The organism is Ligilactobacillus ceti DSM 22408 (assembly GCF_000423245.1).
In the GTDB taxonomy this organism is placed as follows: Bacteria; Bacillota; Bacilli; order Lactobacillales; family Lactobacillaceae; genus Ligilactobacillus; species Ligilactobacillus ceti.
On sequence record NZ_KE383993.1, the window covers coordinates 684,845 to 742,515 of the forward strand.

The following is a 57,671-nucleotide window of genomic DNA, read 5'->3' on the forward strand; positions in this document are numbered from 1 at the left end:
CCACTTTTTAAGGTTAAATTGACACCTTTTAAAATTTTCTTACCTTCAATTTCCACATGTAAATCTTTAATTTCTAAACGTGACATTTTGTTCTCCTTTTTAAAGCAGTTCACTTTGATAAATGTTTTCTTTAAAACCACAAATCACTTCATTGTCATCTATTAATAAAGGTCTTTTTAATAACATGCCATCTTGTGATAATAATTGACTAATTTCGTCAATGTCCATTTCAGCCAATCGTTCTTTTAAATTTTGTTCACGATAATGTTGACCACTTGTATTGAAATAATATTTCAATGGATGTGTGCCTTTTGTTAAGATTGCTTTTATTTCGTTAGCACTCGGTGTCTGCGTCACAATATCATAATATGTATACGCAACTTCGTGTTCTTCCAACCATTTTTGTGCTTTTTTACAAGTGCTACATTTGGGATAACAATAAAATTTAAGCATTATTTCTAACTCCCTTTTTACTTACTTATATATAGTATCTCTGATTTTAACTAAATTTGCAAAAAATATATTTCACTCTCTACACGAAAGGAGCCTGGTAATTATTTTACCAAACTCCTTTCTTGTTAATGAAACTGTTCATTACTACTAAACATATAACTTTGATTATGATAACGCATCGACATTACTAACCCAATTCCGATCATATTACCAATCAACGCTGAACCACCTTGACTAATAAATGGTAACGGAATACCTGTTAATGGTAATAATCCTATACTCATCCCGATATTTTCAAAAACGTGGAATAAAATCATCATAATAACCCCAGTAGAAATATATGCATAAAACTCATTTTTTGTATCGAAAGTAACTTGAATCATTTGGAAAATCAATAATAAATAAATAAAGATCAAAATACAACCACCAATAAATCCAAAATTTTCTCCAATAACAGAAAAAATCATATCAGATTCACGAACAGGAACATAAACATTCGATACATTAAAACCTTTACCAAATAATTGTCCTGACCCAATTGCTTTCATACTTTGCCAAAGTTGATATGCACTACCAGAAGTACTTGCAGATGGATTCAACCATGATTCAACCCGTTTAAATTGATACATTTTAAAACCAATTTTTTCTAAAATCGATTGATTATACACTACTAAAATAATAGCTGTTGAGCCTAAAAAACCTACACCAGCTACAACAGGTGCGATAATCTTCCAAGTAATCCCAGAAACTAAGATTAATCCACCTAAAATAGCAAAGAACACTAACATGGTCCCAAAGTCATTTTGTAATTTTAATAACACAGCAATAGGTAAAGTCCATAAAAATAGTTTTCCTAATAACTTCCAATCAGAACGCATTGTATGTTCGTAATGTTCATTGTTATGTTCTGTAATAACACGACTCATCATTAAAATATAAGCCGGCTTCATAACCTCAGACGGTTGAAACGTCAAAGGTCCAATTGCAAACCAACTTTTTGCACCAGTTAAAGCTGCATAACTTCGACTATAAAATATCAAAACTAAAACTAATAAAGTTACACCTAAACCGTAAGCTAGTGGTGCTATTTTCCAGAGCTGTTCCGCATCAAACTGCATAATGAAGGCTACAACACCCATGCCAATCATGTACCACAAAGCTTGTACAATCATTGTACGCCCCACTCCAATTGTTTTACCATCATGCATAATCGCAACATAAATTGAAGCCATTCCAATTACTGCTAAAACCAAGACACAAAATATTATCCCGTAATCGATTCGCGAATCAGCATCCCGATTGGAGCGTCTAAATTTTTTATTATCCAAAAGTCAGCTTCTCCTTTTTCATTAGCTTTTTTTGCTTATTATAAACAATTTGCCGACTAAAGATAACTTTTAGTCGACAAATTTAGATATTTTTTAATTACTACTATGTAAATGGAATTCACGAATTAAAATTCCCATAGCTTCATTTTTAGAATTCACACGAAATTCTTCTTCACTAGGTAATTGTGCAATAAACTTACCATTTTCTTGCGCAATTGTTCCTAATACTTTGTTTTTTAAAGTTAATTCAATAACTTCTTTACCTTGAACCTTTTTAAGGTTTTCACTAATTTCAATATTTTTTTCTTTCTTTGACACTAAGTAATCCTCCTCATATTGCGACACTTACGTTTAATCTTCTTTTTTTGGATTTTTATTCCTGAAAATACTAAAATGATCAGGTACAGGATCATGTCCTCCTCTAAGGAAAGGATTACATCGGAAAATCCGGGCTATCCCCATCACCAAACCTGCTATGGGACCATGTTTTTCAATGGCTTGAATCATATAACTAGAACAAGTTGGATAATATCGACAACTTGGTGGTAATAATGGTGAAATCCCTTTTTGATAAAATTTCACTGGGTAAATCAATAATTTCTTGAAAAAATTATTAATCATTATTTCTTACCACTATTGATAATATGTTCAAGTAACATACCAGTTCCATTGGCAACATCATTTAATGGTGTTGTTGAAATAACAACAGGTACTTTCAAGTGATTTGAGAATAATTCATCAATCCCATCTAAAAGCGCCCCACCACCAGTTAAAACAATTCCGCGATCAATAATATCCGCTGCAATTTCTGGTGGAATAATTCCTAATACTTCTTTGGTAGCGACAATAATCGCTAACATTGTATCATGAACAGCTTCTTCAACTTCATCTGATGTTAAAATAATTGTTTTTGGTAAACCATCCATAATGCCACGTCCACGAACATTCATTTCTTTTTGACGATGACCTTTCAAAACAGTTCCGATTTCAATTTTAATTCTTTCAGCCGTATGTTCCCCAATGTGTAAATTATAATTTTGACGTACATAATTAATGATATCACTATTTAATTTATCACCAGCTACTTTGACAGAACTACTTGCGACGATATCGCCTAAAGACAAAATTGCAATATCACTTGTCCCACCACCAATATCAATTACCATATTGCCATGTGGTTGAAAAATATCTAAGCCTGCACCTACTGCAGCTACTTTAGGTTCTTCTTCTAAATAAACTTTACCGCCACCTGATTTTTCTGCAGCTTGACGAATTGCTTTTTGTTCAATATCTGTTGTATTTGTTGGACAACAAATTAAAATATTAGGTTTTGACATGAAACCCTTCACGTTTAATTTTTTAATAAAGTATGACAACATTTGTTCTGTCATATCAAAATCAGCAATCACACCATCTTTTAACGGACGAATTGCTCTAATATTATTGGGAGTCCGACCAACCATTTTGTACGCTTCTGAACCAACAGCTAAAACACGTTCGCTTTTTGTATCAATAGCAACGACGGATGGTTCGTTTAAAACAATGCCCTTACCTTGGACATTGATCAAAACATTCGCTGTACCTAAGTCAATCCCGATATCTTTGGCCATAATTAAGCTCCTTTTTAAATATTGTTTTTATTATCTTTTTTACTATTAAATTGAATTTTTCAATATATCCAATTTATTATAATACTTCAAGCTCTAAACTGCAAGATATCAATGTTATAAGGCTACTATTTATAATAAAAAAATTATATATTGTCACATGATTTTCAAATAATTAAAAAAATTAAATAAAAAAAATAATTTGTATCCGTTTTTATGCATTTCCTATCTTGTCGCTCTGGAAACAGAGTGATATTATTAATTCGTTATGCTTTTAAGGAAATAAAGCAATTTATAAATAAAATTCATAATAAGGAGAAAATGATTCATGAATAAATTAATACCAGAATTAGTCCTCTCGATGAAGCACTATTCTAAAGAAGCACTCGCTAAAGATGTCGTTTCTGGGATTATCGTTGCAATTATTGCACTTCCGCTCTCTATTGCCTTAGCTTTAGCCTCAGGCGTCTCCCCTGAACAAGGGTTATACACAGCTATTATTGGTGGTTTTGTAATTGCTGCAACTGGTGGTAGTAAATTCCAAATTGCAGGTCCAACTGCAGCATTTGCAACTATTGTAGCCGGCATAGTTGCTCGTAATGGGATGCAAGGTTTAGCAGTTGCTACTGTTCTAGCTGGGCTAATCCTCATTGTTATGGGGCTTTTACGTATGGGTAGTATGATTAAATATATCCCAACGACCATCACAGCTGGTTTCACCGCAGGGATTGCTGTTACCATTTTAATCGGTCAATTAAAAGACTTTTTAGGTTTAACATTTGCACATTCACCAATTGAAACAATTGATAAAATCAAAGAAGTTTGGTTTAGTTTACCGACCTGGAATCCTTTAGCTTTCTTCATTGGAATTATTGCTTTAATAATTTTAATTTTCTGGCCACGTATTAATAAAAAAATTCCAGCATCTTTAATCGCCGTGATTGTTACAGCTTCACTTGTGCATTTATTTAAATTACCAGTTAATACTATTGGCAATTTATATACTATTTCTAGTGCTCCACCCACATTCCATTTACCACATTTTTCATTTAATATTGTTTATGAAGTGTTACCAGATGCTTTTACCATTGCAATTTTAGCAGCAATTGAATCTTTATTATCTGCTGTTGTAGCTGATGAAATGACTGGTCAAGTTCATAATTCAAATATGGAATTAGTCGGTCAAGGTTTAGGTAATACTGCTTCTGCTTTATTCGGTGGTATTCCAGCAACTGGTGCTATCGCTAGAACTGCAGCTAATATTAAAAACGGTGGCCGTACTCCTGTAGCCGGCATGGTTCAATCCATTATTTTATTACTTGTTTTAGTTTTACTAATGCCTTATGCTGCTTTAATTCCAATGCCTTGTATTGCAGCAATCTTATTCCAAGTAGCTTATAATATGAGTGGTTGGAAAGCCGTTGTTAAAACTATTAAAACATCACCAAAAAGTGATATCGCCGTTTTAATCACAACCTTTTTATTAACTGTTATTTTCGATTTAGTAGTGGCAATTTTAGTCGGAATGACGCTTGCTTGTCTATTATTTATGAAACGAATGGCCGAAGTTTCGAACTTTAAAGAATGGGATTATTATATTGAAGATTCCGAAGATGAAAACGGTCGTTATATGATTGTTCCAGATCGTGTACGTGTCTATGAATTTATCGGACCTTTATTCTTTGGTGCTGCTGATAAAATTCCACATATTGATCAACAAACAAACACATCTGTAATTATCATTCGTATGAAAGGTGTTCCTGCACTGGATAGTACAGCTTTAAATGGCCTTTCTTTATTCATTCAAGAATGTCATCATCTTGGAATTTCAGTTATTTTCTCTCATGTTAATGAACAACCATTCTCTGTCTTTAAAAAAGCGGGTATGTTAGATTTAATCGGTGAAGACTCTTTCCAACCAAATATTGAAGCTGCATTACAATACGCTAATCAAATCAAAAACAAATAAAAAAAAGCTATTAACTAACAAAAATTTGTTAGTTAATAGCTTTTTTATTTAATCATTCTTATTAAACAACTGGTGTTTTAATTTGATATTCAGTATCAACCACATCATTAATTCGTTTAATATCTGCACCTAATTTAGCTAATTTTTCATGGAATTTATAATATCCACGATCTAAATAATCTAAATGTGTAACTTGCGTAATATTTTCAGCAACTAAACCTGATAAGACTAAGGCAGCTGCTGCACGTAAATCTGTAGCTGCTACTTCAGCACCATTTAGTTTAGCAGGTCCCACCATCACAACTGAATTACCTTCAATTCTAAAATTAGCATTCATCCGACGTAATTCTTCTAAATGCATAAACCGATTTTCAAAAACAGTTTCTGTTAACATACTTGTACCATTTGCCATAATTTGTAAAATGGTCATTTGTGGTTGCATATCTGTTGGAAAACCTGGGTGTGGTAATGTTTTAACATTAACTGGTTTTAATTCTTTTGGTCCAATAATACGTAAGCCGTTTTCTTCTTCTTGAACTTTAATTCCCATTTGTTTCATTTTTGAAATTAATGGTTTGTTATGTTCAGCAATGGCTCCTTTAACTAAAACATTCCCTTGTGTTAATCCCGCAGCAACCATAAATGTTCCTGCTTCAATACGATCCTGAATAATTGAATGTTCAACACCGTATAATTCTTCCACACCTTCAATTTTTAATGTTTCTGTACCAGCACCTTTGATTTTTGCACCCATTTTATTTAAAACATTAGCTAAATCAACAATTTCTGGTTCTCGTGCTACATTTTCAATAACAGTTGTACCTTTAGCTAAAGTGGCAGCCATCATAATATTTTGTGTAGCTCCCACGCTTGGAAAGTCTAAATAAATATTAGCACCTTGCAACCGATCTACTGTAGCTTCAATATAACCATCATGACGAGAAATTTTTGCACCCATCGCTTCTAAACCTTTTAAATGTAAATCGATTGGACGAGTTCCAATCGCACATCCACCCGGCATAGCTACTTTTGCATGACCTAAACGTGCCAATAACGGTCCTAAAACAACAATCGAAGCACGCATTTTCGCAACGTATTTAAATGGTGTTTCATAAGAAATATCATTTGTTGCATCCAAAACAACTGTTTTATTTACTTCATCCATGCCAACTTGCACATTTAAAAAGCGCAATACATTATTCATAGTATAAACATCTGATAACATTGGTACATTATGTAAAACTAAACGACCACTTGTTGGTAAAATACTAGCTGCTAAAATTGGTAAAACGGCATTTTTTGCCCCTTCAATTTCAACTTCACCAACTAAACGTTTTCCTCCACGTACAATAATTTTTTCCAAATTATTCTCCTCCACACTCTCTAACTAATTATTTTTAGTATAAATACATTAAATTTCGTACATTATCAATAAAACTTAAAAAGAATTCACTGCAACCATAGCCAATCGCTACAGAAAGCATAATTATTATCAATTTGAATTTCGTTTGTTTTTCAGGTGTAATTCTAAAATATCGTTCTAATTGTAAACTTTGAATTCCACTAAAAGCAGCTGCTATAAATACAAAATAACTTACTATTCTAATAACTGCCATAAATCCTACTGTTTTCATAATTACATTCCTTCACTCAAAAACTTATCCATACTTTATAATATCACAATTCAACTATATGAGTCATTGATTTTACTTAATTTTAGAAACAAAAAAAGCCTTAGATTTTTTTCAAAATCTAAGGCTTTTTGTTTTTAGTTGTTTGTTAATTTCAAACGGTTAATAGCACGTCTTAAAGCAATTTCAGCACGACGCAAATCATTAATATCTTTAGATACTTTCGCATCTTGGATATGTTTCAATGCACGTTCACGAGCTGCTTTAGCACGTTCAACATCAATGTCTTCGACACATTCTGCTGCAGAGGCCACAACGTTTAAAACATTATCAGAAAATTCAATAAAACCACCTGTTACAGCAATTTCTTCAACTGAATCATCTTCTTTTCTAATTTTAACAACATCAATAGCTAAACTAGCTAAGATTGGAACACGATTAGGCATAAAACCAATCGAACCTTTAGTAGTTGTACAAATTACTGATTTACCTGTACCTTCATAGATACGGCCATCAGGAGTAACAACGTTAACAGTCAAAACATTCGCCTTGCTCATTAGACGTTACCTCCCTCTTATTCAGCTAATTCTTTTGCCTTTTCTACTGCATCTTCAATTGGACCAACTGAACGGAATGCTTCTTCTGGTAATTCATCATAATCACCAGCTAAGATTCCCTTAAAGCCCTTAATTGTTTCCTTAACAGGAACATAAGAACCAGGTTGACCTGTAAATTGTTCCGCTACGTGAAGGTTTTGTGATAAGAAGAATTGAACACGACGTGCACGAGCAACGACAAGTTTTTCTTCATCAGATAATTCATCCATACCTAAGATAGAGATGATATCTTGCAATTCACGATAGCGTTGTAAAATATGTTGAACTTCTGTAGCTACAGCATAGTGATCTTCACCCACGATTTCAGGACTTAACGCACTAGATGTAGAAGCAAGCGGATCAACAGCTGGATAAATACCAATCTGTGTTAACGCACGTTCTAAGTTAGTTGTTGCATCCAAGTGAGCGAATGTTGTTGCTGGAGCAGGATCAGTATAGTCATCGGCTGGAACATATACAGCTTGAATAGATGTAACTGAACCTTTTTTAGTAGAAGTAATACGTTCTTGTAATTGACCCATTTCAGTAGCCAATGTAGGTTGGTAACCTACGGCTGATGGAATACGACCTAATAACGCAGATACTTCAGAACCGGCTTGTGTAAAGCGGAAAATATTATCAATAAATAATAATACGTCTTGGCCTTGCACATCACGGAAATATTCCGCAATTGTTAAACCAGTTAAAGCAACACGCATACGAGCTCCAGGTGGCTCGTTCATTTGGCCAAATACCATGGCTGTTTTTGAAAGAACTCCAGAGTCTTTCATTTCGAAATAAAGGTCATTACCTTCACGTGTACGTTCCCCAACACCACTGAACACGGAAATACCGTTATGTTCTTGCGCGATATTGTGGATTAATTCTTGGATTAAAACAGTTTTACCAACTCCGGCACCACCGAAGAGACCGATTTTACCACCCTTGATATAAGGGGCTAATAAATCGATAACTTTGATACCTGTTTCCAAGATTTCTGTACTTGTACTTAATTCATCATAAGCAGGTGCAGCCCGGTGAATAGGGTTACGTTCTGCATCCTTACCAAATACTGGACCATCATCGATTGGATCTCCCAACACGTTAAATACACGTCCAAGAGTAGCTTCACCAACAGGTACGCTAATAGCTGCACCTGTATCCACAACTTCTGCTCCACGTTGCAAACCATCGGTAGAATCCATGGCGATTGCACGCATGACACCATCACCAAGTTCAAGCGCAACTTCGATAACTAAATTAGAGCCATCGGCACGTGTTACATTTAAAGCATTGTTGATTTGTGGCAAAGCTTGATCTAGAGGAAATTGTACGTCGACGACTGGCCCGATAACTTGAATTACTTTACCAGAACTCATTCATTAATTCCTCCCGTTTTTTATTCAATTGCCGCTTGGGCACCTGTAATTTCTGTGATTTCAGTTGTAATAGCTGCTTGACGAGCACGGTTGTACTGTAATTGCAATGTTGAAATAATATCATTTGCATTATCAGTAGCAGATCTCATCGCATTAGCACTTGAAGCATGTTCAGCTGTTTTAGCATCTAAAATAGCTCCATAAACTAAACTTTCAGCATATTGAGGTAAGACAATTTCTAAAATTTCTTCTTCAGAAGGTTCTGTTTCATAAAACGCTTCTTCATCAGATTGCTGTTGATTATCATCTTCATGTTTATCTTCAGCTTTAGTATCTACACCTAAATTTTCTTCCGTAATTGGTAACATTCTTTCTGAACGGAATTCAGAAGTTAACATATTAACAAAGTGGTTATAACAAACATGAAGTTCATCAAAAACCTCTTCGTTATACATATTAACAATTTCTGCTACCAACGGACGAATTTCCCGGAATGTTGGAACATCTGAAACACCGGTATATTCGTAAATCACACGATAACCACGTTTTCTAAAGAATTCTAAGCCAGTTCTTCCGATTGCGATAATTTCTAATTGATCATCCTCTAAATCGAGTTTTTCAATTAAATCCATTGTTTGTTTTAATACATTACTATTATAACCACCAACTAAACCACGATCAGAAGTAACAACAACAATACCAACATGCTTAACTTCACGTTGCTCTAACATTGTTAAACTGGTTTCTTCTTTGTTTTGTTTTTCGTTGCTAAGACCTTGTTCCTCATTTTCTTCACGAGCTTTACGTTCTTGATTTTGACGATCAGAAATAGCTGCTAAGAAATGTGATTCTGCAAGGTGGGTGATGACACTCTGGATCTTAGATGCATACACTTGATAACTTTTAGTCTGACCTTGGATCTGACTTAACTTAACAGTTGAAATCATCTGCATAGCACCAGTAATCTGGCCTGTCTTTTTAGTTGATTGAATCTTACGTTTGACTTCTTGTAACGTAGCAGGCATCAGCTTTCACCACCCTTTCTTAATCTTTGTTTGATTTGAAGGTTACTGCATATTCTTTGATTGCAGCATCCATCTTATCTGTATCTGGTAATTGACCAGTTTCAGCAATATGGTCAAGTAATTCTTTATGATTACCTTCGATATAAGCGAATAAACCATCTTGCCATGGAATAATATCTTCTACTTCAACATCATCCAAGAAGTTATGACCTAATGCATATAAAATCATTACTTGTTTTGCAACAGGTAGTGGTTCATGCAATGGTTGTTTTAAAACTTCAATTGTACGACGTCCACGATTTAATTTAGCTTGAGTAGCTGCATCTAAATCGGAACCGAATTGAGCGAAGGCTGCTAATTCACTATATGAAGCTAAGTCAGTACGTAAAGAACCAGAAACTTTCTTCATAGCTTTAATTTGCGCAGCACCACCAACACGAGATACTGATGTACCAGCATCAATCGCTGGACGAATACCTGAATAGAATCTGTTACTATCCAAGAAAATTTGTCCATCTGTAATGGAGATAACGTTTGTTGGAATATATGCAGAAACATCGCCTGCTTTTGTTTCGATAAATGGTAATGCAGTAATTGAACCGCCACCTAATTCATCATTTAATTTAGCAGCACGTTCCAATAAACGGGAGTGTAAGTAGAAAACATCCCCAGGATAAGCTTCACGACCTGGTGGTCGTCTTAAAATTAATGATAATTCACGATAAGCATCAGCTTGTTTTGTAAGATCATCATAAACGATCAATACATGCTTACCATTGTACATAAACTCTTCACCAATTGTTACACCGGCATATGGAGCTAACCATAATAATGGTGCTGGAGATGAAGGTCCTGCAGCTACAACAACAGTATAATCTAGAGCACCGTATTGACGTAATGTTTCTACCTGTGTTCTAACTGTTGATTCTTTTTGACCAATAGCTACATAAATACAAATCATATCTTGGTCTTTTTGATTAATAATTGTATCAATAGCAATTGAAGTCTTACCTGTTTTACGGTCACCGATTACCAATTCACGTTGACCACGACCAATTGGAACTAACGCATCGATCGCTTTAATACCAGTTTGTAATGGTTCACAAACTGATTGACGATCCATAACACCAGGTGCTTTGCGTTCAATTGGACGTGTTTTTGTAGTACGGATTTCTCCTAAACCATCAATTGGTTGACCTAACGGATTAACAACCCGTCCGATCATTTCTTCACCAACAGGGACTTCCATGATACGGCCCGTCCGTTTTACAGTATCACCTTCACGAATATTTTTGAATTCGCCAAGGATAACAATACCGACATCGTTTGATTCAAGGTTTTGAGCCATACCATATGTGCCGTTGCTGAACTCTAATAATTCACCAGCAATTGCATTATCGAGACCGTTTACACGAGCGATACCGTCCCCAACATAAGTAACTGTACCAACTTCATCAACTGTAAGTTCATCTTGATAGTTTGCTAATTGTTGTTTAATTAGAGAACTAATTTCTTCAGCTTTAATGCTCATAAAAGTCTCACCTCTTTAAAATCATTTTAATAACAGACGTTTGATGCGTTCAATCTTTGCTTTAACTGAACCGTCATAAATAGTGTTGTTCGCTTCTAAGACAACCCCACCAATAATTGATTCATCAATTGTTGGTTCAATGATTACCTTATTTGCATCAACAACATTAGCAAATGAAGAAGCGAGTCTTTGCTTTTGATCTTCATCTAATTCAACTGCAGTCGTTACTGATACACGAACTGTCTTGTCAAATTCATCGTTTAATCTGTTAAATTCTTCAATAACACCTTCTAAGTTAACTATACGCCCATAATCATAGAGCATATTAAGCAAATTAGTTGTTAACTCAGAAGTATTTTTAGTAATTTCTGTTAATAAGTCTCTTTTAGCTTGGTCGCTAATTTGAACACTTGTTAAAAATACTAATAATTCAGGTTCTTGATGCAAGGCCTTTTTTATCTCGTTTAATTCAGAAACTAGAATGGCACGATCACCCTTATCAAGGGCTACTTCAAATAAAGCCTTGCCATAGCGACGTGCAACTGATTCGTTATCTAGTTTCATTATGCTTACCCAACCCTTCGATATATGAATCGACTAGAGTCTCATGACCGCTAGCATTCAATTCTTTTTGAATGACTTTCGAAGCAATTTCAATAGATAATTCAGCCACATCGTTTTTAACGCCTTCTAATGCATCTTGACGTTCTTGTTCAATGTCTTTGCGAGCACGTTCTTTAAGTGCTGTTGCTTCTGAATTTGCAGAAGCAAGAATTGTTGCTTTTTGTTCTTCACCATTTTTCTTCGCACGATCAACGATCTGAGAAGCTTCAATATGTGAATCCTTGAGTGCTGCTTCACGCTGTTCTGCTAATTCAGCAGCTTTAATACGATTGCGTTCTGCAGAATCAATATCGTCAGCAATTTTTTCAGCACGTTTATCCATCATACCAGCGATAGAATCCCATGCGAAGTGTTTAATTGCCGCAATTAAAAGCAAGAATGTTACTAAATAAAACAGAAAGTCGCCCCATTGAACACCTTGAGCATCAAGTAAAAATGTTGAATTCATCTATTGACACCTCCCTCTAAATTTCAATAATCTTGACATCGTGATATTGACTTTAAAGGAATTATTTTTGTAATAACATGAAAGCAATAACGATAGCAATAATAGGAACAGCTTCGATCAAACCAACACCGATAAACATTGTTGTACGTAAACCGTTTTGGATTTCTGGCTGACGAGCCATACTTTCAACTGTCTTGGAAATAACTTTCGCGTTACCAAACGCTGTAGCAATAGCTGCACATGCAGCAATAACTGTTGCACCGATTAAAGCAATAACTGTTGTACTCATAATAAATATATCCTCCTTGATTGTCCTACAATATTATTCTACTTCGACCTTCTCTGACACATAAACCATAATCAACGTTACAAAGACATAGGCTTGGATAGTCCCGATAAATAGAGAGAATCCCTGCCAAATCATTTCTAATGGTATGGCTGGAATAGTGGTCCATATTCCTTTTGATTTAGCGAAGTGTCCGATTGTTGTTAACAGAACTTCACCTGAAAAAATATTACCGAATAGACGAAGAGCTACTGTTAAGAAGTTTGTGAACTGCTCAATCATGCTGATGGGGGCCATCATTGGCATAGGGCTCAAAAACGAATTCTTAACATATCCCCAAAGTCCGAACTTTTTAGCACCCACAAAATGAGCCATCGTTAATACGATAAAGGCTAATGTTAATGTTGTTAATGGAGATGCTGTTGGACTCTTGATGTAATGGATGTCGCCAATTGCAAATTCTATCATTAATCCTAACTGGTTAGAAACAAAGATAAACATAAACAATGTAAAGGCTAGCAGTCTAAACTGCCGTCCGATTTCATCAGGCATGGCACTCTTTACGATTCCGTTCGTAAAATCAATTAGAAATTCTAAGTAATTCTGTTTACCTGTTGGTTTCATTTTGACATCGCGTGAAAGCCAGAAAATAAAAGCAAAAACAACGAGTGCCGCTACCAAACCAGACAAAATATTTCCAACATTAAAAGGAATACCAAAAAGCTTCAAAACTAGAGCTTCTTCATTCACCAAGTCTCACCTCTTTTCCTTTTTTTATCGTTACGGTCTAACAAACATGGTCGAACCATAAAAACAGCTACCATCCGAGGTCAGGAATGCCCCGAATACAGTTAAAATAATAACATCATTTTAATAAAAATACAAAACCGTTTTCAGTAATCTTCATAAAAATAATGTTCTTTTTCATTAAAAAAACTATAAAAATCCCGCTTTATCATTGATATATCAATATTTTCTGTTGTTTAAAAAATGTTTTGTTTTTGTTAATTTTTTCTCATAATACTCTCTTATTTTAAATTTTCTCATAAAAAACAACCAAAAAACGATCATTTTTCACATTTAAATCAAGATCACAACAAAAAAACAGTTTCTATTACAAGTTAATCATTCAGTCCAATTCAAATTGAATCGTTCTTTTTAATTACTCATAACAAAAACTGTCATTTAATTCATATGATCATCAACCAAAAACTCATGATGATGTTATATCTAATTTATTTAGTACCGAAAAGTCGGTCACCTGCATCCCCTAAACCAGGAACGATATATCCATTTTCATCTAAACATTCATCTAAAGCTGCTGTATAGATATCAATATCAGGGTGTGCTTCTTGTAATGCTTTAATACCTTCTGGTGCAGATACTAAACATACAAAGCGGATAGAACGTGCGCCACGTTTTTTCAAAGCATCTACTGCCATGATTGCTGAACCACCTGTTGCTAACATTGGATCAACAACAATCATTTCACGACTTTCAAGATCTTCTGGCATTTTTACAAAGTATTCATGTGGTTTAAATGTTTTTTCATCACGATACATTCCCACGTGCCCAACTTTAGCAGCTGGAATTAAATCTAAAATACCATCTACCATTCCTAATCCAGCACGTAAAATTGGTACAATAACCACTTTTTTACCTGCTAAACGTTTTGTCGTTGCCACTTTGATTGGTGTTTTAACTTGTACATCTTCAGTTGGCATATCACGACTTACTTCATAAGCCATTAAGGCTGCAATTTCATTAACGCATTGTCTAAATTCACGAGTCCCACAATTTTCGTCACGCATAATTGTTAACTTATGTTGGATCAACGGATGGTCTAAGACTTGAAATTTTCCCATTATGAACAACACTCCTTTAATTTTCATTGCTACCTATTATATCAAAAATACCGTCCCTTTTGGAGATTTTTTTTAGTTTTCAAAAAAATAATTTCCAGCTGCTTTTTTCAACCGATTCATATAAGCTGCACCTACTCCTTTTTCAGGAAAACCTTGCACTAAAATATATTCCATTTCTTCTGGAAAATAACGTAATCCTTCAAATAATTTTTGCGTAGCTGTAGTTACATCTGTCCCCAAACTAAATAACTGGATTGAGTGAGATTTAGTAGAAATCTTCGTTAAAATATTTTCAGTTGCCATAACACCAAATTGGTGCGTGTTTTTTTGAGCCCATTCCAGTGCATCTGACCATTGATTTTCATTTACAATCACAACTTGAGCATCAGGCGCGTAATGTTTATATTTCATTCCTGGAGCTTTAGGTACTTCATTTATATCAACTTGTTTTTTCTCAGAATTAATTTCACATCCTAAAACACTTTCTAATTCTTCGACTGTAACAGCTCCCGGGCGTAAAACAGTTGGTGTTGCTGTACTTAAATCTAAAATAGTTGACTCGACACCAACTTGTGCAGGTCCATCGTCCACAATCCCTGCAATCCGACCTTCTAAATCATGCATCACATGCTGTGCAGTTGTGGGGCTTGGTTTTCCAGATGAATTAGCTGAAGGCCCAACTAATGGTTCACCAACTAAATGAATTAATTCTCTTGTGACGGGATTATTTGGCATCCGAAACGCCGCTGTTTTTAGCCCCCCTGTCACAACAGACGGTAAACTACCTGGTTTAATTTTGAAAATCAAAGTTAAAGATCCTGGCCAAAATTTTTCAAATAACAGATTTGCCTCAGCTGGTAAATCTAAAATATATTTTTTAGCCATCTCTACCGAATCAACAGTTACAATTAAAGGATTATCTGATGGTCGACCTTTTGCTAAATAAACTCGTTTTACTGCTTTTTCATTTGTGGCCACCGCACCTAATCCATAAACAGTTTCAGTCGGAAATGCAACCAATTCTCCCAAACGCAACTCATTAGCAGCTTGAGATAATTCATCTGTTTGATAATATTTTGTAATTAACATAGTATTTCCCTCCTTTTACATAAACTTAACTTTCAACATTCGATCATGACCATTAATATCTTTTTTTAAAGTTATTTGTGCTGTTGGATGATATTTTTCAAATAATGCAATTAAAGCTGGACCTTGTTGAAAACCAAACTCTAAATACAATTCTCCTTGCGGATTTAAATAAGGTTTAATTTCTTGAGCAATTCTACGATAAAAATATAAACCATCTTCTTTCGCAAACAATGCTCGTTCCGGTTCATATTGTAAAGTACTTTGATCCATATAACACTTTTCCTCTTCACTAATATAAGGAGGATTGGAAACAATTACATCATACTTATCTTTTAATGGCGTGAACAAATCACCAACTACACTTGTAATATCAATTGCTAACTGTTGGGCATTGGCTTGTGCTACAGCCATCGTTTCTGAAGCGATATCAGTTATCGTAACTTGCCAACCAGGTCTTTCACATTTTAAAGTTAAACCAATAGCCCCAGTCCCAGTTCCGATATCAGCTACTTTTAACACTTCGCCTGCATGGTCATCTAAAATCCACTCAACTAACTCTTCTGTTTCATATCTAGGAATTAACGTTGCTTCATTAGTTAGAAAATCTCTTCCAAAAAAACTAGCTTTCTTCAATAAATACTGTGCCGGATAATCTTGACAATATTTTTTGATATTTTCTTGAAATAAACTTAATTCAGAAGTTGTCATTTCAGTTTGATAATTCATCAATAAATCGGTTAATGACCAATTCATTTGACCTAACAATAATAAGTCTACTGCTTCATGATCTTTTTGATATTCATCTACATAAGAAAAAGCCCATTGCTGGGCTTGAAAAAATGTCATCTTAGTCATTCTTTAATTGCTCCATTGCTTGCGTTTGTGCATAAACAACTAAAGCATCAATTACATCAGCTAATTCACCATTCATAACCCGGTCAAGTTTATTAAGACTTAATCCAATCCGGTGATCTGTAACCCGGTTTTGTGGATAATTATATGTTCTAATCCGTTCAGAACGATCACCTGTCCCAACAGCTGATTTCCGGTTAGCAGCATATTCAGCTTGTTCTTTAGAAGCATAAAAATCATACACACGTGCTTTCATGATTTTCATAGCTTTTTCCCGGTTTTGTTGTTGTGAACGTTGATCTTGCATTGCAACTACAATCCCTGTTGGTAAGTGAGTTAAACGAACAGCAGATGATGTTTTATTAATATGTTGCCCACCAGCACCTGAAGCACGATAAACATCAACACGTAAATCTTTTGGATCGATTTCAATTTCAACATCTTCTTCTTCCGGCATAACAACAACAGTCGCTGTTGATGTATGAACACGACCGGATGATTCTGTTACTGGAATCCGTTGCACACGGTGTGCACCACTTTCGAATTTAAGTTTAGACCAAACTTTATTACCGTTAATTAATAACACGATTTCTTTAAAACCGCCCGCTTCTGTAACACGTTTATCTAAAACTTCAACTGTCCAACCTTGTGTTTCAGCATACTTTGTATACATTGTAAATAAATCAACCGCAAACAAACTAGCTTCATCACCACCGGCAGCCCCACGAATTTCCATAATAATGTTTTTGTCATCATTAGGGTCTTTTGGTAATAATAAAATTTTAATTTCTTCTTCTAATTGAGCTTTCATAACTTTGCTATCTGCTAATTCTTGTTTAACCATTTCTTTCATTTCATCGTCATCAAGACCAGCATTTAACATTTCTTCGTCATCACTAACAACTTGACTTACTTCGCGATATTCATTGTATTTTTCAACAGTTTCGCGTAAGTCGGCCATTTCTTTAGATAAGTTCATAAAACGTTTTGTATCAGAAATCACATCTGGATCAGATAATAATTCACCTAATTCTTCGTAATGATCTTCTAAAGCTTGTAATTTTTCAAATAATTCGTTCATCGTTTACTCCTTAATTCTTTATCTTACTTAATAATCGGATCTTTATAATGTTTACGGCAAACTGGATAATATGATTCATTACCACCAATCATAATTTGTTCACCCGCATAAACTGGTTTGCCATCATGCATCCTTAAATTCATCGTTGCTTTTTTATGACAGAACCAACAAATTGTTTTCATTTCTTCAATCTTATCTGCATATAATAGTAGATACTGAGAACCTTCAAACAATTCATTCATAAAATCATTCTTTAATCCAAAGGCCATCACCGGGATATCTAAACGATCAACAATTTCAGCCAACTCTAAAACATGATGTTTTTTCAAAAATTGTGATTCGTCAATTAAAATACACGCTGCCTTTGTATTCATTTTTTTAACTTCTTCAAAAATATTTGTTTCATCAAAAATCGGATATGCATCACGTCGTAAACCTACTCGACTGGACACTGTTCCTACCTTATCACGGTTATCTAAACCGCTTGTCATAATAATAACATCTTTATTTTGTTCTTCGTAATTATGTGCTACTTTTAAAATTTCAATTGTTTTACCACTGTTCATTGCACCATAACGGTAGAATAACTGCGCCACATTCACCACTCCAAATTTTTTCTTTACACTCCAGTATAGCTGATTTTGGAAAGAATTTCATCTGTACGAGAAAAACTTTTCTGATTATAATTAATTTTGTTTAAAATTGGTGCATTAAAAAGTCATTATGATATTATATTGATTGACACGTTTTTTGAAAGATTATCTAAATAAAAAACAAATCGGAGGATAAATACCATGTCATTAAAAAGTTCCCTAGCAATTACAGCAGGCCGTTTTTCACAATGGTTTTTAAAAACATTTACAAACGGCGGAACATCTTTTCCAGGTAAGCTAACATTAAAATTAGATCCTGAAGTTTTAAAAACACTCGCTAAAAATTATGAAGTGATTATTATTACTGGTACAAACGGAAAAACTTTAACAACAGCCTTAACTGTTAAAGTATTAAAAAACAAATATTCCCAAGTTCTTACTAACCCTAGCGGTTCAAATATGGAACAAGGTATCGTTTCAGCTTTCTTATCAAATAAAAAAGCTAAAAACGGAAAAAATATTGCTGTTTTAGAAACAGATGAAGCTAATGTACCAATTATTACAAATTATATTACACCAACTGCTTTTGTTTTAACTAATATTTTCCGTGATCAAATGGATCGTTTTGGAGAAATTTATACAACTAATAATTTAATTTTAGAAGGTATTAAAAAAGCTCCGCAAGCTACAATTATCGCGAACGGAGATACTCCTTTATTTAACAATTTAAACTTACCAAATCCCGTTCTTTACTACGGTTTTGATTATCAAGAAGAAAAGGAAACAACCATCCCAGCCAATACAGATGGCTTACTTTGTCCAAATTGTCAGCATGTTTTACATTATTTAAAACATTCCTATGCTAACCTTGGTCAATATTACTGTCCAAGTTGTGATTTTAAACGACCTAAACTAACTTATAAAGTAACCAGCATTCATAAACAAACACCAACATCTTCACAATTTGCAATTAATGGTCAACCAATTAATTTACACATTGGTGGTACTTATAATATTTATAACGCTTTAGCAGCCTATGCCGTGGGTCGTTTCTTAAATATCCAACCACAAAAAATTGCACAAGCACTCAGCGAAAACGATGAAAAAGTCTTTGGTCGCCAAGAAGTTATTAATGTTGATGGCAAAGAAGTAACTTTAATTTTAGTTAAAAATCCAGTTGGTCTTGATCAAGTTTTAGAAATGATTAGTACCACACCTAATACATTCTCTTTAGCTATGTTATTAAATGCCAATTATGCTGATGGTATTGATACAAGTTGGATTTGGGATGCGCAATTCGAAAAACTACCATTAGATAAAATCACTAATGTCATCACTGGCGGAGAACGCGTTAAAGATATTACATTCCGTTTAAAAGTTGCCGGTGTCCCTAGTCAAAAACTACAAACAGCATCTGATTTAAAAAATGTAATTGAACAAATTAAAACAGCTCCGACTAAAGATGTCTATATTTTAGCAACCTATACCGCCGTTTTACAATTACGTAAAGAATTAATTAGTCAAGGTTATATTAAGGAGGGATAATTCATGGCAAAATATCAATTAAATTTAGCTCATTTATACGGTGATCTTTTAAACACATATGGTGATATTGGTAATATTTTAGTTTTAGATTACTACGCTAAACAAATGGATGTCGCTATTACTACTGAAGTTATTAGTTTAGACCAACCTTTCATTCCGGATAATTTTGATTTAGTTTTCTTTGGTGGTGGCCAAGATTATGAACAAGAAATTGTTTCACGTGATATTCAAAATAAAAAGAATGATTTAATTCATTACATTGAAAACAATGGTCCCCTCTTAGCAATTTGTGGTGGTTATCAACTTTTAGGTCAATATTATATTGGTGCCAATGGTCAAAAAATCAAAGGGATTCACGCTTTAGATCACTATACTGACACACAAATTAACAATCGTTTTATTGGTGATGTCGTAATTGAAAATGAAGAAACACATCACACTTATCACGGTTTCGAAAATCATAACGGTGTAACTCACTTAGGTGCTAATGAACGTCCTTTAGGCATTGTGAAAAAGGGATATGGTAATAATGGTGAAGATCAAACAGAAGGTGCTATTTACAAAAATGTTTATTGTACTTATTTCCATGGACCAATTTTAGCGCGTAATGGCGAATTAGCTAAAGAAATCTTGCTCAAAGCTTTACATCGAAAATATCCCCAAGCTGATCTAACAGAACAAGAACAGCTTGTAATTAAACCAACGTACTAAACAAAAAAGTCTTTTAACAACCGATTTTCCTGCGGTGTTAAAAGACTTTTTATTTATCATTATTTATTAGGATAAGCTACAATTAATTCCATTTCACCTTGAATGGACCATTCTTTAATACCATTTGGTAAAATAAAATGTGTTCCCTTCGTTAATGGATAACGTTGCTGCGCAATCAACAATTCACCTTGTCCTGCAATGACAGAAACTAATGTATAAGGTCCTGTAGTCATTAAATTAGTGCGACCTTTGGCATTAGTTACTTTTTCAACTACAAAAAATTCATTTTCTACTAATTGTGTCACTTGCGCTTGATCAATTTGTGTCGTTTTAAAATCCAATACCGGTTCCACATCAGGAACTGTTGTTACATCTTTGGATTGTTGTAAATGTAAATCTCTTAATTGATGAGTTTTCGGATCAACACGATCATAATCATATACTCGATAAGTTGTATCACTGCTTTGTTGCGTTTCCAAAACCATGATTCCGGCGCCAATTGCATGCAGCGTACCACTTGGAACATAAATAAAATCGCCAGGATGGACTTCCTTTGTTTTTAATAAAGCATCCCATTCTTGCTGATCAATCATATTTTCCAATTCTGCTTTCGTCTTAGCATGATGACCATATACAATCTTAGCACCTGGTTCAGCGGCCAAAACATACCAACATTCTGTTTTTCCAAATTCACCTTCATGTTCCAAACCGTATGCATCATCTGGATGAACTTGGACTGATAAATCTTGTTTAGCATCAATAATTTTTGTCAACAATGGAAATTCACTAGCATGATTCTGATTCGCAAACAAACTTGGTTCTTTGTCCCACAATTCTCTCAAAGTGCAACCTTTATAAGGTCCATTTTTAACAACTGCCGGACCGTTCTTGTGCGCAGAAATTGCCCAACATTCACCAGTTGTCTTGCTAGGAATTTGATAATTAAATTCCGTTTGTAATTTTTGACCGCCCCACATTTTTTCTTGAAAATAAGGTTCTAAAAATAAAGGCTCTACCATAAAAATCACTCTTCTCTTTCTTTTCTCAACTTAATCCGATTAATATATTCAACTTCAAATTCACCATCTTGATAATTAACTAAACTAGCACGTGAATTATCTAGTAAAAATAACGGTACTTCTCCCTCTAAACTTTCAATAAAACTCGATAAAATCAATCCATGTGTAACTATTAAGACATTGGATTCATCCGGAGTATGATCACCGATAAAACGTAATGTTTGTGTAATACGATTCACCAGATGATCAAAACTTTCAATTTGCTCATTAGCCGGCAAAGTCCGAAATAATTCCGTCATTTCTAAAACATGTTCCTCATTTAAAAAAGCTTTAATGAGTTGTTTCATACCTAAATTTTTAACGGCATGCCACATCAAATGTACACTTTTAGTCTCTTCAAATTGACCAAAACTCAATTCACGTAAATTAGGTTCACAATAAAGCGGTGGTGTTCCATATTGATTATTGTGAATAATATGTTCAGCGGTATCTTGCGTTCTTTTCAAGTCGCTTGTATATACAGCCGTAAACTTAATATCAGATAATTCACGTCCTAATCGTTCAGCCATACGGATCCCTTTAGGCGTCAAGGAAGAATTAGTAATCCCTTGTAAATGACGCGATCGATTTAATTGCGTTTGACCATGACGAACTAAATAAAAATGTACACTCAAATAACTCACCGCCTTAATTTATATTATAAACTGTTATCTTTAGAATAACACAGAAATTAATTTTTGAGCGTGCCAAGGTATTGAATCTACAAAAAAATCCTTTAGCTACATTCTGTAACTAAAGAACTTGGTTTTTAATCAATTAATTCCTCAATTTGTAATCCATATAATTGTGCTACTTGCTCATTTTGGGGAACTGACTTAATAACTAAAATTACTGAAAATCCTTTACTTGAATCATAGCCTGCAAATGAAATCACTTCTTCAACTTGATAGATGGTACCATCTGTATTATAAATATACTGATCAACAAGAGGGAGTTTTTCAAAACTGGTCTTATTCATGCGGTAATACTCCCCTTGATTGTCATGCATGACTAACATTACTTTAATCATTTAATCCCACCTTTGTTTATATTAATATATTTCATTGTAACAAGTTTGACCGCTAACTACAATTATTTACCTAAAGTTATAACCTAAAAAAATAAGAGCCACATTCATTCGAATGCAGCTCTTATCGCAAAATAAAATTAATATAATTAGTGTGTATGCATCTTAACTTTCACATCATCACCCATGTAATATTTTGCTTTACGTTTTAAATAACGTAATAATTGTGTTTCATTAGCGAAAATATGGGGACGTGTTTGTCCATGCAAGCGAACTGTAATTTTGTTAATTTTAATCCGACCAGTCCACGTATATGTATGTTCAACAATGAAACGATTATTTAAATCATTTTCATCTTTCCCAAACATTAAAACATACACTCTATCAGGCACTATCAACGGATTAACGTGCTCTTTTTTATAATGCACACCATTTGCTTTTAAGAAATTCTTAGTTTTTCTAAGCATGTTTTTCCTCCTTGTGACAGTTTCCTCTTAATTGAGCTCTCTCAATCATATTCACATTATACCAGTCTAAAATATTTATGCAATTTTTTTAATACGAAATATTAGTTTTTATTTTTTTAAAATTAGTAATATAATTCACTAAAGCGTTTTCTTTGTTGAAATAAGGCTAATCTTAGTATGATTAGCCTTACTTTATATTTTTGATAATTTTTTATTTACATACTAAAACAGCTATGATTATCACTGTAGCAACTTCATAATATCCGTTGGAATTTTATCGTGTGCCTACTTTTTATGGTTTTTATACTCAACATAAATATAAGCAATAAATAAACTCAACCACCAAAGTAAACTCAAGATTAAAACATAACGTAAAAGCGGCCATTCCCAATATAATGTCATAATTTTCAGCAACAAAGTAATAAAAAACCAACTAATCATTTTAGTTTTTAATGTAGCTTGAAATTTCATTATTTTTGAATAACACCACTTAAATTAGGAACAAGTTCACATTCACGATTATAATAATCAATTTTGATTTCATCATCACTTGTTTCTACGATTGCAAAAGTTCCTCCGATAAATGTAAATTGTCCTCGCGGATAACTGATACTACCTGGATTCAAATATAAACAACCTTGTTGGTATTCATAACCCAATTGATGTGTGTGACCGAAGAAAACTAAATTAGCTTGTTCTTCACGGGCTAATAAACTTAAACTTGTTAAACCAAAATTGACAGCATGTAAATGACCATGTACTAATAAAATGCGATCTGATCCAAATTCTAATACTTTTTCATTAGGATAATTCATATCATAATCACAATTACCTTTCACACTTTGAAAGTTTTCCCAAATTTTAGCATCAGCCGGCAATTCAGAATCTCCACAATACAACATAGCATCAACTTCACCTTGAAACTTAGCACTTATTTCTTCTAAAATCCCTAAATCTCCATGTGTATCACTAACAACTACATATTTCATCGTAATCGCTCCTTTTTAATTTTGCCACCATTGATCAAAATAAGTTAATAAAGCTTGCACTGCTCTTCCCCGATGACTAATACTATTTTTTTCAGCCATCGTTAAATTAGCAAATGTTTTTTTGAATTCAGGATAATAAAATAATGGATCATACCCAAAACCATTTTCACCTTGAGCTTCATTTAAAATATATCCATAAACATTTCCTTCTACAATTAACGGTTGTTTGTTGGGTGCTGTCACTACCATTGAACAATGGAAATGTGCTTGTCGTTGTTCTTGAGGTATATCTTTTAAATTATTTAATAACTTTAAATTATTAGCTTGATCGTCATGATCTTTAGCATATCGAGCAGAATAAATTCCTGGCTCACCATTTAAAGCATCAACTACCAAACCTGAATCATCTGCTAAAACTGGTACTTGTAAAATATCACTTAATGTTTGTGCTTTTTTTAATGCATTTTCGGCAAATGTTGTTCCGTCTTCAATAATTTCTGGAATATTAGGAAAATCAGCTAATGTTTTAACACTAAAACCTTTCGCTCCAAAGATTTCTTTAAATTCTCGTGCTTTTCCAGGATTATTCGTTGCAATGACTAATTCTTGCATCTTTTAACCACCTTATCATCTTATTTCAGATCTCTCTTCTATTTTAACGTTTTTAATAATCTTAATTCAATAACATTTTAAGTCATCCTTAAAAGTTGTATAATAAAAACATCAAATTAGAAGGAGTTTGCAAATGCCTAAAAATTTATATAACTTAGCCTTAGAAAATAATAATTTGGCTTCAACATTTGGTCTTGAATTGTTGCGTGATATCCTCATTCCTGATATTTTAGGCGAAGATAATCATATTGCATATTGGGCCGGTAAAAAACTCGCTCGTGATTTTGCACTCGCAAAAGATGAAGAATTACCTATTTTCTTTAAAAATGCGAACTGGGGAATTTTAACTCGAACTAAACATAAAAAAGGCAAACAATATTTTTCATTAACTGGTGACATTGTGGCTTTACGTCTCAATAATAATCCAGATGCTGATTTCTCATTAGAAGCTGGTTTTTTAGCAGCTACCATTGAACAACAAATTGGTTTTGTCACAGAAGCTATTATTGAAAAAAGAACGAAAGATACTATTGAATTTTTTGTTCAAGTTGATTTACATGATCCACTTGATTTAGCTGAATAAAAAAAGCAAGTATTCTCAAAACGAGAATACTTGCTTTTTATTTTAATTACATATATTTGCCTAAAATAGCCATTAATTGTTCTTTTGGATGATATCCAACTAAAGTTTCTTTAATTTGACCATCTTTGATAACAAGCATTGTTGGAATACTCATAATGCCTAATTGAGCTGCAACGCCTTGATTTTCATCAACGTTCATTTTAGCTACTTTAACACTATCGCCAACTTCTGCGGCTACTTGTTCAATAACTGGACCTTGCATACGACATGGACCACACCAAGGTGCCCAAAAATCAACTAATGATAATCCGTTTCCTGTTTCTGCTGTAAAAGTTGCATCATTTAATTCTTTAACCATAATATCCACCTTCACTTTCTTTATGTAAGTAAATTGTAGCATATTTTAAGATAATTGCAATACTTCTGCTCAAAAATACTTACTAAAAATAACTTGTTATTTAAAATAAACAATCGTTGCACCATTTCCGCCAGCATTAGGTGGTGCATATTCAAATTTCTTCACAGCTCGATTATTCTTCAAATATTTAATAATCCCATTACGTAAAGCACCGGTTCCTTTACCATGAATCAATGTAATTTGACCATATCCTGCCAATAAAGCAGAATCAAAATAGCGATCGACATTTGTTAAAGCTTCTTCATATCTTTGTCCACGTAAATCTAAGGTTGGTGAAACTTGTTTACTTTTTGTCTTATGAACAATTGTTTTTTGTGGTTGAGCTTCATTTTTAACATTAATCTTTTCTAAATCAGCTTCATTAATCTTCATTTTTAAAATGCCTAATTGAACTTCCCATTCATGTTCATTTAATTTTTTAATTAAGACACCTTGTTGCCCATATGATTTGACTAAAACATCATCATTAGGTTGTAATGTTTGTTTTAACTTAGCTCGTTTTAAAACACGATTCTTTTGTAAATGTAAATCATGATGTAAATTATTCAATTCTGATTTAGCAGAAATCAACTGATCTTCTTTCACATTAGCATTAGCATTTAAACGTAAATTACGTAACTCAGTAATAATTTCTTGCGCTTGTTTTTCTGCTTTAGCAACGACTTCATTAGCTTCTTGTTTAGCTTTTTGCATTAATTGATCTTTTTGATTTAAATATTGATGATATTCTTTTTCTAATTCAGCATGCAAATGTTCAGCTTGTTTTAAATCACTTTGTAACGCAAGACTTTCTTCTTCAGCAATTTGTCTTTTTTGTACTAAATCAGCAATCATTTGATCTAATGTTTGACTATCTGTAGATGTAATTCCTTTAGCAGCTTGAACAATAATTGGATCTAAACCTAATCGTAAAGAAATATCTAAAGCGTTACTTCGACCTGGAATCCCCATTAACAAACGATATGTTGGCTGTAATGTATCAACATTAAATTCCATACTAGCATTGATGGTTGCCGGTCTTTCATATCCATAAGCTTTCAATTCTGGATAGTGCGTTGTAGCTACTACATAAGACCCTTTGGTGCCAACCGCATCCAAAATTGCAATCGCTAAAGCAGCACCTTCTTGTGGATCTGTCCCAGCACCTAATTCATCAAATAACACTAAGGATTTTTCATCGATTTGTTCTAAAATACTAATAATATTAGTCATATGTGAAGAAAATGTACTTAAACTTTGTTCAATCGATTGTTCATCACCAATATCTGCAAAAATTTCCGTAAAAATACCAATTCGACTACCTTCATAAGCTGGAATAAACAAACCAGATTGCCCCATTAATTGCACCAATCCTAATGTTTTCAAAGTAATCGTCTTACCACCAGTATTCGGTCCCGTAATCACAATTGCTTGATAATCTTCACCAAGAGTAATTGTATTACGTACAGCTTGTTTCTCTGTTAATAATGGATGATAAACTTCCCTCAAATAAACATAATTTTCAGCTGATAATTTAGGTTCAGTCGCTTTTAATAATTTAGCATATTTAGCTTTGGCATTAGCATAATCCAGTTCACCAATAATTTGACTATTATTTGCTAATTCTTCAATATAAGGTGCTAATAAAGCTGATAATTCACGTAAAATACGTTGAATCTCTTCTTTTTCAGCCATTTTTTGTTGTTTCAAACGATTATTTAAATCAACAATAACTTTTGGCTCAATAAATAAAGTCTGTCCTGAAGAGCTTTGATCATGCACTACACCACCAAATTTACCACGATATTCAATCTTAACTGGTAAAACATAACGATCATTTCGAATAGTCACAACAGCATTGCTTAAATATTGTGCTGCCGATCCTTTGGTTAAATGACCCAATTTTTCTCTAATTTGACTTTCCGTCCCACTAATTTGCCGCCGAATACTACTTAATGTAGCTGATGCCCGATCAGTTACCATACCATCATCATCGATTGCTTTAAACAAACGACTATTCACATCATTCAATTCATCTAATTGCAAACTTTTAACATCCAATCGTTGCAATGTCAGTTCTTCTTCATCTAATAAATCGTTAAAAAAGTTTTTTAAAGTTTGACTGGTTCGTAAAAGTTTACTAATTTGAGCGAGTTCATTTCCATTTAAAACAGCACCTATCTTTAATCTTTTTAAATGAGCTGTAATATCAGTTAATTGACTTAATGGCATGCCACCTTTAACTCGTAAAATTTCAACCGCATCTTTAGTTTCTTGTAAATGCATTTCAATTGTTGCGAAATCTGTTTGTGGTTCCATTTTTTGAACTTGCACGCGACCCATTTCTGTAACGGTTTGTTCATTAACTTTTTGTTTAATTTTAGTATATTCTAATGTTTGTAAAATTTTTGAATTCACACGATCAACCCCTTCCCCTGCTATTTTGAATTAAGATACTTTTGCCACAATTCCGATAAATAGGGAGTTTCTTTTAAGATTTTATTGGTAATTACTGTGTCTTGAACTTGTTTTTGTAAATGCAAAGTCGGTGAAATAGATATAATTGCTAAACTAGCAAAGATTAATAAATACATACCAACTACACCTAAAAGCCCGCCTAAAAGGGCATCTAATTGGGCAATCACTGGTAACTTGATAAAGAAGTTTATTGTTTGTAAAAACATCCGAAAAACCAATCCACCAATTATTAACAACATCCAAAAAGCCACAAAACGCCAAAATGTAACATTCAGCCAACTATTATTATGACTAAACCACGATAATAATAAATTACTAAATCTTTTAGCTAAAAAGAAGGCGGCCAAAACAACAATTCCATACCCAATAACATTAAATAAAGCGACTAAAAAACCTTTTTGATAACCTTTTTTAAAACCTAAAAATAATAACACCAAAACAATTATGGTAAAAATCATTTTTACGCTTCTTCCTTTGGATTTTCATCACAGGCACTAACTGCTAACTGTTTCGTTAATTCATCAATTTTTTCTTGCATTTTAAGTTGATCAGAAACAGCATTGACTGCAATTAACATTGCTGCACGTTCCTTAGAGATTGTTGCATCAATTTCTCGAACTTGTTTCAATTGATGTTCAATAATTTCAACAACAGCATCCATATGTGGTGGTGTACTTTTTCCAATAATAATATATTCTAAACCATCAATTTTAACTTTAAAGCGTCGTTTATTATTCATTTCCTATCTCTCCTTATTTATTCACAAAAACAATTTTAGCTTATTTTTACCAAGTTGTCTTGTTTAATTTAACAAAAAAGAAGAGTTCTAACCAATAACGGTCGAACTCTTCCATTCATTTTTCGTTAAAAAATCTTATTGCATGTTAGGATCGTTTAAGAATGTATCTAAAACATCTTCAACCATTGCCCATTCAGCTTCATCTTCGATTGGGTAAAGTGTTCCTTCACCTGTTTCTGATGATTCTGGATCAAATGAGAATGCTTGAACATCAACTTGATCGCCAGCTTCTGCACCAGCATCAACTAATAAGATATAAGCTTTATCTGATTCATCTGGTTGGAATGTGAATAAAACTTGATATAAAGTTTCTGTTCCGTTTTCGTCTGTTAAAGTAATTAAATCATTTTCATTTCTTTCGATATTTTCCATTATTATTTCCTCATTTCTAAATTTGACTCATTAGCTTACCTTTACGGTCTAAATAATTTTGTAAAATTAAACCAGCAGCTAATTTGTCGATAACTTTTTTACGTTTTTTACGTGATGTATCAGCTTGTTCAACCAACATTCTTTCAGCTTCCACTGTTGTTAGTCGTTCATCTTGATAATCAACTGGTAAATTAAATTCTTCTGAAATTAGTTTACCATATGCCTGGGAGGCTTCGACCCGAGGACCTAAGGTATTATTCATATTCTTAGGTAATCCAACAACAAAACCTGCGACATCATATTCTTTGACTAATTCACGCAAGCGTTCAATGCCAAATTCAGCCTCTTCTTCATTAATCGGGATAATTTCTACCCCTTGAGCTGTCCAGCCTAATAAATCACTCACAGCTATTCCGACTGTCTTAGAACCAACGTCTAAGCCCATTAATCTTGACACACTTAGTCCTCCTTATTCAAGTACGAACGAACGAGTTCTTCAATAATTTCATCTCGTTCATGCTTTCTAATTAGATTACGTGCATCATTAAGTCTTGGAATATAAGCTGGATCTCCCGATAATAAATAACCAACAATTTGATTAATCGGGTTATAGCCTTTTTCTTCCAAAGCGGCATACACTGTTTCTAAAGTATCATGTACATCTTTTCTTTGATTCTCACCAAAATCAAAGTACATGGTCTTATCTAATGAACTCATACTTAGCACCTCCACTAAATTATTTAGCTTAATCTTCATTTTACTAGAAGTTATCACTTATCACAATGAAAATCGTCTATTTTAATCTATACATAATAGAAAAAACAAGATAAACCGCTTATAAATCCACTTTAAACGGTTTATCTTGTCATTATTACATCATATTATTTTTCCATCCAAGTTGCAGCAGCTTGTAATGCTTCTTGAATTCCGGCTGGGTTCTTACCACCAGCTTGGGCTAAGTCTGGACGACCGCCACCGCCACCGCCAACATGCGGAGCAATTGCTTTAATTAAATCGCCTGCTTTCAAACCAGCTTTAATTCCAGCTGGACTCACAGCTGTAATCAAATTAACTTTATCATCATCTGTAACAGTTGCTAAAACTAAAACATCTGATAATTCTTTTGTCTTCCATTGATCAGCTAATTGACGTAATTGACTCATACCAGAAACTTTCACTTGTGCAGCAATTAATGTCATCCCTGCAATCTCTTGAACGTTTTTAAAGACATCATTAGCTTGTTGACTAGCAAATTTATCTTCTAAAGCTTGTTTTTGTTGTTCTAATTCTTTAATTTGAGCTTGTAATTGTTCAACTTTACGTGGAACTTCTTTAATTTGAACAACTTTTAATTCACTTGCTGTATCTTTTAATAATTGGTTACGTTCTTCTAAGAAATTATATGCTTCTTGTGAAGTTACAGCTTCAATCCGACGCACACCTGCACCGACACCTGATTCAGATACAATCTTGAATAAACCAATTTCGTTTGTATTATCAACATGATTACCACCACAAAATTCCATGGAGTAATCACCAGCTTTAACAACACGTACTGTATCACCATATTTATCCGCAAATAAAGCAATCGCACCCATTTCTTTAGCTGTTTCTAAATCAGTTACAATTGTTTCAACTGGCATATTAGCCCAAATTTTTTCATTAACAATTCGTTCAATTTCAGCTAATTGTTCTTTAGTTACTGAACCTAAATTAGTAAAGTCAAAACGAAGATATGTTGGTTCAACTAAAGAACCTGCTTGATGTGAATGTTCACCTAAAACATCATGTAAAGCTTGGTCTAATAAGTGAGTTGCTGTATGATTTTTCCGAACTTTATCATGGAATTTTTGATCAACAACCAAATGATATGTTTGACCTTGAGTCATTGGTTTTAAAACTTTAATTGTATGCATATTTTGACCATTTGGTGCATGTTGGACATCTTCAACAGCTGCCACGACATCACCATCTTGATCTTTAATTAAACCTTTATCAGCAACTTGACCACCCATTTCAGCGTAGAACGGTGTTTTATCAAAGATAACTTGTGCCATTCCAGTCGCTACATGATCTACTAATTCATTATCAACAATAATATCTTTTAAGATTCCATCACAAGTTAATTCAGCATATCCAACATATTCACTTTCAGTTGTAATATCTGTTAATAAACCATTTTGAACGCCCATTGATTTAGCATCAGAACGAGCTGCACGTGCTCGATCTTTTTGTTTTTGCATTTCCATATCAAAACCAGCTTTATCAACAGTCATCCCTTCATCTTCTGCATATTCTTCAGTTAATTCAAACGGGAAGCCATATGTGTCATATAATTTAAATGCTGGTTTACCTGGTAATTCTGTTAAGCCAGCTTCTTTTGTTTCAGCAATTAAATTATTCAATAATTCAAGACCATCTTTCAATGTATCATTAAAACGATCTTCTTCCATGTGGATAACTTTTTCAATATATTCCGCATTTTCCATAACTTCTGGATAAGCTGATTGCATTACTTTTCCGACAACTGGCACTAATTTATATAAGAAAGCTTGATCAATACCAAGTTTTTGGCCATGCATAACAGCACGACGAATCAAACGACGAATAACATAGCCGCGTCCTTCATTAGATGGAATCGCACCATCACCAATTGCAAAAGTAACAGCACGTGCATGATCAGCAATAACTTTAAAGGAAATATCTAATTCTGGTTTTTCACCATATTTTTGACCACTTAATTCTTCTGTGGCTTGAATCATTGGCATAAATAAATCTGTTTCAAAGTTAGTTGGTGCATTTTGGAATAATGATACAACACGTTCTAATCCCATACCTGTATCAATATTTTTATGTGGTAATGGTTCATATGTGCCATCTGGTTTATGATTAAATTCAGAAAAGACAATATTCCAAATTTCTAAATAACGTTCATTTTCGCCACCTGGGAAGTTTTCGGGATCATCTTCTGCCACGTCGTTCATTGCTTGTCCACGATCATAGAAAATTTCTGAATCAGGACCAGATGGACCTTCACCAATATCCCAGAAATTATCTTCTAATTCATAAATATGATCTTCTTTAACACCGACTTCTAACCAATATTTTTTAGCATCTGGATCTTTAGGATAAACTGTCATATAAAGTTTTTCTGGATCTAATGCATACCATTTTGGACTTGTTAATAATTCCCATGCCCAAGCAATTGCTTCTTTTTTGAAATAATCACCTACAGAGAAGTTACCCAACATTTCAAATAATGTATGATGACGAGCTGTCCGTCCTACATTTTCAATATCATTTGTACGGATTGATTTTTGAGAACTTGTAATTCGGCGATTCTTTGGTACAACACTTCCATCGAAATATTGTTTCATTGTTGCAACACCTGAGTTAATCCATAATAATGTTGGATCATCTTGCGGAATAAGTGGTGCACTTTCTAAAATATCGTGTTCTTTTTCTTTAAAGAAATCAAGATACATTTGACGTACTTGAGCACTTGTTAATTGCTTCATTATAAATATAATTCCTTTCATATGGCAAAAAAATATCGTTGCAAAATAAGGGATAAGGACGCTTAACTGCGCGGTACCACCTTACTTGCAACGATTCTTCGTTAGCCTCTTAATTAATATTTTACTTTTATCATTCAGGTAGCATCTTTAAACCGCTATTAACACTTTCACCAACCGTGTTTTCTCTAAAAATAGTCAAACTTAAAAATATATCCTGTTTCTTCACAAGTATATGAAAAAAGCCCTTTTTTGTCAATTAAATTCCTAAGCTAAAACAAAACAACGTAAGCTTCTCATAAAACTTACGTTGTTTTAAAATGACTATTTTTTACGCGCAGTTCTTTGAGAAATACGACGTTTCATTTGTTCATCTTTTTTAATTGCTTGTTTAATTTTTTTCTTATAACCTGGTTTACGTTTCTTCTTAGCTTTACGAACTAAACCAGACACACGTGGGTCTAGAGCTTCTTTACGAACACGGCGTTTTTCACGACGATTACGATCATAAGTATCAACTAATTCCCCATTTTTCAAAGCTTTTGGTTCAAATTTAACACCAATTGCTTCTAATTCAGCAATACTTTGATCATCATTAGGACTATATAAAGTAATCGCTGTTCCTGACATACCTTGTCGTCCTGTTCGGCCAACTCGGTGTACGAAAAATTCTAAATCAGTTGGTAATTCATCATTTAATACTAATGACACACCTTCAATATCAATCCCACGAGCAGCTAAATCAGTTGCTACTACATATTGATATTCTAAGTTTTGAATTTCACGCATTAAACGTTTTCTTTGACGCGGTTGGATATCACCATGAATTTTCGCTACACGTAATCCTTGTGCACGTAAATAATCAGTTAATTTATCAGCGCGTTCTTTAGTATTAGTAAAAATTAAAGCCAAATATGGATTTCCCATTGTCAATAACTTATAAACTAAACGATTCCGATCTTGTCCTTTAGTAGACACTAAGACATTTTCAATCGTAGGACTGATGACTGTTTTATTTTCAATAACTTCAATCACTGGATTACTCATGTATTTTTTCAAGAATGGTTTTAATTTCACTGGAATTGTTGCAGAGAAAACTAACATTTGTAAATCTTTTGGCATCGCAGAAGCAATCGCATCTGTTTCGCGTAAGAAACCTAAATCTAAAGTCATATCAGCTTCATCCACAACTAAATAATGAGCATTGTGAATATCTAAAGCATTTGATTGCATCAAATCTAAAATACGTCCTGGTGTTCCAATCACAATTTGTGGTTGGGATTTCTTTAATTTTTCAACTTGACGTTGTTTATCTGTCCCACCAACATAATTTGCAACAGCAATTTCACCATCTGTAAATTTAGCCAATTGTTTCGCTGCTTCATAAATTTGATAAGCTAATTCTCGACTTGGTGTTGTAATAACAGCTTGAACACCTTTCACAGTTGGATCAATTTTTTCAAAAATCGGTAATAAGAAAGTATGTGTCTTACCACTACCTGTTTGTGATTGACCAACTACGCTCATTCCTTTTAAAATCTTAGGAATTAAACTTGATTGAACTTCAGTTGGTTGCTTAAAGTTCAACTCTGCTAAAGCTTCCGTAATAAACGGTTTAAAATTAAAATCTGTAAATTGTTTGTTCATATTATTCTCCTGTATCTGTGGCTGCAATGGCATCTAACTTAGCAATATATTCTTCAATTTGACTTTCGTCAGTAATTAGGGCGCCACTTGCTAAAGGATGACCCCCACCTTGATATTCTTTGGCTAATTCATTGATGACTGGTCCTTTCGAACGAATCCGCAAACGATAACTCCCATCATCTTGTTGAACGAATACTGTCCAACAAACAACATCTTCAATCTTTCCAATCAAAGGTACAACAGACGCTGTACTAGCATCACCTAATTCAAAACTAGCTAATGTATCTTGATTTAAAATAACATACGCTGCATTATGCGGTGTAAATTGTAAATTATCTAAAACATAAGCCGACAAATGTGCTACTGGCAATGTAATATCATCTAATTTACGATTAATTTTCGCAATATCAATTCCTTGATCCATTAATAAAGCTGTCATTCGCATTGTTTCGCTTGTTGTCGAATTATACATAAAACGACCTGTATCACCCACAATACCGGCATATAATTTCGCTGCTGCTTCCGGAGTTAATTTTAACTCACCTTGTGAACTATTAACTAAATCCACAATCATCTCGGAACAACTAGAGGCTTTATCATTAACCCACATTAAATCTCCATATGGTTCATCATTAGGATGATGATCAATTTTTAAAAGATAAGAACCTAAATCATAACGTTGATCATCAATTCTAGGCGCATTGGCAGTATCTGTAACAATCACTAAAGCACCTTCATATTGTTCATCACTAATTTCTTCAGGCTGATCGATCCAACGTAACCCTTTAATATCTTTCCCAACTAAATAAACAGTTTTCATTGGGAAACTTGCCCGAATGACATCAGCTAAGCCGCCTTGTGATCCATATGCATCAGGATCTGGTCTTTGATGACGGTGAATGATAATTTTATCGTATTGTTTAATTAAAGCAATAATTTTTTGTTTAATATCCATTATATCTCCTTGGTTTCATTTCTTAATTAATTTATCTCGTTCAATAATTAATGTTCAACAATTAAGTATACCACAAATTACAACAGTTTCCGTCTTTTATCTGTAATTAAACTGAATCCCATAGTGGTAATTGCAAATTTTCTTGCTCTTTTTCAGCTAAATTAGTTACTGTTAAGCCTAATAAACGTAAATCTAATTGTTCTAATTCAATTTCTGAAAATAATCTTTGAGCATGCTGATATAATTCTTCGGGATCGTTTGCTAAATAAGTTGTTTGTGTATATCTTTTAGTAATCGTTTCATATTGTTGATTACGAACTTTAATAACTAATGTTTTACCTTGTCTTTGGTCTAATTGTAATCTTTCGCTAACACGTGTTGCTTGCCGTCGTAATTGATTCTCTACATCAGCTCGTGTTGTTAATCCAGCAGCATATGTTCTTTCGCTACTATATGATTTTCTTTGACGTTTTCCTTGAACTTTTCTTTGATCAATTCCTCGAATTTGTTGATAAAAAACATGTCCCATTTTTCCAAAGTGCCGAATCAAATCTAATTCTTCCCATTGACTTAAATCAGCACCGGTTTGAATTCCTAATTCTTTCATTTTTAAAGCTGTTTTTTTACCCACACCACGAAACGCAGCGATTTCTAACGGATATAAAAAATCTTTCACATCATCAGCTTTAATTATCGTAATCCCAATCGGTTTACAATACTCTGAACCCATTTTGGCTAAAAATTTATTATAAGACACACCAACCGAAGAAGTTAATCGTAACTCTGCATAAATTTGGTGTTGTAACATCCGCGCCAAAACCAAAGATGATTCAATTCCTTTTTTATTATCTGTCACATCCAAATAAGCTTCATCAAAAGCAATTGGTTCTACTTGATCAGTATATTCATGTAATATTTTATGAAAAGCTTGTGAAACAGCTTTATATTTTGTGAAATCAGGTGGTTGAAAAATCGCTGTCGGACAAAGTTCTAATGCTTCTTGAGCTGTCATCGCTGAATGCACACCTGATTGACGCGCTACATAATTCGCAGTCGCTACCACCCCACGCCCGCGAGTTTTCCTAGGGTCTTGAGCAATAATGACTGGTTGATTTTGATATTGCGGATGATCACGCATTTCAATAGCTGCATAAAAAGCATCCATATCAATATGCAATATTTTTCTTTCCACCTGTATCACCTCTTTTCAATTTTATTATAAACTTTTTACTGCAAAATAAAAAAGATCAAGTTACTATCGGCAACTTGATCTTTAGTTATATTTTTATTGTACTGGATTAAATTCCCAATGATTACCATCTTTAGCTAATAATTCATCAGAACATTTTGGTCCCATTGTTCCCGGTAGATAATTTGGAAAATCAGCTGGTTCTAAATCCCAAACGTGACGAATTGCATCAACAAATCGCCAAGAGTAATTTACTTCTTCCCAATGAGTGAAGTTAGTTGCATCACCTAATAAAGCATCTAACAATAATTTTTCATATGCTTCTGGGATATTTTCTTTAGTTTCAATATCATGTAAATGACTTAAATTAATACTTTCAGTATGGAATCCAGGTTTGACCTCTTTAGCATTAATACGTAAATTCAAACCTTCTTGTGGATCAACGTTAATTGTTAACATATTAGCTTGCATACCACTATCTTTAAAAATATTAGTTGGTACTTGCTTAAAGACAATATCAATCCGTGTTGTTTTAACAGCCATTCGTTTCCCTGTTCTAATATAAATAGGCACATCAGAAAAATTCATATTATCAACATATAATTTACCGGCCACAAAAGTTTCAATATTCGAATCTTCTGCCGTATCCTTTTCTTCACGATACCCCTTCATATCACCCAAGCCAGCATATTGTCCGCGAACAAAATTTTCATTAATTTCTTCAGGTGTTGAATAAACTTTCAATGCTTTTAAAGCACTTATTTTTTCACGACGAATATCTACATCATTAAATGAAATCGGTGCATTCATTGTTAATAAAGCTACAATTTGTAAAATATGATTTTGTACCATATCTCTTAAAGCCCCGGCAGTTTCATAATATCCCGCACGTTCTTCCACACCTAGAGCTTCACTTAAAGTAATTTGAATATTATCAATATAACGATTATTCCATAAAGCGGAAAAAATATTATTGCCAAAACGAATAGCTGAAATATTTTGAATCATCTCTTTACCAAGATAATGATCGATTCTAAAAACAGATTCTTCTGGGAAATATTTTTCAATTTCCTTATTTAAAATTTGTGCACTTGCTAAATCGCGCCCAAATGGTTTTTCAATAATTAAACGATTATAGCCATGATCAGTTACAATATTTTCTGTCTTAAGATAACGAGATATTTCACCAAAGAATCGTGGTGACATCGCTAAATAAAAGAGTCGATTACCACAAAGTGCATATTTCTTATCGAGTTCATCAGCTAATTTTTGTAATGTCTTATAATGTTCCACATCACTAACATGATGAGCTTGGTAATAAAAATGACTTACGAAATCATCAGCAACTTTTTCTGATAAATATAAATCCTTAATAGATTCTTTAACAACGTTGCGATAATGTTCATCGCTCCATTCACGCCGTGCTGTTCCAATAACAGCAAATTTATTTTGTAAATATCCTTTTTGATATAAGCGGAATAATGATGGATATAGCTTTCTTTTGGCTAAATCTCCTGTTCCACCAAAAATAATAAAAAGCGCTTTTTGTTCGTTATTCATGTGTTTGGGCACCACTTTCAAATTATTTCTTTTCAGATAATTAAATTACTTTTTATAAGTAATTCATCAAAGTTATATATATTTTAACACATTTTTAAAAACAAAAAATAGAGTTTCACTTTCTTTTTACTAGTGAATACCCTATTTTTAATTTTTATTTTTAAAATTTACGAAAACGTGCTTTTCGTTTCGCAATCAATTCTGATTTATTCATTTCTTTTAAATTATTTATCTCTTGACTTAAGGTTGCAGAAATAGCTTGATATAAACTTTCACGATGTTCATTTTCAGGAATAATTCCATCAATTACACCTTGTTTATATAATTCAACTGGCGTTAATTTCATAGCTTCACTTGCTTGAGCGACTTTTTTTACATCTTTCCATAAAATAGTCGCAAAACCTTCTGGGGATAATACAGAATAAATACTATTCTCTAACATCCAAACACGATCTCCACAAGCTAAAGCTAAGGCTCCACCACTACCGCCTTCACCATAAATAATAGTAATAATCGGCACTGCTAATGTACTTAATTCTAATAATTCAGTCGCCAAAGCTAAGCCTTGACCTTTTTCTTCGGCTTCTTGCCCTGGATAAGCTCCTGGTGTATTGATAAAAATAATAACTGGTCGTTGAAATTTTTCAGCTTGTTGCATCAAACGTAAAGCTTTATGATAACCCGCTGGTGTCGGACAACCAAAATGGCGTGCTTGTTTTTCACTTGGTGTTGTACCTTTATCAGTCGCAATTACCGTCACAGGTTGGCCTTCAAAAGTAGCTAACCCACCAATAATCGCTAAATCATCAGCATAACGACGATCTCCATGAATTTCAAAAAAGTCAGTAAATAAACCCGTGATTAATTCATGGGCTGTTACTTTTTCCTGACTTCGAGCTGCTTTTACAATCTCGAAAGCTGTTTTATTTTCAATCTCAATCATAAATCTCAACCCTCTTTTCTAATGAAATTTCAAAAGCCACGCTAATTTTTCTTTTTGTTGTTCACGGGCTATAATGGCATCAATAAAACCATTTTGTAATAATGTCTCGGCATCTTGTAGATTTTCTGGAATTTTTTGTTTCATTGTTTGTTCAATAACACGTTTTCCAGCAAATCCAATTAAAGCATGCGGTTCAGCTATAATTAAATCACCTTGCATCGCAAAACTAGCAGTTACCCCACCGGTTGTTGGATCTGTTAAAACGACAATATATAACAATCCGGCAGCACTGTGCTCACTTACAGCACCGGAAATTTTCGCCATTTGCATTAACGAAAAAATACCTTCCTGCATCCGAGCACCACCTGAAGCTGTATATAATACAACTGGTAATTTTTCTTGTGTCGCCCGTTCAAATAAACGGGTAATCTTTTCTCCAGTCACAGTCCCTAAAGATCCCATAATAAAATTCGGATCCATAATACCTAAAGCGCATTTTTGCTGTTCTATTATAGCACATCCCGTTAAAATAGATTCATTCAATTGCGTTGCAGTTTGTGCTTTAGCTAATTTTTCTTCATAATTAGGAAAATCTAAAGGATTAATATCAGTTTTTAAATCAGCATCCCATTCTTCAAAATCCTCAGCTAACCAGCGCAAACGTTCTTGTGCTGAAATCCGAAAACCATACTGACAATGTGGACAAGTTTGATATTGCCCTAGTTCTTTGTAAAAGAAATCTTGTTGACATTTAGGACATTTTTTAAATGTTCCTTTAGGGATTTTAGCTTGCTGATGTTTATTCGCTTTAATATGTTTGTTAGATAACGTATTATCTTGCTCAAATAGTTGCATCGCTCTCTCTTCTCTTCCATTTCGTTAAAAATTCTTTTTCTAAATAGTCGGTACTCACATTACCCGCTAAAAAGTCAGGATTATTCAACACTCCTAAGTGGAATTTTTGATTAGTATCAATACCTTTAATTACCAATTCTGCCAATAAACGTTTTACTTTTTCGATAGCAGCTGGACGATCTTCACCTAAAGCAATCACTTTAGCAATCATCGCATCATAATACGGGGTAATTTGACCACCTGCATATAAATCAGTATCTATCCGCATACCTAAATTTCCAACCGGTAAATATAAATAATCAATTGTTCCCGTTGATGGCATAAAATCTCGAACGGGATTTTCAGCATTAATACGGCATTCTATCGCATGACCTAATATTTTAATATCTTCTTGCTGAAATGGCAAGTCCTCACCAGCAGCAACTTTCACTTGTAATTTAACTAAATCAATTCCTGTCACCATTTCAGTAACTGTATGTTCTACTTGAATACGGGTATTCATTTCTAAGAAATAAAAATTATGATCTTGATCCATTAAGAATTCTAACGTTCCTGTATTTTGATAATCCAGTGTTTCAGCAGCTTTCAATGTAATCGCACCTAATTGATCACGTTCTGCTTGCGTTAAAAACTGACACGGACTTTCTTCAATCATTTTTTGTTTGTTTCTTTGAATTGAACAATCACGTTCTGGAAAATAAACTCGATGACCTGCATTATCACAGAAAAATTGAACTTCAATATGTTTCACATTTTCTAACACTTTTTCCAAATACATCCGATCGTCACCAAAAGCACTTTGCGCTTCACTGCGTGCTTTTTCATAAGCTAGTGTTAATTCATTTTCATTGGCTACGCGACGAATCCCACGTCCACCACCACCAGCAACCGCTTTTAATAAAATTGGATAACCAACTTCTTTAGCCACCGCTTTAGCATGAGCTATATCTGTTAAATAACCTTGGCTCCCTGGAATAACAGGTACTCCACTTTGTAACATCTGCATTCTAGCATTCGCTTTATTCCCCATTAGTTCAATTGTTTCGGAACGTGGACCAATAAATGTTATTTGACAAGCTTCACACATTTCGACAAATTGACTATTTTCTGCTAAAAAACCAAAACCAGGATGGATGGCTTCTGCCCCAGTCCCGATTGCGGCAGCGAGAATATTTTGCATATTTAAATATGAATCCTGGGGATGTTCACTACCTACACACACTGCTTCATCAGCTAACTGAACATGTAAGCTATTACGATCGACAGTTGAATAGATTGCAACTGTTTTAATGCCAAGTTCTTTTAAGGAACGGATAATCCGTACGGCAATTTCACCTCGATTAGCCACTAATACTTTTGCAAACATTTTTTTACCTGCCTTATATTTACTCTATCATTTGATCAATTTTAAATAACGGTTGATCATATTCAACTAATTCTTCATCACTCACTAAAATTTGAGTAATAACACCGCTTTTTGTACTACGAATTTCAGTCATAACTTTCATCGCTTCAATAATGCAGACTACATCATTTTCTTTCACAAACGTTCCAACTTCAACAAAAGGAGCTGCTGTTGGCTCTGGTTGAAGATAGATACTACCAACCATGGGTGCTTTGATGTAATTAGCTTTAGCTGTTTCTTCGCATAATTGATTATTTTCAATGTTTTCTTGTTGTTTACTATCTGTTAGACGTGATGTTTCATTTTTATTTAAATACAACTTAAAATCATCAATTTGTAAATCTAATTCACGTATTTCAGAATTAGTAAAATCTTCAATGATTTTTTGGATTTCTTGAAAGTCCACTATTTCACTTCCTCATCTTATCTTTTAATTTCAACGTTCCATTAAAATGTTCCTATATATTTTCTCAAAAAAAGCTTATTCTGACAACAATTCTTCATCAGAACTTTAAAAACTTTAAATAATTTCAACAATTAAAAAAAGACGTTAACCAATTTTCATTGGTCACGCCTTTTGAAAGTTAAATTTATTCTTTGTCAGCAGGTTTTTCTTCGACGATTTCTTCTACTGTTTCAACAACTTCTTCTTTAACTTCTGGTTTAACTTCTGGTGTTACAGCAGCTGTTTTGCTGATAACATTACGAATTGCAGGAATATCAAAAACTAAGTATACGCCTTCGCAATCTAATGTAACTGTTTTGTTTTCGCGATCGATACTATCAATCACACCATGTAAACCACCGATTGTAATAACTTCATTACCACGGCTAAGTCCATCCATCATTTCTTGACGAGCTTTTTGTTGTTTCTTTTGTGGTCTGAGCATCATAAAGTACATTACAAGCATCAAGACAACAAACATACCAATTGTTGTAAATGTTGAATTCATTCGTGTCATCTCCTTAAAATATATAGGTTACTTAATTACTTTATCAAAATTGAAAACAAGTTACTAGTATTTTAACCAAAATTATCTAAAAATTACGTTTGTTGTCAGCATTATATCCATACTCTTCAAAGAAAGCTTCTCTAAATTCAAGTAAGTTATCATCCATAATAGCTTGGCGGACATCTTTCATTAAGTTAATCAAGAAATGTAAATTATGATAACTTGTTAAACGAAGACCAAATGTTTCATCCGCTTTAAATAAATGACGAATATAAGCACGAGAAAAGTTCTTACATGTATAGCAATCACATTTTGGATCTAACGGACCAAAGTCGCGAGCATATTTAGCATTTTTCACAACTACTCTACCTTGCGATGTCATACATGTACCATTACGTGCAATTCTAGTTGGCAACACACAGTCAAACATATCAACACCACGAATTACACCATCAATCAAAGCATCTGGTGAGCCTACTCCCATTAAATAACGAGGTTTATTTTCAGGTAACATTGGTGTCGTAAAATCTAAAACACGATTCATTTCATCTTTTGATTCACCAACAGATAATCCACCAATTGAATACCCTGGAAAATCAAGTGATACCAAATCTTGCGCACTTTGACGACGTAAATCTTCATATCCTGCACCTTGTACAATCCCAAATAAGCCTTGTGTATCTGGATTCTTATGCGCCTTCAATCCCCGTTCAGCCCAACGACTTGTTCTAGCAACAGATTTTTGAATATAATCATAAGTTTCATAGAATGGTGGACATTCATCAAAACTCATCATCACATCAGCACCAAGTGCATTTTCAATTCCAATAGCTTTTTCAGGTGATAAAAATAATTTTTCTCCACTTAAATGACTCTTAAAGTGAACACCTTCTTCGGTGATATCACGCATTTGTGCTAATGAAAACACTTGGAATCCACCTGAATCAGTTAAAATCCCTTTATCCCAATTCATGAATTTATGCAATCCACCAGCTTCTTCTACCAAATCTTCACCAGGTCGCAACCATAAATGATATGTGTTTGACAAAATAATGTCAGCGCCCATAGCTTTTAGTTCTTCAGGAGAAATAGCTTTAACAGTAGCTTGTGTGCCCACTGGCATAAAAATCGGTGTAGGGAAAGTTCCATGAGGTGTAATAATTTCACCTAAACGAGCCCCTGTATGTTTTTCTTTTTTGATTAAACGATATTTAATTGCTGGTTCTGTCATTTTTGTTACCTTCCTTATTTAATAAACATTGCATCGCCAAAACTAAAGAAACGATAATTTTCTTCAACAGCATGACGATAAGCATTTAAAATATTTTCTCGACCTGTAAATGCGGAAACAAGCATTACTAATGTAGATTTTGGTAAATGGAAATTAGTAATAAACCCTTGAACAACTTGCCATTGATATCCTGGTTTAATAAAAATTTCTGTCCAACCACTATCCGCTTTAATTTCACCATTAAATTTACTACCAATTGTTTCTAAAGTACGAATAGATGTTGTTCCTGTAGCAATAATTCGCCCGCCATTTTGACGAACTTCATTTAACGTTTGTGCTGCTTGCTCACTTAAAGCATAAAACTCACTATGCATTTTATGATCTTCTAAATTATCTACACTAACTGGTCGGAATGTACCTAAACCGACATGCAATGTTAAATAAACAAGTTTAACACCTTTTTGTTCAATTTTTTCTAACAGTTCTTCCGTAAAATGTAATCCCGCAGTTGGTGCTGCCGCTGAACCAATTTCTTTAGAATAAACCGTTTGATACATTTCAGGATTATCTAATTTTTCTTTGATATATGGTGGTAGTGGCATTTCACCTAAGCCTTCTAAAATTTCCATAAAAATCCCATCATATTGGAATTCAATAATCCGGCCACCATGTTCTAATTCTTCGGTAACAACAGCTGTTAATTGACCATCACCAAAAGAAATCTTTGTCCCAACTTTAGCTCTTTTCGCTGGTTTTACCAAAGTTTCCCATTTATCCCCTTGAATATTATTTAATAATAATACTTCTAAATGACCACCAGTATCTGGTTTGACACCATAAATTCTGGCTGGTAAAACACGTGAATTATTCATCACTAAAGCATCACCAGGATTTAATTGATCAATGACATTATAAAAATAATCATCTTGATATTCTCCTGTTTTAGAATCTAAAATTAACATTCTAGATGCATCTCGTTCTTCTAATGGTGTTTGCGCAATTAATCTTTCTGGTAATTCATAGTCAAAATCTTCTGTTGTTAAATGTTTCTCTGTCAATATATTCACCTTTCTTACTACTCTTATTCTTGCTGATTAGGATTAATTAATCCTAGATGTTGGTAAGTTTTATCTGTTACCATCCGGCCTCGTGGTGTTCTTTTTAAAAATCCACTTTGCATTAAATAGGGTTCTAACATATCAGCTACTGTTTCTGTTTCTTCCCCAATATTAGCTGCTAATGTCGTTAAACCGACCGGTCCACCACCATATAATTCAATCATTGTTAATAATAATTTGTGATCAGTTTCATCAAGACCACATTCATCAACACGCAATAAATTCAAAGCGTATTCCACAATTTCTAAATCAATGGTTGTTTTATCTGAGACTTGAGCAAAATCACGAACACGTTTTAATAATCGATTAGCAATTCTAGGCGTGCCTCGTGAGCGACGTGCAATTTCTAATGCACCTCGCGGATCAATTTTTGTATCAAACACTTCAGCTGAACGACAAATAATTGCCGTTAATTCTGCTTCTGTATAATACTGCATATGCCCAATAATGCCAAATCTTCCACGCAACGGAGCTGATAAAATCCCAGCTCTGGTAGTTGCACCAATGAGCGTAAATGGCGGTAACGGAAAATGAACAGGATGGGCTGTTTCTCCTTGTCCAACAATAATATCAATAAAATAATCTTCCATCGCCGAATATAATATTTCTTCTACAGCTTTGGGGAGCCGATGAATTTCATCAATAAACAAAATAGTTCCAGGCTCCAATTCATTTAAAATTGCAACTAAATCACCAGGGCGCTCAATCGCTGGACCGGTTGTTGTTTTCACCGCCACTTGCATCTCATTAGCAATTACTGTAGCTAACGTTGTTTTACCTAAACCAGGTGGTCCATACAATAACACGTGATCCAAGGCTTCTTGTCGATCTTGCGCAGCTTTAACATACACTGTGATTTCTTGTTTAATTTTTTCTTGCCCAATATATTGGGCAAAAGTTTGGGGCCGGAGACTTAACTCACTAGCCATTTCAGTTAAATCATTATTCTCTATTGAAACAAGTCGTTCTGTTGAATCCATCTTCTCCCCTCCTTTGAAATTTTATTTTAACATAACTAATTTTAATGCTTGTCGTAAAAATTCATCTGTGGATTTACCATTGAAATCAGTTAATTTTTTAGCAATTTTTTTAACTTCTGTCTTTGTATAACCTAATGCTAATAAAGCTTCACTACATTCTTGTAAATATGGTGAACTAGCTGTCAAATTCAAATCTAACCCTTGTTGCCCTAATAAAGTTTGACTTGCTTGAACTTCATCTAATTTACCTTTTAAATCTAAAATAATTTGTTGAGCTGTTTTCTTACCAATTCCTGGGAATTTCACTAAATAACCCACATCATCAGCATTAATCGCTCCAACTAACCCTTGATGGTCTTCATTCGCTAAGATTGCTAACGCACTTTTCGGACCAATCCCGGAAACACTTAATAATTTTAAAAACAATTGTTTTTCAAGCATATCATAAAAACCAAATAATGTAATTGCATTATCACGCACAGCTTGATAAATATAAATTGTTTTAATATCCGTTGTGCTCTCTTGATAACGAAAAGGATTAGCTACATATACTTGATAACCAATTCCGTTAACTTCAACTACAATATAATAAGGCGTTACTTTCGTAATTACCCCTGTAAAATATTCATACATTATATAACCACTTTCTTATCGCTTCCGCAAATAAACTTCATTCCAAATTGTATCATAATTTGATTTTAAAATTCCGGCAACCCTTCACTTTGATGCGGATCTTGAATTCGCTTAAACATTTTTTCTAAATCTTGATTAGTAAAATGAACTAAAACAGGTCTTCCATGTGGACAATTAAATGGATTTTGACATTGACTTAATTGCACTAATAATGCTTTCGCTTGTTTTTCATCTAAATGATGATTAGCTTTAATTGATTTTTTGCAGCTCATCATAATAGCCGTTTTTTCTCGGAACTTCGCAATACTTAATTTTTTATCTTGTAAAAATAATTCAATCAAATCTCGAATTATTTGTTCTTCCTCACCTTTTTTCAACCAAGTTGGATGTTGTCGGACAATATACGTATTTTGGCCAAACTCTTCTAAGAAAATTCCAATTTCACGTAACTTTTCTTGATTTTCTTTAATTTGTAAACTTTCACTAGTCGGATATGTTAAAACTATCGGAACTAATAAATTCTGTTGATCCTCCGCCACTTCACCTATCTTAGTCCGAAATTCTTCATATTTAATTCGTTCTTGTGCAGCGTGTTGATCAATTAAATAAAAACCTTGTGGACTTTCTGCACATAAATATGTTCCATGCATTTGACCGATATAAGTTAACTCTGGAAATTTTTCACTAGTTGAATCGTCTGTCGTTACTTCTTCACCCCAACTAACTTCTTCAGCAACTTTTTCTGAAAGTTCAATCTGAGGCTGTGCATATTTTTCATCCCAACGTTGAACTGCTTCCGATGTTAAATCAGCTTTTGTAGTAATCATCACTGTTTGATCCAATGTTTCTACCTGAGTTAGTGTTTCAGATGCTTGTTCTCCATTCAAACGTGGTTCTTCTTGCGGAATACGTACTTTATAGGCTTGTGCCGCCTCATTCATCCCAATTTCTAATTGTTCAAAATCCACTTTCTCTTTCCGAGAACTTTTAATATTTACAATTGCATTTGGAATTAAATTTTCTTGCGCTAAACGTTCATAAATACTTTTTTCAATTAATTCTGCTAAAGCAGCTTCTTTAGAAATACGAACTTCTTGTTTTGTCGGATGAACATTCACATCAATTAACAATGGATCTAACTCAATTTCTAAAACAGCAATCGGATACCGTGCCACCATTAATTTGGAACCATATCCAGCTAATAATGCTTTCGTTAATTGATAATTTTTCACATAACGACCATTAATAATCAAACTTAAATATTTTCTGGACGCTCTAGTTAATTTAGGTAACGAAATATAACCAGATACTTTAAAATCTAAATCTTGTCCATTAAATTGAATCATTTGCCGTGCGTTTTGCACTCCGTAAATTGCTCCAATTGTTTGTTGTAAATTACCATTGCCAGCTGTTTGTAATAATTTTTTATCATTACTGCGCAATGAAAAAGCAATTGCCGGATGACTTAACGCTAACCGGTTTACAATATCACTAATTGCAGCTAACTCTGTTTGTAAAGAGCTTAAATATTTCAAACGAGCTGGTGTATTATAAAACAAATCAGACACTGTAATAGTTGTTCCTGGGCGACTTGGCGCTGCTTTTTCAACTAAAATTTCGCCACCCTTAATTTGTAAATAAGAGCCTTGTTGCGTTGCGTCTTGTGTAGCTGTTTCTAAAATTACATCTGCAATAGAGGCAATACTTGGTAATGCTTCTCCACGGAAACCAAGACTTTGAACTTTAAATAAATCTTCACGCCGATAAATCTTACTTGTTGCATGACGTTGGAAGGCAAGTTTCACATCTTCTGGTGCAATCCCGCTTCCGTTATCACTAATTTGAATTTTCTTAATGCCTGATTCTTCAACCACAATATCAATTTGTGTTGCATTTGCATCGATTGCATTTTCAACTAATTCTTTAACAACTGAGGCTGGTCGTTCAATAACTTCACCAGCAGCAATTTGATCAGCTAAAACATCAGATAATGCATGAATTTTTCCCACTTGCCAACACCCCTTTGAACTTTATTTTTTCAATTCTTCTTGCCAAGCAATCGCTAATTTTACAATATCAAATAATTGCATTTGCATAAAATCAGCCTCTTGAATCGCCTTTAAAACTTGTTCTTCTTGTTTACTTAAATTCTTCGTTGTAGTAACTTCTTCTGGCACAAATAATTCTAATTGCCCTAAATCTTCTTTGATCACATCATGATTAACTTCATCTTCATGTTCAGCAACTGGAGTCTGTACCTCCGCTAAATTGACATCTTTTGGTTGTGTCAATAATTCTGTAGTTTGATCTTGATTTTCTAAAATTGTTAAAATCTCATTAGCACGGTGTAAAAGCGAATTAGGCATCCCGGCTAATTGAGCTACATGAATCCCATATGAGCGATCAGCTGGTCCTGGTTGCATCTTATGCAAAAAGACTAACGTTCCATTTTCTTCAACTGCACCAACATGAATGTTACTTAAACCAGGTAATTCATCTTCTAAAGCCGTTAATTCATGATAGTGTGTGGAAAATAAAGTCTTAGCTTTCACATTTGTACTTAAATATTCCATAATTGCTTGCGCCAAAGCCATACCGTCATAAGTTGCTGTCCCACGACCAATTTCATCAAATAAAATTAAACTATTGGCACTAGCATGACTTAAAGCATAATTAGCCTCTTTCATTTCAACCATAAATGTTGATTCACCAGAAATTAAATCATCAGCTGCACCAATTCTAGTAAAGATTTGGTCAAATACGGGCAATTCAGCTTTTTGTGCTGGTACAAAACAACCAATTTGCGCCATCATTACTGTTAAAGCTAATTGACGCATATACGTACTTTTACCCGACATATTCGGACCAGTAATTAAAAGAATCGTTTGTTCTTGCTTCATAACCACATCATTAGGAACATATTTTTGACGTCCGATAACTTTTTCTACAACTGGATGCCAGCCAGCTGTGATATTTAAATTTTGTTGATCATTAAATTCTGGACAAACAAAATGATTATCTTCACTAACTTGAGCAAAACTTTGTAACACATCTAATTGAGCAATTGTTTGTGCTAATTGTTGTAATCGCTGAATCTCTTGCTTGATTTGTTCACGAATTTGAACAAATAGTTGATATTCCAATTCAATCGCTTTGTTTTTAGCACCTAAGATCAAGTTTTCTTTTTCTTTTAACTCTGGAGTAATAAACCGTTCTGCATTAGTTAACGTTTGTTTTCTTTGATAGCGATCTTCTGGTAACTTAGCTAAATTTCCTTTAGAAACTTCAATATAATAACCAAAGACACGATTAAAACCGATTTTTAATTTATTAATACCTGTGGCAGCTCTTTCTTTAGCTTCCAGTTCAGCTAACCATTTTTTCCCATTAGCCATCGCATCCAAATATTGATCCAATTCCGGGTGATATCCAGGTTGAATAACGCCACCTTCTGTAATAGATAACGGTGGTTCTTCAACGATTGCTTGTGAAATCAAATCGACGACTTCTTGAACTGGATCTAATTTAGCTAATAATTCATTAAATTCTCCGGTATTTAATTGTTCAATCACATATCGGATTTGCGGAATATGTTCTAAAGATGTTTTTAATTGAATTAAATCTCGACCATTCAATGTTCCTAAAGAAACTTTACCTGCTAAACGCTCTAAATCATAAACGTATTTCAATTCGCTTTGTAAAGTACTCCGTTCAAAATAATGATCCAAAAAGACTTGTACCATTTGTTGACGTTGTTGAATAGCTTCTTTTTGTAATAATGGTCGCTCCAACCATTGTTTTAACATGCGACTCCCCATGGCTGTTTTCGTTTCATCCAATAACCATAGTAAAGTTCCGGCTTTTTTATTAGTTTTAATATTTTGAGTGATTTCTAAATTACGTTTTGAAGAATTATCAATTTTTAAAAATTGCGTTGCTTGATAATGACAAGCTTTTTGCAAATGAGATAATGTTCTTTTTTGTGTCACTGTTAAATACATTAATAAATGTTGAACAGCTTGAATTTCCACATCAAAATTTAAATTTTGCGTAATATAACTAACTTCTGCAATTGCTTCTTGTGCAACTTGTTTTGAAATCAAAATTGGTAATTTGCTCAAATCAGCTAATTCAACTTCAGAAATACTTTCATCAACAACAACTTCTTTACTTCTAAAGCTAACAATTTCTTGTAAAACTGCTGCAAAATCATTTAAATATGTGACTTGTAATTCACCAGTAACTAAATCAACCGCAGCCAATCCATATTCTCCTTGACCCGCATGAATTCCAATTAAAAAATTATTTTCTTTAGTTTCTTGACCTTTACGATTTAGCATTGTTCCTGGTGTAATTAATTGAACAACTTCACGTTTAACCATCCCTTTAGCTTGTTTAGGATCTTCTACTTGTTCACATAATGCTACTTTATAGCCTTTTTCAACTAATATATCAATATAATTAGCAGCCGCATGATGTGGTACTCCACACATTGGAACTGGATCTTGTGCATTTTTATTTCGTTGCGTTAAAGTTAATTCCAAAATTTGTGACCCTTTGACCGCATCATCGTAGAACATTTCATAAAAATCTCCTAAACGATAAAATAAAAAAGCATCCGGATAGTCTTTTTTTATCGCTAAATATTGTTCCATCATCGGTGTTACTTTTGCTTTTTTCGCCATATAATCTCCTCGTAATTTCTGCTTTTATTCAAAAAATGGATGATCTGGATTAATTTGAAACGCACTAATTTTTTGTGCCTGCCCTGTTTTATCGTTAATATCAATCACACATCCACTTAATGTTTGTCTTCCATCTTCATCAACTTCAAATCGGACTGGCATTTGATTCACAAATCTAGCAATCACACTATCACGCTTCATTCCTAAGATTCCATCATAAGGTCCAGTCATTCCTACATCAGTTAAATACGCTGTTCCTTGTGGTAATATCCGAGCGTCATTGGTTTGCACATGCGTATGAGTTCCGACAACTGCACTTACTTTACCATCTAAATACCATGCTATAGCTTCTTTTTCGCTAGTTGTTTCTGCATGAAAATCAATAAAAATCACATCCACTTGATTTTGAATTTCTTTTAAAATTTCATCAATAACAGCAAATGGATCATCAGATGGCTGCATAAACACGCGTCCTTGGAGATTTAAAACCGCGATTTTAGTTTGATTGACATTAATAATCGTATATCCCCGACCGGGTACTTTATTTTTTGTAAAATTAGCCGGACGAATCAATTTAGTCGTATCATCAATAAAATCTTGAATTTCAGCGTTATCCCATGTATGGTTCCCCATCGTAATCACATCAGCACCATCAGACAATAACTTTTTATACACTTGATAATTAATTCCGCGACCACGAGTTGCATTTTCACCATTAACAATTGTAACTTGTGGATGATATTTTCTTTTTAAACGTGGTAAATATTCGGTTACCATTTGCTGACCTGATTTTCCGACTACATCACCAATAAATAAGAGACGCATAATCTCCCTCTTTTCTTTTAGTTTCATGTTTCATTTTAACATTTTTCACTTCTATTTATAACAAATAAAACAGACTTTAGCAGTTGCTAAAGCCTGTTTATTTGAACTAATTATTTAGCATATTCAATTGCTCTTGTTTCACGGATAACAGTAACCTTGATATGACCTGGATATTCCATTTCTTCTTCAATTTTATTCTTAATATCACGTGAAAGAACGATTGCTTCTAAATCGTTAATTTCATTTGGTTTCACAATTACGCGCACTTCACGGCCCGCTTGAATTGCATAACTTTTCTTAACACCTTTGAAATCATTGGAAATATTTTCAAGTTTTTCTAAACGATGAATATAATTTTCTAATGATTCACTTCGAGCTCCGGGACGAGCAGCTGAAATAGCATCAGCCGCAGCAACTAAAACAGCAATAACTGATTTAGCTTCCACATCACCGTGGTGTGAAGCAATTGTATTAACAACTGTTTCATTTTCGTTATATTTCTTAGCTAATTCAACCCCAATTTCAACGTGTGATCCGTCAACTTCGTGGTCAATTGCTTTACCAATATCGTGTAATAATCCTGCGCGTTTCGCCATAGTAACATCTTCGCCTAATTCAGCGGCTAAGACACCTGAAATTTTAGCTACTTCAATCGAGTGATTTAAAACATTTTGACCATAACTTGTTCGATATTTCAAACGACCAATTGTTTTAATTAAATCAGGATGCATTGAATGTAAACCTAATTCGAAAATAGCTTCTTCCCCTGTTTCACGAATCTTAGTATCAACTTCTTTAGTTGCTTTTTCAACCATTTCTTCGATACGCGCTGGGTGAATCCGACCATCTTGAATTAATTTTTCAAGTGCAATTTTCGCAATTTCCCGACGAACGGGATCAAATCCACTTAATACAACTGCTTCAGGAGTATCATCAATAATTAAATCAATCCCTGTTAATGTTTCTAAAGTTCTAATATTTCGACCTTCACGACCGATAATACGACCTTTCATCTCATCATTTGGTAAATTCACAACTGAAACAGTTGTTTCAGATACCATATCAGCTGCACTACGTTGGATAGCTTGAGCGATTAAGTTCTTAGCGTCACGATCAGCATTCGCTTTTGCTTCTGTTTCACTATCTTTAATCATCTTTCCAAGTTCGCGATTTAAACTAATCTTAGTTTCTTCTAAAATTAATTCTTTAGCTTCTTCTTTAGTCAAAGCTGCTACTTCTTCTAACTTATCAGCTTGTTTTTGGATAAGTTCAGCAACTTCTTCTTGTTGTTGTTTCAGTGCTTCTTGATTATGAGTTAAATTCGTTTCTTTGTTTTCAAGACTAAGTTCACGTTTATTCAATTGTGAATCTTTACGATCAAGATTTTCTTCACGTTGTAATAAGCGATTTTCTTGTCTTTGAACTTCATTCCGACGATCTTTAAGTTCACTTTCAATTTCACTACGATAGCGATGGCTTTCGTCTTTAGCTTCTAATAATGCTTCTTTTTTCTGCGTTTCTGCTTCTTTTTTAGCACTTTCAATAATTCCTTCTGCAGTTTGAGTTGCTGCATCAAGAGATTTTTCATACGTGTTTTTACGCATGAACACACCTAAACCAAAACCAACTACTAATGTTACGACTGCGATGGCGAGGGCGAGGATAATTGTTGTTGCCTGCATATTGCACCTCCACATCGTCAATTAAATGACAATTATTTTCTTAATCATCAAATTTGATGTTTATTTTTTGAATTATACACACAAGAATATTTTAATGTTTTTTAGGGTCTAATGTCAATACAAATCAACACTTGTTCTAAAATTAAATATTCTAAAAATCCTATGTTTTAAGGCTTTTGCTTAATTTCGATTTTTAATGTCTATATTTCAATCCTTTTATCTTGACGAATCTATTTTTGAGAAAAATTTTGTAAATTTAAGATAACTGATCCATAGGCTAATCCAGCACCAAAACCAGTTAATAATACTTTACCGTATGTTTGACCATCAGATAATCGTTCAGCTAAAGCTGTTGGTAAACCAGCGGAAGATGTATTCCCAATTGTTGGTACATTAATCGCAAATTTATCTAATGGTTGTTTTAATTCTTGCGCAATATATTCAATCAAACGTAAATTAGCTTGATGTAAAACAATCAAATCAAAATCATCTGCTGTTAATTTTTGTTCAGCTAAAAATTGTTGAATATGTGCTAAAACCGTACTTGTTACAAATTCATAAACCGCACGTCCATCTTGATAAAAGGCATCCATTTGTGGATAATTATCAGCTTTCACCGCACTTAAAGGAGCAATGCGTCCACTATGAATAACATCAGCATCACCTTTTGTCGCTAATTTTTCAGCTACATACATTTCATCATTTGGATTATCACTAGCACTTAAAATAGCTCCACCAGCCGCATCTCCGAAAAAGACAGCTGAAGTCCGATCAGTAAAGTCCATCATTTTTGAATTTACTTCCGCACTAATAACCATCACATTTTGATATTGTCCCGAACGAACATATTTTTCTGCAATACTTAATGCATAGACAAATCCACTACATGCTGCAGAAATATCAAATGCAAAAGCATTTTTAGCACCGATGTTACTTTGCACAATCGCAGCCGTTGATGGTGTAATTGCATCTGGTGAAATAGTTGAAAGAATAATTAAATCAATTGCTTCTGCTTGCAAATTACTTTGTTTTAATAATTTCAAAGCAACTTTTGTACTTAAATCAGATGTATTTTCATCAATTGCATAACGTCTCTCTTTAATTCCAGTATGCGCTTGAATCCATTCATCGTTTGTTTCCATAATTTGACTTAATTCATCATTAGTAACTACTGTTTCGGGAAAATAACCTGCACTTGCTAAAAACTTAACATACTTTGCCATGTTAAAAACCTCACTATTTTTGTATTTTTTGTATAAAAAAAACGAGAATCAACAAAAGTGATCCTCGCTATCTGCTATGCGGGTAAATGGATTCGAACCATCACGGGCTAAAACGCCCACCAGATCCTTAGTCTGACGCGTCTGCCAATTCCGCCATACCCGCAACAACAGAAATTATTATAGCAAATAATCTAAACCAATGCAACTCTTTTATTTATTATTTCTGATTAGCTTTTTGTCGGAACCATTGTTAATTGAATCCGCCCTCTTTTTTCATCAACTTCTAAAACCCAAACATCGACAATATCTCCAATGGCTACTACTTCACTTGGATGTTTCAAGAAACGTTGACTTATTTGCGAAATATGAACTAAACCATCTTGTTTAACACCAATATCAACAAACGCACCAAAATCAACAACATTTCGGACAGTCCCTTGTAATTTCAAACCTGGTTTTAAATCTTCTAATCGTAAGACATCAGAACGTAATAACGGAGCAGGCATTTGATCCCGTTGATCACGACCTGGTTTTAACAGACTTTCTTTAATATCTTGAATAGTTGGAATACCTACTTGTAGCTGTTGTGCAATTTCCTGCGCTGTTAATGGCGTTAATCGTTCAATTAACTCTGGTGTACCTAGATCATCAACTGTTAAATTTATCAAACTTAATAATTTTTGCGCAACTGGATAACTTTCAGGGTGAATATCTGTATTATCTAATGGATTTCCCCCTGCTACAATCCGTAAAAAACCAGCTGCTTGTTCATAAGCTTTCGGACCTAACCGTGGTACTGCTTTTAATTTTTTACGTTCAGTAAATTTACCATTTTCATTCCGATAACCCACAATATTTTGTGCAATCGTTTTATTTAAACCAGATATATGTTCTAACAATTGCGGACTAGCTGTATTCAAATCCACACCCACTTGATTCACACTTGTTTCAATTACATGATCTAACTCAGTTGTTAAATCTTTCGCCGGTAAATCATATTGATATTGACCCACACCAATAGATTTCGGATCAATTTTAATTAATTCAGCTAAAGGATCTTGCAACCGTCGGGCGATACTAATAGCAGAACGTTCTTCAATTTGTAAATCTGGAAATTCTTGCCGAGCTAATTCACTACCAGAGTAAATTGAAGCACCTGCCTCGTTTACAATCACATAATAGACAGGTCGTTGGACATCATGTAACACTTCCGCAACAAATTGTTCAGATTCTCGACTCGCAGTTCCATTACCAATCGCAATCATATCGACTTGATATTCAGCGATTAATCTTAACAATGTATTTTTTGCAGCTTGTCGTAATTTAGGATCAACTTTAGCACCTTTAGCTTTTTCATGAGGATAAATTACTGTTTTAGTTAAAAACTTACCTGTTTTATCCACAACAGCTAACTTACATCCTGTCCGATAGGCTGGATCTAAACCTAATACGACTCTTTCTTTCAATGGAGCCTGCATTAATAAATTATATAGATTTTCACCAAAAACTTTAATCGCTTGTTCTTCTGCTTGTTGCGTTAAACTTTTACGTAACTCACGTTCAATCGCAGGTCTAATAAAACGGCGATAACTATCTTGATAAGCAGCGACAAGTAGTTTTTCATTTTGGCCCTGAGCTTGCATTGCATAACGACTATGGAAATATCTCATAACTACGTCATCATCGATTGTTAATTTAACTTTTAAAACACCAGCTTTTTCCCCACGATTAATAGCTAATATACGATAATTTTTAATCGTTTTAGCACTTTGGGTAAATTCATAATAATCTCGATAAATACCTTTTTCATCAATTTGTTCATCTTTAACATCTGAAACTAGCAAAGCTGTTTGTTCAAATTTTTTCCGAACATATTGACGATTCTTCAAATCTTCTGCAATGGCTTCTACTAAAATCTCATGAGCACCATTTAAAGCATCTTCTTCTGTCTTGATCTTTTTTTCCGGATTAAGATACTTTTGAACTTCTAAATTATCTTTCAAACTTAAAATTGCATTTGCTAAAGGTGTTAATCCAGCATCTTTAGCAATTTGAGCCTTGGTTTGGCGCTTTTGTTTATATGGTAAATATAAATCTTCAACAGTTTGTAAATCAGCCGCCTTGACAATTGCATTTTTTAAATTATGTGTTAATTTACCTTGTTCTTTAATTTGTTTTAAAATACTTTCTTTCCGTGTTTCTAACTTTTCAATTGCTTGATATGTCGCTTGAATATCACGGATTTGGACTTCATCTAAACTTTTAGTTTGTTCTTTCCGATAACGCGCAATAAATGGAACTGTATTACCACTTGATAATAAATCCAAAACAGTGACGATTTGCTCTTTTGTATAAGGCGTTTTTGCCATTTGTTTTACATATTTTTCTTCCATAACTGACCAACTTTCACTTTAATAAGTTATTATTTCCAAAAATCATCATACACTGTAATCGGCAAATGACGTTTATGTTGTGTTTTTAAATACCAATTTTCAATTTTAGTCATGATTTCTGATGATAGTTCACGACCTTCTAAATAATCATCTAAATTATCATATGTTACACCTAAAGCTTGTTCATCAGGTAAAGCCGGACGATCTTCTTCTAAATCAGCTGTCGGAACTTTTAAATAAAGTTCTGCCGGTGCTCCTAACCATTTTAAAAGTTCACGACCTTGACGTTTATTCAAACGCCATAACGGTGTAATATCCGCTCCACCATCACCAAACTTAGTATAAAAACCAGTAATTGCTTCTGCAGCATGATCAGTACCAACAACAGCTCCTGCTTTACTAGCTGCAATCCCATATTGAGCAATCATTCTTTGTCTTGCTTTAATATTTCCTTTATTGAAATCCGTAATTGTGATTTCATTAG

The 57,671-nt window shown here is 33.8% G+C and carries 57 protein-coding genes, 1 tRNA gene and 1 pseudogene (2 of these 59 running past the window's edge); 4 read left to right on the top strand and 55 right to left on the bottom strand.

Annotated features, from left to right (window positions below):
- From sufC to mreB, 6 genes are all read right to left on the bottom strand, one after another.
- On the bottom strand, positions 1-86 hold the 5' portion of the coding sequence (sufC, locus tag G540_RS0106170) for a Fe-S cluster assembly ATPase SufC (RefSeq protein ID WP_027107396.1). The gene continues 682 nt to the left of window position 1, outside the view; 86 of the gene's 768 nt are visible here — the first part of the coding sequence; its start codon is at positions 84-86; its stop codon lies beyond the left edge, outside the window.
- 13 nt (positions 87-99) lie between these two features.
- Positions 100-453: an arsenate reductase family protein gene (locus G540_RS0106175; protein WP_027107397.1), complete on the bottom strand. Its 354-nt coding sequence runs from the start codon at positions 451-453 to the stop codon at positions 100-102.
- Between the two features lie 125 nt (positions 454-578).
- Positions 579-1,781 carry an FtsW/RodA/SpoVE family cell cycle protein gene (locus G540_RS0106180; RefSeq protein WP_027107398.1) on the bottom strand — a complete coding sequence of 401 codons (1,203 nt, stop codon included), beginning with the start codon at positions 1,779-1,781 and terminating at the stop codon, positions 579-581.
- Between the two features lie 93 nt (positions 1,782-1,874).
- Positions 1,875-2,099, bottom strand: a complete 225-nt coding sequence (locus G540_RS0106185; protein WP_027107399.1) for a DUF2969 domain-containing protein — start codon at positions 2,097-2,099, stop codon at positions 1,875-1,877.
- A 33-nt stretch (positions 2,100-2,132) separates the two neighbouring features.
- Positions 2,133-2,402 (bottom strand): membrane protein insertion efficiency factor YidD, encoded by a 270-nt coding sequence (gene yidD, locus G540_RS0106190; RefSeq protein ID WP_035463630.1) that lies wholly within the window; start codon positions 2,400-2,402, stop codon positions 2,133-2,135.
- Complete coding sequence (mreB, locus tag G540_RS0106195) at positions 2,402-3,391, bottom strand: rod shape-determining protein (RefSeq protein WP_027107401.1); 990 nt, start codon at positions 3,389-3,391, stop codon at positions 2,402-2,404. The genes yidD and mreB overlap by 1 nt, the downstream gene beginning before the upstream one ends.
- 325 nt (positions 3,392-3,716) lie before the next feature.
- Here mreB and G540_RS0106200 point away from each other — a divergent pair, with 325 nt between their 5' ends.
- Entirely contained in the window at positions 3,717-5,357 is a 1,641-nt protein-coding gene (locus G540_RS0106200) for a SulP family inorganic anion transporter (protein WP_027107402.1), read from the top strand.
- 61 nt (positions 5,358-5,418) lie between these two features.
- On the opposite strand, the gene murA is transcribed toward G540_RS0106200, so the two are convergent.
- The 15 genes from murA to G540_RS0106275 form a co-directional block, all read right to left on the bottom strand.
- Complete coding sequence (gene murA / locus G540_RS0106205) at positions 5,419-6,720, bottom strand: UDP-N-acetylglucosamine 1-carboxyvinyltransferase (RefSeq protein WP_027107403.1); 1,302 nt, start codon at positions 6,718-6,720, stop codon at positions 5,419-5,421.
- Between the two features lie 34 nt (positions 6,721-6,754).
- The gene (locus tag G540_RS0106210) at positions 6,755-6,991 is read right to left on the bottom strand and encodes a DUF1146 family protein (RefSeq protein WP_027107404.1); all 237 of its coding nucleotides are present in this window, start codon (positions 6,989-6,991) and stop codon (positions 6,755-6,757) included.
- 134 nt (positions 6,992-7,125) lie between these two features.
- Positions 7,126-7,545, bottom strand: a complete 420-nt coding sequence (locus tag G540_RS0106215) for a F0F1 ATP synthase subunit epsilon (protein WP_027107405.1) — start codon at positions 7,543-7,545, stop codon at positions 7,126-7,128.
- 17 nt (positions 7,546-7,562) lie between these two features.
- Entirely contained in the window at positions 7,563-8,963 is a 1,401-nt protein-coding gene (gene atpD, locus G540_RS0106220) for a F0F1 ATP synthase subunit beta (RefSeq protein WP_027107406.1), read from the bottom strand.
- 20 nt (positions 8,964-8,983) lie between these two features.
- Positions 8,984-9,988 (bottom strand): F0F1 ATP synthase subunit gamma, encoded by a 1,005-nt coding sequence (locus G540_RS0106225; RefSeq protein ID WP_027107407.1) that lies wholly within the window; start codon positions 9,986-9,988, stop codon positions 8,984-8,986.
- A 19-nt stretch (positions 9,989-10,007) separates the two neighbouring features.
- The gene (gene atpA, locus G540_RS0106230) at positions 10,008-11,519 is read right to left on the bottom strand and encodes a F0F1 ATP synthase subunit alpha (protein WP_027107408.1); all 1,512 of its coding nucleotides are present in this window, start codon (positions 11,517-11,519) and stop codon (positions 10,008-10,010) included.
- A gap of 21 nt (positions 11,520-11,540) precedes the next feature.
- The gene (gene atpH, locus G540_RS0106235) at positions 11,541-12,083 is read right to left on the bottom strand and encodes an ATP synthase F1 subunit delta (protein WP_027107409.1); all 543 of its coding nucleotides are present in this window, start codon (positions 12,081-12,083) and stop codon (positions 11,541-11,543) included.
- On the bottom strand, positions 12,070-12,591 hold the full coding sequence (gene atpF, locus G540_RS0106240; protein ID WP_027107410.1) for a F0F1 ATP synthase subunit B: 522 nt from the start codon (positions 12,589-12,591) through the stop codon (positions 12,070-12,072). Before atpF ends, atpH begins: the two co-directional genes overlap by 14 nt.
- A gap of 61 nt (positions 12,592-12,652) precedes the next feature.
- Positions 12,653-12,880: a F0F1 ATP synthase subunit C gene (gene atpE, locus G540_RS0106245; RefSeq protein ID WP_027107411.1), complete on the bottom strand. Its 228-nt coding sequence runs from the start codon at positions 12,878-12,880 to the stop codon at positions 12,653-12,655.
- 33 nt (positions 12,881-12,913) lie between these two features.
- On the bottom strand, positions 12,914-13,627 hold the full coding sequence (gene atpB / locus G540_RS0106250; protein WP_027107412.1) for a F0F1 ATP synthase subunit A: 714 nt from the start codon (positions 13,625-13,627) through the stop codon (positions 12,914-12,916).
- A gap of 485 nt (positions 13,628-14,112) precedes the next feature.
- The gene (gene upp, locus G540_RS0106255; RefSeq protein ID WP_027107413.1) at positions 14,113-14,742 is read right to left on the bottom strand and encodes a uracil phosphoribosyltransferase; all 630 of its coding nucleotides are present in this window, start codon (positions 14,740-14,742) and stop codon (positions 14,113-14,115) included.
- 72 nt (positions 14,743-14,814) lie between these two features.
- The gene (locus G540_RS0106260; protein ID WP_027107414.1) at positions 14,815-15,831 is read right to left on the bottom strand and encodes an L-threonylcarbamoyladenylate synthase; all 1,017 of its coding nucleotides are present in this window, start codon (positions 15,829-15,831) and stop codon (positions 14,815-14,817) included.
- Between the two features lie 15 nt (positions 15,832-15,846).
- Positions 15,847-16,677, bottom strand: coding sequence for a peptide chain release factor N(5)-glutamine methyltransferase (prmC, locus tag G540_RS0106265; RefSeq protein ID WP_342341129.1), 831 nt, complete (start codon positions 16,675-16,677; stop codon positions 15,847-15,849).
- Between the two features lies 1 nt (position 16,678).
- Positions 16,679-17,764, bottom strand: coding sequence for a peptide chain release factor 1 (gene prfA / locus G540_RS0106270; protein WP_027107416.1), 1,086 nt, complete (start codon positions 17,762-17,764; stop codon positions 16,679-16,681).
- A 23-nt stretch (positions 17,765-17,787) separates the two neighbouring features.
- Positions 17,788-18,360, bottom strand: a complete 573-nt coding sequence (locus tag G540_RS0106275) for a thymidine kinase (protein WP_027107417.1) — start codon at positions 18,358-18,360, stop codon at positions 17,788-17,790.
- 198 nt (positions 18,361-18,558) lie between these two features.
- Here G540_RS0106275 and G540_RS0106280 point away from each other — a divergent pair, with 198 nt between their 5' ends.
- Together G540_RS0106280 and G540_RS0106285 are read left to right on the top strand one after the other, a co-directional pair.
- Entirely contained in the window at positions 18,559-19,902 is a 1,344-nt protein-coding gene (locus G540_RS0106280) for a Mur ligase family protein (protein WP_027107418.1), read from the top strand.
- 3 nt (positions 19,903-19,905) lie between these two features.
- Positions 19,906-20,613, top strand: coding sequence for a type 1 glutamine amidotransferase (locus G540_RS0106285; RefSeq protein ID WP_027107419.1), 708 nt, complete (start codon positions 19,906-19,908; stop codon positions 20,611-20,613).
- Between the two features lie 59 nt (positions 20,614-20,672).
- On the opposite strand, the gene manA is transcribed toward G540_RS0106285, so the two are convergent.
- From manA to G540_RS0106320, 6 genes are all read right to left on the bottom strand, one after another.
- Positions 20,673-21,632 carry a mannose-6-phosphate isomerase, class I gene (gene manA, locus G540_RS0106290; protein ID WP_027107420.1) on the bottom strand — a complete coding sequence of 320 codons (960 nt, stop codon included), beginning with the start codon at positions 21,630-21,632 and terminating at the stop codon, positions 20,673-20,675.
- A gap of 5 nt (positions 21,633-21,637) precedes the next feature.
- The gene (locus tag G540_RS0106295) at positions 21,638-22,306 is read right to left on the bottom strand and encodes a histidine phosphatase family protein (protein WP_027107421.1); all 669 of its coding nucleotides are present in this window, start codon (positions 22,304-22,306) and stop codon (positions 21,638-21,640) included.
- Between the two features lie 134 nt (positions 22,307-22,440).
- On the bottom strand, positions 22,441-22,650 hold the full coding sequence (locus G540_RS0106300; protein ID WP_338048136.1) for a LysR family transcriptional regulator: 210 nt from the start codon (positions 22,648-22,650) through the stop codon (positions 22,441-22,443).
- A gap of 197 nt (positions 22,651-22,847) precedes the next feature.
- A complete protein-coding gene (locus G540_RS0106305) occupies positions 22,848-23,165 on the bottom strand; it encodes a hypothetical protein (protein ID WP_027107423.1) in 318 nt (105 codons plus the stop codon).
- Positions 23,166-23,635: 470 nt separating this feature from the next.
- Positions 23,636-24,154, bottom strand: coding sequence for a metallophosphoesterase (locus tag G540_RS0106315; protein WP_027107425.1), 519 nt, complete (start codon positions 24,152-24,154; stop codon positions 23,636-23,638).
- 15 nt (positions 24,155-24,169) lie between these two features.
- Positions 24,170-24,766, bottom strand: coding sequence for an XTP/dITP diphosphatase (locus G540_RS0106320; RefSeq protein WP_027107426.1), 597 nt, complete (start codon positions 24,764-24,766; stop codon positions 24,170-24,172).
- A gap of 133 nt (positions 24,767-24,899) precedes the next feature.
- Between G540_RS0106320 and G540_RS07170 the strand changes: the two genes are divergently transcribed.
- Positions 24,900-25,349 (top strand): YslB family protein, encoded by a 450-nt coding sequence (locus tag G540_RS07170; protein WP_035463633.1) that lies wholly within the window; start codon positions 24,900-24,902, stop codon positions 25,347-25,349.
- 46 nt (positions 25,350-25,395) lie between these two features.
- On the opposite strand, the gene trxA is transcribed toward G540_RS07170, so the two are convergent.
- From trxA to nadE, 28 genes and pseudogenes are all read right to left on the bottom strand, one after another.
- On the bottom strand, positions 25,396-25,707 hold the full coding sequence (gene trxA / locus G540_RS0106330) for a thioredoxin (RefSeq protein WP_027107427.1): 312 nt from the start codon (positions 25,705-25,707) through the stop codon (positions 25,396-25,398).
- Between the two features lie 96 nt (positions 25,708-25,803).
- Entirely contained in the window at positions 25,804-28,164 is a 2,361-nt protein-coding gene (locus G540_RS0106335) for an endonuclease MutS2 (protein ID WP_027107428.1), read from the bottom strand.
- A gap of 20 nt (positions 28,165-28,184) precedes the next feature.
- Complete coding sequence (locus tag G540_RS0106340) at positions 28,185-28,682, bottom strand: CvpA family protein (protein ID WP_027107429.1); 498 nt, start codon at positions 28,680-28,682, stop codon at positions 28,185-28,187.
- 2 nt (positions 28,683-28,684) lie between these two features.
- The gene (gene zapA, locus G540_RS0106345; RefSeq protein ID WP_027107430.1) at positions 28,685-28,963 is read right to left on the bottom strand and encodes a cell division protein ZapA; all 279 of its coding nucleotides are present in this window, start codon (positions 28,961-28,963) and stop codon (positions 28,685-28,687) included.
- Positions 28,964-29,098: 135 nt separating this feature from the next.
- On the bottom strand, positions 29,099-29,395 hold the full coding sequence (locus G540_RS0106350) for a DUF1292 domain-containing protein (RefSeq protein WP_027107431.1): 297 nt from the start codon (positions 29,393-29,395) through the stop codon (positions 29,099-29,101).
- A 16-nt stretch (positions 29,396-29,411) separates the two neighbouring features.
- Positions 29,412-29,852: a Holliday junction resolvase RuvX gene (gene ruvX, locus G540_RS0106355; protein WP_027107432.1), complete on the bottom strand. Its 441-nt coding sequence runs from the start codon at positions 29,850-29,852 to the stop codon at positions 29,412-29,414.
- A 2-nt stretch (positions 29,853-29,854) separates the two neighbouring features.
- The gene (locus G540_RS0106360) at positions 29,855-30,112 is read right to left on the bottom strand and encodes an IreB family regulatory phosphoprotein (protein WP_027107433.1); all 258 of its coding nucleotides are present in this window, start codon (positions 30,110-30,112) and stop codon (positions 29,855-29,857) included.
- Between the two features lie 164 nt (positions 30,113-30,276).
- A complete protein-coding gene (alaS, locus tag G540_RS0106365) occupies positions 30,277-32,913 on the bottom strand; it encodes an alanine--tRNA ligase (protein WP_027107434.1) in 2,637 nt (878 codons plus the stop codon).
- A 321-nt stretch (positions 32,914-33,234) separates the two neighbouring features.
- Complete coding sequence (locus G540_RS0106370) at positions 33,235-34,557, bottom strand: DEAD/DEAH box helicase (protein ID WP_027107435.1); 1,323 nt, start codon at positions 34,555-34,557, stop codon at positions 33,235-33,237.
- Between the two features lies 1 nt (position 34,558).
- Positions 34,559-35,512, bottom strand: coding sequence for a DHH family phosphoesterase (locus G540_RS0106375; protein ID WP_027107436.1), 954 nt, complete (start codon positions 35,510-35,512; stop codon positions 34,559-34,561).
- Between the two features lie 106 nt (positions 35,513-35,618).
- A complete protein-coding gene (dinB, locus tag G540_RS0106380; RefSeq protein WP_027107437.1) occupies positions 35,619-36,704 on the bottom strand; it encodes a DNA polymerase IV in 1,086 nt (361 codons plus the stop codon).
- Positions 36,705-36,797: 93 nt separating this feature from the next.
- Positions 36,798-38,261 carry a glucose-6-phosphate dehydrogenase gene (gene zwf, locus G540_RS0106385; RefSeq protein ID WP_027107438.1) on the bottom strand — a complete coding sequence of 488 codons (1,464 nt, stop codon included), beginning with the start codon at positions 38,259-38,261 and terminating at the stop codon, positions 36,798-36,800.
- A 160-nt stretch (positions 38,262-38,421) separates the two neighbouring features.
- Positions 38,422-40,059, bottom strand: a pseudogene (gene accA / locus G540_RS07535) (carboxyltransferase subunit alpha).
- Positions 40,046-41,425 (bottom strand): acetyl-CoA carboxylase biotin carboxylase subunit, encoded by a 1,380-nt coding sequence (gene accC, locus G540_RS0106400; RefSeq protein ID WP_027107441.1) that lies wholly within the window; start codon positions 41,423-41,425, stop codon positions 40,046-40,048. Before accC ends, accA begins: the two are co-directional and overlap by 14 nt.
- Before the next feature lie 19 nt (positions 41,426-41,444).
- Positions 41,445-41,870, bottom strand: a complete 426-nt coding sequence (locus G540_RS0106405) for an acetyl-CoA carboxylase biotin carboxyl carrier protein (protein WP_027107442.1) — start codon at positions 41,868-41,870, stop codon at positions 41,445-41,447.
- Positions 41,871-42,054: 184 nt separating this feature from the next.
- The gene (gene yajC, locus G540_RS0106410; RefSeq protein WP_027107443.1) at positions 42,055-42,417 is read right to left on the bottom strand and encodes a preprotein translocase subunit YajC; all 363 of its coding nucleotides are present in this window, start codon (positions 42,415-42,417) and stop codon (positions 42,055-42,057) included.
- Between the two features lie 85 nt (positions 42,418-42,502).
- Entirely contained in the window at positions 42,503-43,648 is a 1,146-nt protein-coding gene (gene tgt / locus G540_RS0106415) for a tRNA guanosine(34) transglycosylase Tgt (RefSeq protein ID WP_027107444.1), read from the bottom strand.
- 14 nt (positions 43,649-43,662) lie between these two features.
- Entirely contained in the window at positions 43,663-44,706 is a 1,044-nt protein-coding gene (gene queA, locus G540_RS0106420; RefSeq protein ID WP_027107445.1) for a tRNA preQ1(34) S-adenosylmethionine ribosyltransferase-isomerase QueA, read from the bottom strand.
- 23 nt (positions 44,707-44,729) lie between these two features.
- Positions 44,730-45,746, bottom strand: coding sequence for a Holliday junction branch migration DNA helicase RuvB (gene ruvB / locus G540_RS0106425; RefSeq protein WP_027107446.1), 1,017 nt, complete (start codon positions 45,744-45,746; stop codon positions 44,730-44,732).
- A 21-nt stretch (positions 45,747-45,767) separates the two neighbouring features.
- Positions 45,768-46,379 carry a Holliday junction branch migration protein RuvA gene (gene ruvA, locus G540_RS0106430; RefSeq protein WP_027107447.1) on the bottom strand — a complete coding sequence of 204 codons (612 nt, stop codon included), beginning with the start codon at positions 46,377-46,379 and terminating at the stop codon, positions 45,768-45,770.
- A 65-nt stretch (positions 46,380-46,444) separates the two neighbouring features.
- Positions 46,445-48,388, bottom strand: coding sequence for a DNA mismatch repair endonuclease MutL (gene mutL / locus G540_RS0106435; protein WP_027107448.1), 1,944 nt, complete (start codon positions 48,386-48,388; stop codon positions 46,445-46,447).
- A 21-nt stretch (positions 48,389-48,409) separates the two neighbouring features.
- On the bottom strand, positions 48,410-51,064 hold the full coding sequence (gene mutS, locus G540_RS0106440) for a DNA mismatch repair protein MutS (RefSeq protein WP_027107449.1): 2,655 nt from the start codon (positions 51,062-51,064) through the stop codon (positions 48,410-48,412).
- A 24-nt stretch (positions 51,065-51,088) separates the two neighbouring features.
- Complete coding sequence (locus tag G540_RS0106445; protein ID WP_027107450.1) at positions 51,089-51,889, bottom strand: TIGR00282 family metallophosphoesterase; 801 nt, start codon at positions 51,887-51,889, stop codon at positions 51,089-51,091.
- A gap of 110 nt (positions 51,890-51,999) precedes the next feature.
- On the bottom strand, positions 52,000-53,571 hold the full coding sequence (rny, locus tag G540_RS0106450; RefSeq protein WP_027107451.1) for a ribonuclease Y: 1,572 nt from the start codon (positions 53,569-53,571) through the stop codon (positions 52,000-52,002).
- A gap of 230 nt (positions 53,572-53,801) precedes the next feature.
- Complete coding sequence (locus tag G540_RS0106455; RefSeq protein ID WP_027107452.1) at positions 53,802-54,794, bottom strand: beta-ketoacyl-ACP synthase III; 993 nt, start codon at positions 54,792-54,794, stop codon at positions 53,802-53,804.
- Positions 54,795-54,871: 77 nt separating this feature from the next.
- Positions 54,872-54,957: transfer RNA gene (locus G540_RS0106460), tRNA-Leu, on the bottom strand.
- 64 nt (positions 54,958-55,021) lie between these two features.
- Complete coding sequence (locus G540_RS0106465; RefSeq protein WP_027107453.1) at positions 55,022-57,187, bottom strand: Tex family protein; 2,166 nt, start codon at positions 57,185-57,187, stop codon at positions 55,022-55,024.
- 29 nt (positions 57,188-57,216) lie between these two features.
- A protein-coding gene (nadE, locus tag G540_RS0106470) for an ammonia-dependent NAD(+) synthetase (protein ID WP_027107454.1) crosses the window boundary here: on the bottom strand, positions 57,217-57,671 show its 3' portion. It continues 373 nt past the right edge of the window; the window shows 455 of its 828 coding nt (coding positions 374-828); its start codon lies off the right edge, out of view; the stop codon is at positions 57,217-57,219.

Bases quoted from the DNA above. Each gene is read 5' to 3' on its own strand.
- G540_RS0106175 (WP_027107397.1), bottom strand. From the start codon at position 453: ATGCTTAAATTTTATTGTTATCCCAAATGTAGCACTTGTAAAAAAGCA.
- yidD (WP_035463630.1), bottom strand. From the start codon at position 2,402: ATGATTAATAATTTTTTCAAGAAATTATTGATTTACCCAGTGAAATTT.
- mreB (WP_027107401.1), bottom strand. From the start codon at position 3,391: ATGGCCAAAGATATCGGGATTGACTTAGGTACAGCGAATGTTTTGATC.
- G540_RS0106200 (WP_027107402.1), top strand. From the start codon at position 3,717: ATGAATAAATTAATACCAGAATTAGTCCTCTCGATGAAGCACTATTCT.
- G540_RS0106210 (WP_027107404.1), bottom strand. From the start codon at position 6,991: ATGAAAACAGTAGGATTTATGGCAGTTATTAGAATAGTAAGTTATTTT.
- G540_RS0106215 (WP_027107405.1), bottom strand. From the start codon at position 7,545: ATGAGCAAGGCGAATGTTTTGACTGTTAACGTTGTTACTCCTGATGGC.
- atpD (WP_027107406.1), bottom strand. From the start codon at position 8,963: ATGAGTTCTGGTAAAGTAATTCAAGTTATCGGGCCAGTCGTCGACGTA.
- G540_RS0106225 (WP_027107407.1), bottom strand. From the start codon at position 9,988: ATGCCTGCTACGTTACAAGAAGTCAAACGTAAGATTCAATCAACTAAA.
- atpA (WP_027107408.1), bottom strand. From the start codon at position 11,519: ATGAGCATTAAAGCTGAAGAAATTAGTTCTCTAATTAAACAACAATTA.
- atpH (WP_027107409.1), bottom strand. From the start codon at position 12,083: ATGAAACTAGATAACGAATCAGTTGCACGTCGCTATGGCAAGGCTTTA.
- atpF (WP_027107410.1), bottom strand. From the start codon at position 12,591: ATGAATTCAACATTTTTACTTGATGCTCAAGGTGTTCAATGGGGCGAC.
- atpE (WP_027107411.1), bottom strand. From the start codon at position 12,880: ATGAGTACAACAGTTATTGCTTTAATCGGTGCAACAGTTATTGCTGCA.
- upp (WP_027107413.1), bottom strand. From the start codon at position 14,742: ATGGGAAAATTTCAAGTCTTAGACCATCCGTTGATCCAACATAAGTTA.
- G540_RS0106260 (WP_027107414.1), bottom strand. From the start codon at position 15,831: ATGTTAATTACAAAATATTATCAAACAGATGAATTATCTCAAGCTGCT.
- prmC (WP_342341129.1), bottom strand. From the start codon at position 16,677: ATGACATTTTTTCAAGCCCAGCAATGGGCTTTTTCTTATGTAGATGAA.
- prfA (WP_027107416.1), bottom strand. From the start codon at position 17,764: ATGAACGAATTATTTGAAAAATTACAAGCTTTAGAAGATCATTACGAA.
- G540_RS0106280 (WP_027107418.1), top strand. From the start codon at position 18,559: ATGTCATTAAAAAGTTCCCTAGCAATTACAGCAGGCCGTTTTTCACAA.
- G540_RS0106285 (WP_027107419.1), top strand. From the start codon at position 19,906: ATGGCAAAATATCAATTAAATTTAGCTCATTTATACGGTGATCTTTTA.
- manA (WP_027107420.1), bottom strand. From the start codon at position 21,632: ATGGTAGAGCCTTTATTTTTAGAACCTTATTTTCAAGAAAAAATGTGG.
- G540_RS0106300 (WP_338048136.1), bottom strand. From the start codon at position 22,650: ATGAATAAGACCAGTTTTGAAAAACTCCCTCTTGTTGATCAGTATATT.
- G540_RS0106305 (WP_027107423.1), bottom strand. From the start codon at position 23,165: ATGCTTAGAAAAACTAAGAATTTCTTAAAAGCAAATGGTGTGCATTAT.
- G540_RS0106315 (WP_027107425.1), bottom strand. From the start codon at position 24,154: ATGAAATATGTAGTTGTTAGTGATACACATGGAGATTTAGGGATTTTA.
- G540_RS0106320 (WP_027107426.1), bottom strand. From the start codon at position 24,766: ATGCAAGAATTAGTCATTGCAACGAATAATCCTGGAAAAGCACGAGAA.
- G540_RS07170 (WP_035463633.1), top strand. From the start codon at position 24,900: ATGCCTAAAAATTTATATAACTTAGCCTTAGAAAATAATAATTTGGCT.
- trxA (WP_027107427.1), bottom strand. From the start codon at position 25,707: ATGGTTAAAGAATTAAATGATGCAACTTTTACAGCAGAAACAGGAAAC.
- G540_RS0106340 (WP_027107429.1), bottom strand. From the start codon at position 28,682: ATGATTTTTACCATAATTGTTTTGGTGTTATTATTTTTAGGTTTTAAA.
- zapA (WP_027107430.1), bottom strand. From the start codon at position 28,963: ATGAATAATAAACGACGCTTTAAAGTTAAAATTGATGGTTTAGAATAT.
- G540_RS0106350 (WP_027107431.1), bottom strand. From the start codon at position 29,395: ATGGAAAATATCGAAAGAAATGAAAATGATTTAATTACTTTAACAGAC.
- G540_RS0106360 (WP_027107433.1), bottom strand. From the start codon at position 30,112: ATGAGTTCATTAGATAAGACCATGTACTTTGATTTTGGTGAGAATCAA.
- alaS (WP_027107434.1), bottom strand. From the start codon at position 32,913: ATGAAGCAATTAACAAGTGCTCAAGTACGTCAAATGTATCTTGATTTC.
- G540_RS0106370 (WP_027107435.1), bottom strand. From the start codon at position 34,557: ATGAACAAACAATTTACAGATTTTAATTTTAAACCGTTTATTACGGAA.
- G540_RS0106375 (WP_027107436.1), bottom strand. From the start codon at position 35,512: ATGGATATTAAACAAAAAATTATTGCTTTAATTAAACAATACGATAAA.
- zwf (WP_027107438.1), bottom strand. From the start codon at position 38,261: ATGAATAACGAACAAAAAGCGCTTTTTATTATTTTTGGTGGAACAGGA.
- accC (WP_027107441.1), bottom strand. From the start codon at position 41,425: ATGTTTGCAAAAGTATTAGTGGCTAATCGAGGTGAAATTGCCGTACGG.
- yajC (WP_027107443.1), bottom strand. From the start codon at position 42,417: ATGAATTCAACATTTACAACAATTGGTATGTTTGTTGTCTTGATGCTT.
- tgt (WP_027107444.1), bottom strand. From the start codon at position 43,648: ATGACAGAACCAGCAATTAAATATCGTTTAATCAAAAAAGAAAAACAT.
- ruvB (WP_027107446.1), bottom strand. From the start codon at position 45,746: ATGGATTCAACAGAACGACTTGTTTCAATAGAGAATAATGATTTAACT.
- ruvA (WP_027107447.1), bottom strand. From the start codon at position 46,379: ATGTATGAATATTTTACAGGGGTAATTACGAAAGTAACGCCTTATTAT.
- mutS (WP_027107449.1), bottom strand. From the start codon at position 51,064: ATGGCGAAAAAAGCAAAAGTAACACCGATGATGGAACAATATTTAGCG.
- G540_RS0106445 (WP_027107450.1), bottom strand. From the start codon at position 51,889: ATGCGTCTCTTATTTATTGGTGATGTAGTCGGAAAATCAGGTCAGCAA.
- rny (WP_027107451.1), bottom strand. From the start codon at position 53,571: ATGCAGGCAACAACAATTATCCTCGCCCTCGCCATCGCAGTCGTAACA.
- G540_RS0106455 (WP_027107452.1), bottom strand. From the start codon at position 54,794: ATGGCAAAGTATGTTAAGTTTTTAGCAAGTGCAGGTTATTTTCCCGAA.
- G540_RS0106465 (WP_027107453.1), bottom strand. From the start codon at position 57,187: ATGGAAGAAAAATATGTAAAACAAATGGCAAAAACGCCTTATACAAAA.